Here is a 54,291-nt window from a genome sequence, read left to right on the forward strand (position 1 = left end):
ACGCTGGACAAGATCAGCGCAGGTCTACGGGGGGCCGGGAAAGCAAACGAAAAGGACTGAGGTAACCGAGAAGTATCAGGGCTAGCGCAGGGTGAATTTACATAATTAACCGGCAGTAACCGGATTTGCTGTTGGGGATTTTCGGACGCCTTGCCCAGACGCGCCCCCCCGGGGCGGGCGCGTCGGGCTCCGCGAGGTCAGGGCCGGTGACGGGGAGGAGGAGGGGGGCGGCTTACGGCCGGCCGCGCTTCTCCGACCAGCTGGTGCAGAATTTCAGGTAGTGGCGGTCGGGGTTGCGGGGCTCGATCTCTTCGGCCTCGCACCAGCGGCGCCATTCGGCCTCCAGGTGGCGGACGTCCCAGCCCGGCGCGTAGGCGCGGGCCTCCTGGTAGGTCTCGGGCATCAGGCGGCCGACCTCGACGTCGAAGACGGCCGGTTCCCGGCGCAGGCGGAAGACCACCATGTCGGTCTCGGTCAGCTCCACCGCGTAGTCGGGCATGTGGGCGTGGGCCGCGTCGGCCTCGGCGATGCGGCCGACCTGCTGGCGGAAGACGCGGAGTTCCGAGGTCGAGCCGACCTTGAGATGCAGCTTGGTCAGCGAAATCCGCCAGTCCGTCTGCATGCCGCAATGCTTGCGGGCGATCTCGTAGATCCGCCGCTCCAGCGGTTTGCGCAGGCGGAAATAGTCGCGGTGCAGCGTCAGGACCTCGTGGGCGCGGATGGCGTTCCAGGTCCAGTCCGACAGCTTGGCCTCCACCTCCACCATGCGCCCGCCTTGCGTGCGGCGGATGATCTTCACCTGGTCGATGAGGGAGAAGGCGGAGGTGACCTCCTCCCCCCCCGTGACGATGTTGGTGACGATCTGGGTGCCCTGCAGGCGCAGGAAGGCGGCCTGGAGGCGCTCATAACCCGCCCCGCCCCCGGCGCGGTTGGTGGCGCGCATCAGGTCGGCGGCGTTGAAGCGGACATAGCGCGAGGGCTCGCGCCCCTCGTTCATCGCGGCGACCAGCTGGGAGATGCAGAAGATCAGCACGTCGCGGTCGTGGATGGTGGCGAGGCCGGCGTCCGAGGGGCGGACCTCGATCCAGTTGCGCCCGTTCTCGTAGCGCAGACGCCGGGTGTCGGGGCGGGTGGAGAGCGAGAAGATCGGATGCTCCATCGGCGCCATGTCGCCCTTGGGCGTGGCGTCGAGGATATCGCAGACGAAGAAATCGCCCTGCGGGTAGCGGTCGGGGTCGAGCGGGTTGGGGACGGCGCCGTGGGGCCGATGGGGGGCGGTCATGTCCATGGTCCCTCCCGTCCTTCTGGCGGAGGCGACGGGCGGGCCGGACCCGGAAGCGGCCGGACTGGTCCTTCGTCGCCGGATTGGTCTAGCATCGCCGGACTGGTCTTTCAATGCCCGAGTGGTCTTTCATCGCCGGACTGGTCTTTCATCGCCCGAGTGGTCCTTTGGAATCGGATTGGTCCTTTGGAGTCGCTGGAGTGGTGGTTTGGAATCGGAGGAGTGGTCCTTTGGAATCGGGGCGGTCTTAAAAAATGTTTTATTTCAATGGCATGCAAAGGTTATCCACAGGCGTAACCCTATATATAACTCTATTTAACACCCCAGCTGGCGGGATAGGGGCGTCGCGACCCCGGAACCCGGCCTGACAACGGCTGCGAAACCGCTCGGCAACGGCGCCCGTGACGCGGCGACGCTGGATTCACGACCCTCCTGCCTTTAGAGGGAACGACGGAAACGACGCCGAACGAGGAGAACGACGCATGGACGTGCAGACTCTGGAGATCCCGGACGTCAGGATCATCCGCCCGAAGAAGCATGGCGACCATCGCGGCTTCTTCTCGGAGGTCTACAACAAGCAGGCCTTCGCAGAGGCCGGGATCGATCTGGACTTCGTGCAGGACAACCACTCGCTGTCCGCCGAAACCGGGACCCTGCGCGGCCTGCATTTCCAGACGCCGCCTTTCGGGCAGGACAAGCTGGTGCGCTGCGTGAAGGGGGCGATCCTGGACGTGGCGGTGGACCTGCGGTCGGGGTCTCCGACCTACGGGCGTCATGTGGCGGCCGAGATCACCGCCGAGGGCTGGAACCAGATCCTGGTGCCGATCGGCTTCGCGCACGGGTTCATCACCCTCGTTCCCGACACCGAGGTGATCTACAAGGTCACCAACTATTACGCCCCGGCCCATGACAAGGGGATCCTGTGGAGCGACCCCGCGCTCGGCATCGACTGGCCGCTGCCGGCGGGTAGGGCGGTGCTCTCGGACAAGGACACGAAGCAACCGCTGCTGGCCGACATCCCCGCGCCGTTCTGACCGCGGCCGGACCGGTGACGCGCGCCATGACCGGGTTCCCGCGCCACGAGGAGACGCTGCCGATGCTTCGCATCGGGGGCGGGATCATGGTGGCTGCCAGCTCCTACCTCGCCGACCGGGTGGTTCCCGCGCCTGAGATCATCCACCTGCCTCCGATCGCCGTCGGCCGTGAAGGGGCCCTGGTGCTGGAGAGCGGTCCAGGCGTCGCCCGCGCGACGAAGACGCGGCCGGGCGGGTTGCGAGGCCTCGCGCGGCGGCTGCTGGGGCGGGACACGCCCTCGACCCCGATCGAGGCGCCGGACGGGCGCATGGTCTTCGATCTGCGCACCCGGTCGCCCGAGAACTGGGCGCATTTCCTCAACAACCATCTGCCGCTGGTGTTCCACGCCTGCGACGTGGCGGGGCTGGACTGGAACCAGACGCTGCTGGCGCTGCCGGCCCGGACCCCCGGCCATATCCTGAAGGCCGCCGCCCTGTTCGGCTTCGAGACGCTGGCCACGGACGCGCCGGTGTCGGGCCGGGTCGTGCGGTTTTCGGCCGAGCCCTGGATCGCGATCCGCAGCCGGCGGGCCGACTGGGCGCGCCTGCCCGCGGTCGACGCCGCGCTGCGCGCCGCGGGCGTGCGCGGCGGGCCGGAGGACGGGACCGGGGCGGGGCGGCGGGTGTTCATCTCGCGCCGCGACAGCCGCAAGCTGGCCAACGAGGCCGAGGTCATGGCCCTGCTGACCGCCCGCGGCCACACGCGGATCTATGCCGAGGACCTGACCCCGGCCGAGCAGATGCGCCTGGTCGAGGAGGCCGAGGAGATCGTGGCGATCCACGGCGCGGCGCTGGCTCCGCTGCTCTACCGCTCCGGCGGCGCGCGGCTGCGGCGGCTGGTGGAGCTGTTCCCCTGCGGGCATGTCACCAACGTCTACCGGGCGATGGCCGAACAGGTCGGGGTCGAGTGGATCGGCGTGCGCGGCCGCATCCGGCCCGAGCATATCGCCCCGGCCTATGATTTCTCGAAGCCGTTCGACCGTTATTCGCTGCAGGATTTCGAGATCGATCCCGCCGCGCTGGAAACCGCCTTCGACCTGCTGGACGGCGCCGACGTCGCCGGGCGGGCGCAGGCCTCAACAGGAGAGGCGTCATGACCGCCCCGACGACCCCCAAGGTCTTCTGCCTGGGCTTCCAGAAGACCGGCACCACGTCGCTGGGCCTGGCCATGTCGCAGCTCGGCTTGCGGGTCGCGGGCTATCGCGAATTCCGCGGGCTGGCGACGCGCGAGGATCTGGACTGGCCGCAGGTCGAGGCTCTGGCGGTGGAGCTGGCCGAGACCCATGACGCCTTCAAGGACACGCCCTGGCCGGTGCTCTACCGGATGCTGGACGCGCGCTATCCCGGGTCGCGCTTCATCCTGGTGACCCGCGATCCGCAGGCCTGGATCCGAAGCGCGGCGCGGGATTTCGCCGATCATCCCAACGCCATTCACCAGCTGATCTACGGCTCGCCCTATCCGCTGGGTCACGAGGCCGCGTGGCTGGCGCGCTACGAACGGCACAACCGCGAAGTCCGCGACCATTTCGCCGACCGCCCCGGCGATTTCCTGGAGATAGAGACCGGCTCCACCGGGTCCTGGGAGCAGCTCTGCGGGTTTCTGGGCCTGCCGGTTCCCGACCGCCCCTGGCCCCATGCCAACACCGCGGGACGCAAGCGGCTCAAGATGGCCTGGTGGAAGACCCGCGAGCGGGCGCTGCGCCAGGCGGGCCGGCTGCTGGGACGCTGAGCGGGGGGATGCTGGACTTGCCGAAAGCCGCCCCTGTAGACAGGGGCCTGGCCGTGACGCCCTCCAAGGCGCTCGGATCGTCAGGCGCCGAGGCGCAGCTCATCGACATCGCTCCCGGTTCTGAGGGGAACGGGTCCGCGCCGGCGAAACGGTCCGGCGCGCGGCCGGGAGCAGGACAACCATCCAACGGGGATTGCAGACCATGACGCGCGTGCTTGTGACCGGGGCGGGGGGCTATATCGGCACCACGCTGGTGCCGATGCTGCTGGAGGCGGGCCATGAGGTCCGCGCCGTCGACCGCTTCTTCTTCGGGAATGACCTGCTGCCCAGGCATCCCAAGCTGGAAGTGGTGGTCGAGGACAGCCGCAAGCTGCCCGAGGCCATGCTCGAGGGCATCGACGCGGTGATCGACCTGGTGGCGATCTCCAACGACCCGTCGGGGGAGCTCTTCGAAACCGCCACCTACCAGATCAACCGCGACAGCCGGGTGCGGACCGCGCGGATGGCGAAGGCCGCGGGCGTCAAGCGCTATGTGCTGCCCTCGTCCTGCTCGATCTACGGCTTCCAGGAAGAGGGCGTGATCGCCACCGAGACCACGCCCACCAACCCGTTGACCGTCTACGCCAAGGCCAACGAGATGGCCGAGCAGGCGATCCTGCCGCTCAACGGCGACGGGTTCTGCGCGGTGGTGCTGCGGCAGGCGACGGTCTACGGCCTGAGCCCGCGGATGCGCTTCGACCTGGCGATCAACGGCATGACCTACGGCGCGTGGAAGACCGGCAAGCTGCCGCTGATGCGCGACGGAAGCCAGTGGCGCCCGATGGTGCATGTGAAGGACACGGCCTCGGCGCAGATCTTCATGCTGACCGCGCCGGCCGAGAAGGTCGGCGGCCAGATCTTCAACGTCGGCTCGGACGAGAACACCTATCAGCTGGGCGCGCTCGGCGAACTGGTGGCCTCCTACGTGCCCCGCGACGTGACGATCGAGTGGTATGGCGACGCCGACGTGCGGTCCTATCGCGCCGGCTTCGACAAGATCGAGGCGCTTGGCTGGAAGGCGCAGCGCACCGCCAAGGACGGCGTGATCGAGACCTGCGTGGCGCTGGAATCGGGTGCGGTCGACAAGACCACCCAGACCATCACGCTGGACTGGTACAAGCAGCTCGCCGACTGGCACAAGCGGATCAAGGACGTGGAGCTCTACGGCGGGATCATCGAGATATGAAGGTTCTGCTGCTGGGGCCGAACGGCCAGCTCGGCCATGACATCCAGGCGGCCCATGCCGCTGCGCCGGGGGGGATCGAGCTGATCCCCTTCGGCCGCGCGGCGCTCGACGTGTCCGCGCCCGGCACGGTGGCCGAGACGCTGGCCGGGATCGAGTTCGACGCCCTGGTCAACTGCACCAGCTACCACAAGACCGACGAGGTCGAGGACAACGGCTCGCTGGCCATGGCGGTCAACGCCCACGCGCCCCAGGCGATGGCGAAGGTCTGCGCGGACCGAGGCGCGCGGTTCATCCATATCTCGACCGACTACGTGTTCGGCGGCGACCGGGGGCGGGCGGCGCCGCTGGCCGAGGACGCCCCGACCGCGCCGGTCAACGTCTACGGCGCCTCGAAGGCCTTCGGCGAGACGCTGGCGGGGCTGGCCGGAGAGCCGGCGGTGCTGCGCGTCGCCTCGCTCTACGGGGTGGCGGGCGCGTCGGGCAAGGGCGGCAACTTCGTCGAAACCATGCTGCGCTTCGGGCGCGAGCGGGGCGCGCTGAAGGTGGTGGCCGACCAGCACATGTCGCCGACGGCGACGGCCGATATCGCGTCGGTGATCCTGAAGATGCTGGCCGAGGGGGTCGAGCCCGGCCTCTGGCACGTGGCGGGGGGCGGCGAAGCCACCTGGCACGCCTTCGCCTCCGAGATCATCGCCCAGGCCGGCGTGAAGGCCGAAGTGACCCCCTGCGCCAGCTCGGAATTCCCGACGCGGGCGCTGCGCCCGGGCTATTCGGTTCTGGATACGTCGAAGCTGGCCGCGGCTTACGGCCCTATGCCCGACTGGCGCGAGAGCCTGGGGCGGTATCTGCGGGCGAAGGGGCATGTGGGGGGCTGAGGGCTCGCGGACCCAATCGGGGTCGGTTTCGCAACGAGATGGCGACGGGAGAGGCGATATGGGCGTCGCTCCCTGTCCGCCAAGGTCGTGCGGGGGAACGACGCGAATTGGGCGCGATTTCATTCAAGTGATTGTGATTTAATATATTTCTGGATCGCGCCGACAGTTCGAAAACAGCGCATGTTGAGACATGCCAAGGGTCTCAGGCGCTGATGTCGTCAAATGCGGCCTTCGGCGCGGCTCCACCCTGGTTCATGCCGCGATCCTGACGACGATCGCCGCCAAAGGCCGAGCCGGGTTCGAGGTCATGTCCGAAAAGGGGCGTCGGAACCCCAATCCTTCACGCGACATACCGGCCATCTCATCCGGTGATCGAACACCTGCAAGCGCAGCGGAACGAGAGCGTCATTCAGAGGGCTTCGAGACCCGACTTCGGGGCGCGGGATATCGAAATACCTCGGCTTCCGCTCATGGCGTCGGCGGGAGGGTCTGTTCTGGCCGCCCGCTTGTCAGCGCGGGAAGCGGTCGGAAGATGTCTCGGGGCGGCCGCCGATGCCGGGGCGCATTGGTCCGGAACGACCCGGATCCGGCCGGGGCGCGGATGGGCGTGGTGAGACCGGGGTCTGAGGTTCGGGTCCCCGGGGGCCGGGTCGCTGGGGGCCGGGTCGCTGGGGGGCGGGATGCCCGGGCCGCGTCGCGGACGGCCTGCGGAGGGCATTGGCGTTGCGGGCCGGGGCGGCGGCCTGCTGCTTGGCGGAGACCGGGTTGGCGGCCAGCGCCTCGGCCCGACCGAGGATCGCGCCGGCGATCAGCCAGGTCAGCGGCGTCATGCCGGAGTTGAGCAGCAGGTCGAGGTAGTTGACGCACAGCACCAGACAGAGCGTCGTGGTCTCCAGCGACAGATCGGGATGGCGGCGTTGTCTGAACAGCGCGAAGATCGGCAGGGTCAGCAGCCCGAACTGGGCGATATAGCCGAACCAGCCATAGACGCCGAAGGTGATCACCCAAAGTCCATCGGTGATCGCCTGGTCCCATCCCTTCGTCTCGTGGAAGACCCGGTTCCTCGCCCAGGACCCCCAGCCGAAGACCGGTCGCTCATCGGCCTTGGCCAGCAGCAGGTCCTCGTTGTCGAACCGGAATTCCAGCGACTGCGCCCGGTTCGGCGATATCTGGTTGGCCATGGATACAAGGGTGTCCGTGGGCACCAGGTCGAGACTGCGCACCGCGGGATAGAGCAGCGTCACCGCCGCCACGATCACCGCTGCGCCGATCTGCATGCGCCGCCCGGCGAGCAGCACGAGGGGGAGCATGACCAGCGCCGAGGCCAGCGCGCCCACCGACTTCGACAGCACCAGCATGATCCCGAGCCAGGCGGCGCTCAGCTTCCAGCCGCCAAGCGCACGCGGCTTCCGCTCGCCCGGCGCGGGCGACTTCAGGACCCGGATCAGCGCCAGGGCGACGAGAAAGGTCATCGACATGTAGAGCGCGAGCTTGAGCCCGTGCAGCAGGAACACCTGCGGGCGGAAGCCGTCGAAGCGCTTGGTCTGGATGAAGTCGTGGGGGAAGAAGCCGTAGACCCAGCTGTGGATCTGCGGGCTGAGCCGGATCTCGACCAGCATGGGGATCGTGTAGACCAGCGCCGCGGCGACCATCGCCGCCATCAGCGTCCGGACTCCTGCGGGATCCGAGAGCAGCTTGCGCCCCAGCAGCAGCGGCAGGATGGTGATGATCTGCTGCATCACCAGCGAAGCCCCGTCGTAGAGCGCCATGCCCTTCAGGACGCGCGGGCCATAGATCAGCGGTTCGGGATTGAGATAGGTGGTCGCCAGCGGCCCGAGCGCCAGCATCAGGATCAGAAGCCGCGCCAGTTTCGATCTGGGCAGCCATCCCGGCCGCTCATCGTCCTTGAGGGGAGTCGCGGCGGACGCCGTTCCGACGCGACGGCTCCGCTTCAACCCCACGCCTGCCAGGCACAGCGCGAAGGCGGCGAGCACCGGACCGTTGTCGCGATCGAGCGGGGGCAGCAACGGCAGGTCGATCGAGGTCGCGCTCGGCAGCAGCAGGTAGCCGGCCAGCAGCGTCCAGACCAGCGCCGAAGCGCGGGGCCTCTTGCGAAACAGCGCCACCGCCACCAGCGGCCAGACGAGCAGCATCGCATAGGCGAAGAGGTTGGGCATCACCTGCTCTCCTGGCCGGGCCCGGGCTGAAGATCGCGGCGCCGGGGGCGGGAAACTGGCGGCAGCGATAGCGCATGCCGGCCGGATGATCCAGCCGACCGACTCGAGGTGCAGCATCAGCGGCATCCGCCGATGCGGAGAGGGGCCCCCGGATTAGGACGCGGATGCGTCCAGATGCTTCCATCCGCCCCAGATCTCGCGGGTTACCGGGAAGCGGGCGGCGCAGTCTTCGTAGACCGGGCGGTATTCCTCGGCGATCCGGGCCTTGGCCGCGTCGCTGATTTCGGAGGTCTTGTCAGAGGTGTTGAACCGGTTCTCCACGAGTTCGGGCTTCGGCGCGAGGCCGAGGAAGCGCGACAGGCGTGCGATTTCGTCAGCCTCGAACATGGTCTCGTAGAAGCCGAAATGGATGTCCTCGGGCGCGAAGGCCGCCTCCAGGTTGGCGAGGGTGCGGTGATAGTCGGTCAGCAGATGGCAATGCGCCGTGGCGTGATAGGCGAGCAGGTTGCTCTCGGTGTCGCCGTCGATGCGGATGTAGCGCTCGGGCCGGCCCATGCGTTCGACCATGCGCTGTTGGCTCCAGCACCGTTCCACCGGGTCGCGCATCAGGAACACCGCCTTCACCTTCACCCCGCGCCGGGCGAAGCCGTCGCGGATCCGGCGGAAGGTGTCGGCCGAGAGCCCGGTATAGGTGGGGGTCAAGTCGCCGGTGAGCCGCACCCGGTGACGACGGTAGATCCGGTTGTAGAACCGGAAATAGGCGGCGGGAAAGGTGCGGAAGGTCCAGCGGAACAGGTCGCCGCGGTCCTTGACGTCGAAGAGCTTCACTTCGAACTCGCCGAACTCGGGCTGGGTCGCGGTCTCCCAGACCCGGATCTCCTTCATCACGCCTTTGTGGTATGCGTCGAAGGACAGGAGGTATTCATGAAGCCAGGTGGTGCCGCCTTTGACAGCGCCGGTTCCGAGCACGAAGGTCTTGTCCATTGAAATCTCCGTTCCCTGCCGCGCCTCTGGGCTTCGGGCACCCAACGCGGCGGCCCGGGGGGTGTCAATTGCGCGCCCCGTCTCAGGGGCGTATCAGCCCGCCGCGACCGGCACGGCGGGCAGTTCCCCCAGCGCGAGCGACGAGGTCCGGCCAGTCGCGGCGGATCGCGGCGTAGAAGCGTTCGCTGCGCGCGGGGTAGATCAGGCGGGAGAACGGCGTGGCCCCGCCCCGCGAGAAATACGAGCCCTTGGCGAGCGTCAGCCGGGGCAGATGCGCGGCCGGGAACCCGCGCAGGCGGGAGGCGACCGCCACCGCAGAGAGCGCCGCGCAGTTCACCACCGTGCGGGCCTTGAGGCGCATTTTCAGGACCGCAGGTCGATAGGGGCAGGGGGGGCGCGGTTGATGCGTGCTGTCGCACCCCTCTGGCAATCGGCGGTCGGTTGTTGCGTTATGCGCGTGGGCGCGGGACGGGAGACGCGGTCTTGTCCGCTTCGCATCGGCCCTTCGCGTTTGCGGCTGCGTCCGGCGCGTGGGATGGAGGGGGGGGAAGGATGTCGATTTCGAGCGCGCGATGAAGGGCTATCGTCGCGACATCGATGGTCTGAGGGCCATCGCCGTGCTGCCGGTCGTGTTCTCGCATGCCGGCGTCGCCGGCTTCTCCGGAGGGTTCGTCGGCGTCGACGTGTTCTTCGTGATCTCCGGCTTCCTGATCACCGGGATTCTGGCGCGGGAGATCGACGCAGGCCGTTTCTCGTTGCTGGGCTTCTACGAACGGCGGGCGCGGCGGATCCTGCCGGCGCTGTTCGCGATGCTCACCATCTGCCTGGCGGTCGGCTATGCGCTGTGTCCGCCCTGGATGTACTCGGCGCTGGCCAAGTCGGCGGTGGCGACGATCTTCTTTTCGTCGAACATGTGGTTTCTTTATTCCACGGGAGATTATTTCGGGAATTCGGCTGAGTACGAGCCGCTCCTGCACACCTGGTCCCTGGCTGTGGAGGAGCAGTTCTACCTGGTCTTCCCGCTGCTGCTGTGGGGGCTGGCGCGCTGGCGGAAGTCCTGGACATTGGCGGTCATCGCCGGCCTGTCGGCGGTCTCCTTCGTCGCGGCGGTCTGGGCGACGCAGGTGGCCCCGCTGTCGAATTTCTTCCTGACGCCGTTGCGGGCGTGGGAGCTGGGGCTGGGCGCGCTGCTGGCGCTCGGCGCCTTTCCGGGCACGGCGCGCCGGGGCGTGGTCGAGGTCGTGGCGGCGGCGGGGCTGGCGGCGATCTGCGCCAGCATCGTGCTGCTGACCGCCGAGACGCCGTTTCCCGGCCTGGCCGCGGCGCCGACCTGCCTCGGCGCCGCGGCGATCATCTGGGCGGGTGGCCAGCGCCAGACCTGGACGGGCCGGCTGCTGTCGACGCGGGCGGCGGTGGGGGTCGGGCTGATCTCCTATTCGCTTTACCTGTGGCACTGGCCGCCGCTGGTCGTCGCGCGCCTGTTCGGCGGGAGCGCGCATATCGAGGCGGGGCCGGCCGCCGCCTTGATCGTCCTGTCGCTGGTGCTGGCCGTGCTCAGCTGGCGCTTCGTGGAGCGGCCGTTCCGGGCGCGCCCGGTCGCGGGGCCCGAGGGACGGAGGTCCGGCTTCGGGCGGGGGGCGATCTTCGCGCTGTCGGGGATCGGGGCCGCGGCGCTGACCTGCGCGGGCGTGCTGATCTACGCGACCAACGGGGTCGAGGGCCGGGTGCGCGACGGCGCCCAGGACGCCTATGAGCAGGCGACTCGCCGCTCGGGGCTGGAAGAGCGCTGCCTGCCTGCAGGCCGACTGTGCACCTTCGGCGCGCCGATAGAGGAAAGCGGCGGCGTCCGGACACTGATCTGGGGCGATTCTCACGCGGCGGCCATGCTGCCTGGGCTGGAGGCTTGGCTACGCGGGGTCGGGCGGACCGGGGCGGCTGCGGTCAAGCTCGGATGCCCGCCGCTGTTGGGTCTGATCCGGCGTGATCTTGGGGTCGGGCATGACTGCGCAGGGTTCAACGCTGGGGTTGTGGACTGGCTCGACGCCCATCCAAACATCGATACCGTGGTGCTTGTCGGTCGCTGGGCCTTGATCGCGAGCGGGACCCGCCCCTCGAACGAGACCCAGAAGGTTCCTGTGCTGGCCCTCGCGGCGCCTCTGGCGGGCGAAGATACGTCCGCCCCTGCCGAGATCTTTGAGACCGGACTGCGGGACACGCTGGCTGCGCTGCAGGCGCGAGGACGAAAGGCGATCCTGATCGAGGGTGTGCCCGAAGTTGGCTTTAATGTGCCCAGGGCCTTCATCGCCCAGGCATTCCTTGGCATCCCCCCTCCGCCGACGCCGACCCGGGCGGACTACGCGGCCCGCAGCGCTCCGGTCGACGCTGCTTTTGACCGGGCTGAGGAACGTTTTCCGATCGAGCGCCTGTCCGTGGCGGATCTGATGTGCGCGCCGGACTGCCGGATCGTCGCGGAGGATGCGCCTCTTTACCGCGATGACGATCATCTTTCCATCCAGGGCGCCCGCTGGCTGGTGGCCAGGTTGTTCAAGTCAATCGAATAGCAGATGGTCGAAGGCTCGCCAGCCGCAAAGCCGGCTGCTAGGGCTCGGGCATCGGCGTTCGTCGCCAGGGATCATGGGATGGATCGGATGGATCGGGCTATGGCCTTCCACCTGCCGGGGAATCCGGCGGGCGACGGGACGGGCGGCGTGCGCCTCAACATGCCGACGCGCGCGGCGCTGATGGCGGCGGTGGAGGCGGATCTGCGCGCGGGGCGGGGGTTTGCGCTGGCGACGCTCAATCTGGATCATCTGGTGAAGCTGCGCGGCTCGGCCCCGTTCCGGGCGGCTTATCTGGCGCAGAGCTACGTGGTGGCGGACGGCAATCCGGTGGTGTGGCTGTCGAAGCTGGCCGGGCGGCCGGTGGAATTGGTCCCGGGATCCGAGCTGGTCGGCCCGCTGGCGGCGCTGGCCGCCCGGCTGGGGGTCCCGATGGGGCTGCTGGGGGCGGATCAGGCGACGCTGGACGCGGCGGCGGCGAAGCTGGAGGCGGAGAATCCCGGCCTGCGGGTGGTGGCGCGGATCGCGCCGCCCTACGGGCTGGATCCGGCCGGGCCGGTGGCGGATGCGTGCCTCGACGAACTGGCGGCCTCGGGGGCGCGGCTCTGCCTGCTGGCGCTCGGCGCGCCCAAGCAGGAGATTCTCGCGGCCCGGGGGCTGGAGCGGGTTCCGGGGATCGGCTTCGCCTCGGTGGGCGCGGGGGTGGAGTTCGCGGCCGGGACCCAGGCGCGGGCCCCGGCGCTGGTGCGCAAGCTGGCGCTGGAATGGCTGTGGCGGCTGGGGCGCGAGCCCAAGCGGCTGGCGGCCCGCTACGCCGCCTGTTTCGCGATCCTGCCGGGGCTGGCGCGGGATGCGCGGCGGCTGCGGGGGCAGGGGTAGGGGGGCGCTTACCCGCCCTTGTATTCGATCAGCCGGGCCGGGCGGCGGCGCAGGCGGCCGAGGGCGTAGCCGAGCGCGCCCTGCGTCTCGGGGAATTTGCCGAGGGTCATGAAAAGCGCCGTTTCCCACGCGTCGCGCCCGAAACCGCCGCGGCGGGCGAGGCGCAGGACCTGCAGCGGGTAGATCCCGGCCAGCAGCAGGGCGGCGGGGTGGATCAGGATCGCCGCGGCGAGGATCAGGGCCGGCAGCGCCGCCCCCCAGGTCAGGGCGCGGATCAGGCCGGGGATGCAGTGACGCTCGGGGGCGGCGCCGTGCATCGCGGCGCCCTCGGCCCAGGCGTGGCCCGAGCGGCGCATGCGGGTCCACCATTGCCCGAAGCGATGCATGTCGGCGTCGTGCAGGGTCATCTCGGCGTCGAGCCGCCGGATCTCCCAGCCTTGCGCGCGCAGGCGGACGCAGAGCTCGGGTTCTTCGCCCGCGATCAGGGTCGGGTTGTAGAGGCCCGCGGCCTCGATGGCGTCGAGCCGCATCAGCGCGTCGCCGCCGCAGGCCCTGGCGGGGCCGACGGGCGTGTTCCATTCGCGGTCGCAGAGGCGGTTGTAGACCGAGGCCTCCGGGAAGCGCTCGCGCCTGCGGCCGCAGGCGACGGCGACGGACGGGTGTGCGTCGAGGCAGGCGAGGGCCGCGGGGATCCAGCCGGGATCGAGGATGCAGTCGCCGTCGACGAACTGGACGAGCTCGGGGCGGGGGCCGGTCTCGGTCAGGCGGGCGATGCCGGCGTTGCGGGCGCGGGCGGCGGTGAAGGGCAGGGTCATGTCGAGGGAGACGACCTCGGCCCCGCGCGCCCGGGCCGCCTCGACGCTGCCATCGGTGGAGCCGCTGTCGACGTAGACGATGCGCCCGGCCTGGCCCTGCAGGGCGTCGAGGCAGGCGAGCAGGCGCGCGCCCTCGTTGCGGCCGATGGCGACGGCGGCGATGCGCGGGGCGGCAGTGCGGGTCAGTGTCATGCCCTGCGTAGGGTCCGGCTCATTTCAGGAACCGCTTGGCGATCTCGCCTTGGCGCAGGACGATGCGCCGGTGCGCGGCGCGCAGGCCGAGCCGGCGGGTGATCTTCTCGCCCAGCACCACGTTCGCGCCGTAGCGGCGGATGGCGAAGCGCCAGACGTCGCGCTTGTTGGCGGCGGTCAGGGCCAGACGCTCCAGCAGGCCGGGACGCACGGGAGCGTGGCCGCTGGGGGCGTAGCCGCGCGAGGTCAGCAGCGGGCCCAGCTTGCCCTCCACCAGCGCCAGGTCGCGCGGCGAGAGCTTGCGGCGCCACTGCTCGACCAGGGTGGGGTCGGGCGGCTCGTAGGTCGAGTTTCCGTGATAGTCGAGCATCGTCGCCGAGAACGGCAGGCCGAGGAAATCGCAGACCCGGCGCAGCTGCCCTTCCAGGTCGCGGAACAGGGCCTCGTAACGCAGCTCAAGAACGTTTTCAGGTTGGATCAGGGGCGCGGCCTCGTCCCATTCCCGCTCGGTCCCGATCCAGTGATCGACGCCGAAATAGGTGTTGCCCGCCCAGCCCATGCCGATCGAGGACCGCGCCACGTCGCGCGGGTCGCGCAGCATGCGGATCACCCGGACCCCGGGCAGCAGCCGGGCGGCGTCGGCGATGCCGCGATGGATGTTGAGCGCGTAGAGCCGCCCGTCGGCGGGGCGGATCTGGTCGATCATGTCGGCCAGCAGGGCCTCGCCGTCCAGCCCGGGGCGGAGCGTCGCGCCCCGGGCGAGGAACACGCGGTCGACCTCCAGCGCCGGGCGGTCGTAGCGCCAGACGCCGGCGGGATCGCGCGCGATGTGGTCGAACAGGAAGTCGGCCTCGCCCGGATTGCGGATGCCGCCATGGTGGTTGAGCATCAGCCGGAACACGGTGGTGCCCGAGCGCAGGGCTCCGAAAACGAGGACCGGCGGCGGGCCGGCCAGGCCGGGGCCGGCCTGCGGGGTCGCGGAGGCCTGGATCATCGGGGCCCTTTCGGTGCGGTCGGCCGGGAGCGGGCCGGGGTGGCTGGGGGGCGGATCGCCGGCGCGCGCGATCACCGGGCGGCGGCCGCCGCCCCCACATGGTCGATATGGTCGGGCAGGTCGTCCATCGCCGGGCGCAGGAAGTCGAGGAGACGCGCCTCGGCGGCGTCCGCGCTCTCGCCCGGCAGCACCGGCGTGGTGAGGCGGACGAGGGCGCCGTCGGTGCGGCCCTCGAGCGCGCCGGACCACAGCAGCATCATCTTGGCCTTGTAGTCCGAGGCGATGCGCCGCCCGCTCTGGTCGAACCAGTAATAGACCAGAAGCTCGGTCATGCCCTTGCGGATCAGGGCGCGGTTGACCGGGAACGGGTCGATCGTGCCGAGCTTGCCGGCGAGGTCCACCACCTCGATCCGCTCCATCTCCCAGCCGCCGCCGGGCAGGCAGATCTCGGGCGAATGGATGCCGCCCTTGGTCTGGTCGAGATACCAGGCCGAGAAGAAGCTGACCGCGGCCGACTCGCCCGGGCTGACATAGTTCTGCGACAGGTAGTCGTTGGCGGCGAGGGTCTTGGCCACCCCCGGCTCGAGCACCGCGGGAAGGCCCTCGGCCTGCCAGTCGCCGATCTGGCGCGGGAAGCTCGCCAGCGACAGCCGGTTCTGCGGGGCCTGCACGCGCACGTCCGCCACCTGCCAGGCCGCCGCGCCGGCCCCCAGCAGCACCATCGCCGTGATCAGCGCCCGCGAGGGCCGGGTCAGCAGCAGGCGCTGGAACTGGGGCATGATCTCATCGAAATCGAGGTCCAGCGCCTCCGGGAGCGACATGCGCGGCGCCGGCTGCAGGGCCAGCATCAGCCAGGCCAGCAGGAACATGATCAGGATGCAGCTGAGGAACACCACCCAGCCTTCCATCAGATGGGCGAAGCCCTCGGCCTGGTCGATGCCGTAATTGTTGACCAGCACGCCGACCAGCGCGATGCGCGCCGAGTTCATGAACACCGCCAGCGGCACGGCCGACAGCAGCAGCACCGCCTTGTGCCAGGTCGGCCCGCGGTAGAGCACCGCGAAGATGTAGCTGAACGACATGATCGGGAAGAGATAGCGCAGGCCCGAGCAGGCCTCGGCCACGTGCAGCCTGTAGATGCCCAGATCGATGATGTTGCCGTCGAGGAACACCGGCGTGCCGATCACCTGCAGCACCCAGACGCCCAGCTCGGACGACATGAACTGCAGGACGGTGGAGACCTTGTAGTAGAACAGCCCCGGCAGCGGCAGCATGAAGCACAGATGCAGGACGGGGGGCCAGAATTCGCGGCCCTGCTTCCAGCCGAAGCTGATCAGGACCATGCCGCCGATCCACAGGATCATGGCGTAGGCGACGATGTCGCCGATATGGGCGAACTTGCCGACCAGCGCGATCAGCATGGCGAAGACCACCAGCGCCACGCCGGGCCAGCGGTTGGGGATGTCGCCGTGGCGGGGGGGCACGGTTTTCAGCTGGCGCAGGAACAGGAAGCCCGAGAGCAGCGGGATCAGCGGCCCGTGGCTGTATTCCGCGAGCTGCCAGGCCTCGATCAGGGTGGCGATGCCCTCGCGGAAATAGACCCCGGCGAAGGCGAAGGCGAGGACGAGGCAGACGAGCCCGAGCATCCCCTCGCCGCCGGCTGCGTCGCGCGTCCTGGCGGTGATGGTCTTCATGGCGTCCCCGCTTGTCGCTGGCGTCGGCCGCATCCGCGCCGCCGCGCCTCAGGGGCGGGCGTGGCGAGCGTCCGGCATCCGTTCAGGCGATGCCAAAGCGCAGCGCCGCTGTCAACGCAAGCGTCGCCGCGGGGGGCGCACGGTTGCGTGGGTCGGGGCGTGGGTCGGGGCGGGGGGCGGGCGGATTCACCTTTTGGAAACCAATAAACCGGACGTTGTGCGGAGGTTTTTCATCAAACCGTCCGCAAGGCGCTCCCGCGCCCGGCGACGGCCGAGCGGAGAGGCGCGGCTCCATGGCGACGACGATCTTCAAGGCGATCCCCGACAACCGCGCGGAGGCCCGCCGCGAGGCCGACGGCGGGGCGGGCGCGCAGGCGGGCGGGCGGACGGGTGCGCAGGCGGGCGCGACCCGGACCCTGCCCGCCGGTCTCGACGGGGTCGTGGAGCGGCTCGGCCGCGGCCGCCGCATCCTCTTCGCCCCCGGTCCCGGCGACGTGGAAGGCACCTGGCGGCGCTGGCGGGCGGGGGAGGATGATCCGGGCATCGCCGCGCTCGCCTATTCCGCCCAGGTCTACGAGCTGGCCGCGCGGCTGGGCGCGAGCCTGGAGGTGCGGACCGAGGCGCCCCCCACGGCCGACGCGCCCCGCGATGCGACGGACCCGGTGGCCTTCGCCCATCTCCCCGCCCGCGCGGGAAGCGGCGCCGGCCACCACCTGCGCCAGATCCGCCACGCCTTCGAACTGGCGCGCGAGGCGCGGCGCACCGGGGCCGAGCTGGTCATCTGCCAGCGCTTCCTCGGCCATTTCTGGCCGCTGGCCGCCGCGCGGCTGGGCGGGACCCGGCTGGTGATCTCGCTGCATAACGGCTTCTGGCCCGCCCATCGCGGCCCCAACCGGCTGGAGCGGGCGATCGGCGCGCTCAACGGCCTCGCCCTGCGGCTGGCCGGCGCGCGGGTGATCTGCGTCAGCGAGGCGGTGCGCGAACAGGCCCTGCGCATCGGCCTGCGCGCGGAGGCGGTGGACGTCCACATCCCCCAATACGCCGAGCCCTGGCGCGACGCCTGGACCCCGCGCCTCCCCGACCGCCCCCTGCGCCGGCTGGTCTATGCGGGCCGGATCGAGGCCGACAAGGGCGTGTTCGACCTGCTCGGGGCCTTCGCGGGCCTGGCGCGGGCGCATCCGGAGCTGCGGCTGGAATTCCTCGGGGCCGGCTCGAAGCTGGAGGCGCTGCGCGAGGCGGCCCGCGCGGCGGGGCTGGAGGGGCGGGCGGACTTCGCCGGCCACCTGCCCGGCGATGCGCTGCGCGCCCGGCTGGCCGACGCCGACCTGCTGGTCTGCCCCACCGGGCCGGGGTTCTCGGAGGGTCTCGCCAAAACCCCGATCGAGGCGGCGTTGCTGGGCGTGCCGGCGCTGCTGAGCGACGGCGTGCCCTGCGCGGCGCTGCTGGCGGGCGCGACGGAGACCTTCCGCGCCGGCGACGCCGCCGATCTCGAGGCGCGGATCGCCGCCCTGATCGCCGCGCCGGCGCGTCTGGCGGCGATGAACGCGGCGGCGGAGCGGCTGCGGGAACGGTTCTTCGACCGGCGGCTGGGGCTGGGCGCGCGGCTGGCGCTGGCGGCGGACGCGGCCTTCGAGGGGCGGCGGACCTCCCCCGCCCGGAGTCTCGCGACCGAGCCCCCGGTCCGCGCCGCGGCGGGATGACGCCGTGGCGGCGGCCGCTTGAGGTGGCGGTCGCGGCCGCTTTCCCATAGTTTCCAGCGAGGATCCGCGGTCGGATCCTGATCGAGGCGCATAGCGGCCGCGCAGGGGATTTCCAACGAGCATGCAGACAAGCGACTTTCCGCGCATCGAGAAGATGTCCCGATGACGGAGACGGCGCCCGGAGCCCCTGCCCCTGCCTCCGACCCTGCCTTCGCCTCCGACCCCGCCTCCGACCCGACGCGGACGCGCGAGCTGCTGGTCTCGGTGATCAACTACCGCACCGGGGACATGACCCTCGACTGCCTGCGCTCGCTGGTCGACGACATGGGCGACATCGACGGCGAGATCGTGGTGCTCGACAACCGCTCGGGCGACGACAGCCCCGACCGCATCCAGGCCTGGATCGACGCCCAGCCTGCGGGGACGCCGGTGCGCCTGATCCGTGGCGCGGAGAACGCGGGCTTCGCCGAGGGGCACAACATCGTGTGCCGTGAGGTCAGTGCGCGCTTCTACCTGATCTTCAACAGCGACGCGATGGTGCGTCCGGGCGCGCTGCGGGCGATGCTCGACCGCGCTTATGCCGAGCCCGAGGCCGGCGTCATCGGCCAGCGCCTGGAATGGCCGGACGGCGAGCCGCAGGTCAGCTGCTTCCGCCATTTCACCCCGATGAGCGAGCTGATCCGCGGCGCGCAGACCGGGCCGGTGACCAGGCTGCTGAGCCGCTGGGACGTGCCGCTGCACGACATTCCGCCCGCGCCCGAGGACATCGGCTGGGTCAGCTTCGCCAGCGTGCTGGTGCGGGCCGAGGTGCTGGCCGAGGTCGGGCCGCTCGATCGCGGCTATTTCATGTATTTCGACGACGCCGACTATTGCCTGCGCGCCCGGCGCGCGGGCTGGCGGGTGGTCTATGAATACGGCGCGCGCGTGATCCACCTGCGCGGCGGCTCGGGCCCGGTGAAGGCGCTGGCGAAGGCGCGCAAGCGGGGGCCCGCATACTATTACGCCTCGCGCACCCGCTACCTGCATCTGGCCAACGGCCATGCCGGGCTGCTGGCGGCGAACCTGATGTGGCATCTGGGCCGGGGGATCGCGCAGCTGCGCCGGCTGGCGGGCAAGCCCGTGCCCCAGGCGGCGGAGCACGAGGCTTCGGACATCTGGATCAACTTTCTCAGCCCCCGCGGCGACAGCCGCGCGCCGGCCGGGGCGCGGACCGAACCGGGGGCCAAGGCATGACCCGTCCCGACTTCGTCATCATCGGCGCGATGAAATGCGGGACCAGCACGCTGGCCGCCCAGCTCTCGGCGCAGGAGGGCGTGTTCGTCACCACGCCCAAGGAGCCGAACTTCTTCTCCGACGACCCGGTCTACGCCAAGGGCATGGGCTGGTATGAATCGCTCTACGACGCGGCGGCGCCGGGGGATCTGAAGGGCGAGGCCTCGACCCATTACGCCAAGTCGCCGACCTGGCCGAATGCGGCCGAGCGGCTGCACGCGGCCGCGCCGGGGGCGAAGCTGATCTACCTGATGCGCGACCCGGTGGCGCGGCTGGTGTCGCATTACATCCACGAATGGACGATGGGGAAAGTCCCCGCCGGCGGCATCGAGACGGCGCTGGAGACGATGCCCGAGCTGATCGACTACAGCCGCTACGCCATGCAGGCCGCCCCCTGGCGGGCACGCTTCGGCGACGGGAACCTGCTGCTGCTGCGGCTTGAGGACATGAACCGCGATCCGCAGGGGACGCTGGACCGGGTCGGGGCGTTTCTGGGCCGCCCGGGGGCGTTCCGCTGGGCCGAGGATCTGGGCGCCCAGAACGTCTCGGCCGAGCGCATCCGGCGGTTTCCGCTCTACGACCTGGTGATCGAGCATCCGGCGGCGGCCTGGCTGCGCCGGACCCTGGTGCCGCAGAGCCTGCGCGACGCGGTCAAGGGGCGCCTGCGGATGCGCGAGCGTCCCAGCCTCGACGACGCGGCCCGGGCCCGGATCGAGGCGCTTCTGGCCGAGGACATCGCCTTCTGGCGCGCGGCGGCGGGCTGAGCGAAGGCGCTGGCGGCCTTCGCTGGCGCAGCATAAGGTCCCGCCCTTCCGGCGCGGACGTCTGGACCACATCGAACAAGGAGACACGACGCTCATGCTGCAGGTCTGGCGCAAGCTGATGGACATGCTCGACGCGCGCGAGCGGCGGCGGTTTCGCCTGCTGCTGGCGATGATCGTCGTGATGGGCTTCGCCAACATGGGCGGCGTCGCCGTGATCATCCCCTTCCTCAGCATCCTCGCCAAGCCGGAGCTGGTCGAGACCAACGCCATCCTGGCGGGCGTCTATCAGGGCCTCGGCTTCCAGAGCCGGCAGGATTTCCTGCTGGCGATGGGGGTGATGGTGTTCGTGGTGTTCATCGGCTCGGTGATGATCCGGATCGTGACCGCCTGGGCGCTGTTCCGCTTCGGGTCGATGCGCAACTACTCTATCTCGACCCGGCTCCTGCGGGGCTATCTGGGCCAGCCCTACGCCTGGTCCCTGGGCCGGCACAGCGCCGACCTGGTCAAGACGGTCATGGGCGAGACCGCGGTGCTGGTCAACGGCGTGGTGATCCCGTTGCTGGAGGTGATCTCCAATGCCGTGGTGGTGCTGGCCATGGTGTCGTTGATGGTGCTCGCCAACCCGCTGGCCTCGCTGATCATGGCGACGATCGTGGGCGGCAGCTACGTGCTGATCTTCGTTGTGGCGCGCCGGATGCTGCTGCGCATCGGCCAGCAGCGCTTCGACGCCAACCGCGCCTGCCATCGCATCGCGCAGGAATCGATGATCGGCATCAAGGAGATCAAGGTTCTGGGGCTGGAGGCCGAGGCGCTCGGCCGCTACCGGGTCCCGGCCCTGCGCCTGGTCGAGGCCCAGGCCGCCAGCCGCACCCTGTCCGAGGTGCCGCGTCACCTGCTCGAGGGCATCGCTTTCGGCAGCATGATCCTGGTGCTGGTGGTGCTTCTGGCCATGGAGAACGGGGATCTGTCGGCGGTGCTGCCGGTGGCCGGCGTATACGCGCTGGCCGGCGCCAGGCTGATGCCGGCGATGCAGGCGATCTATCGTGGCATCAGCCAAATTCGCTTCAACAAGCCCACCCTCGACTCCCTGCACCGCGAGGTGCTCGAAGCCGACGGCCAGACCTTGCCCCCCGCCTCCCCGCCCGAGCCGCTGCACCTGCGCGAGCGCCTCGCGCTGCGCGACGTGACCTACGCCTATCCCGCCTCCGAGCGCACCGCCCTGCAGGGCATCTCGCTCGAGATCCGGGCGAATTCCACCGTCGGCATCGTCGGCGGCACCGGGGCGGGCAAGACCACCGCCATGGACATCCTGCTCGGCCTGCTGCCGCCGCAGGGCGGGGCGCTGGAAGTCGACGGGGTCGCGGTCGAGGGCGAGGACATGCAGCGCGCCTGGCGCCGGTCCATCGGCTACGTGCCCCAGCAGATCTTCCTCACCGACGCCACGGTGTCGGAGAACGTGGCCTTCGGCATCGCGCCCGAGGACATCGACCACGACGCGGTCGAACGCGCCGCGCGCATGGCCGAGCTGCACGACTTCGTCACCGGGGAGCTGCCTCAGGGCTACAAGACCATGGTCGGCGACCGCGGCGTGCGGCTTTCGGGCGGGCAGCGGCAGCGGATCGGGATCGCGCGGGCGCTCTATCATGATCCGGACGTGCTGATCCTGGACGAGGCGACCTCGGCGCTCGACAACATCACCGAGCGGGCGGTGATCGACGCCGTGGCGCGGCTGGGCGGGAACAAGACCATCATCATGGTCGCCCACCGCCTGACCACGGTGCGCAATTGCGACGAGATCTTCCTGCTCGCAAGGGGCGAGGTCTCGGCCAGCGGGACCTACGACGAGCTGATCGAGCGCTCCGAGGTCTTCCGCGAGATGGCGCAGGGGGGGAGCTGAGGGGGCGCAGGCCCCCCGATCCGCCCCCGCCCTCCCAAATCTAAACTTCGCGTAAACCTTGACCTTGTATGGTCAGGGTCTCGCGTCGCCGTGTCCCGCCCTGTCCGGACCCGCCGGCCGTTTCCCTGTCCGAGCCATGTCAGCGCCACGCCCCCGGCCCGATCCTCGCGGGGCCGCGCCGGGAGCACGCCATGCACAATCCCTTCGACAACCGCAGCCTGTCCCTGTCCGGCCCCGCCCGCGACTACCTGCCCGTCGTCCCCAGCGACGCCGCGCCCCTGAGCCAGGTCGCCGTCGCGCTTTACATCGAGACCGGCGGGCGGGTGGTCTTCGTCTCCGAATCCGGCTTCCAGCGCGATGTCGAGGTCTCCGACTACGGCTGGATCCTGTGCGGCGTGTCCAGGGTGCTCGCCACCGGGACCACCGCCGCCGGCATCCACGCCATGGTCATGAACTGAGCGGGGGCGGCGCATGTTCTCCAACGATTTCCGGCGCCTCCCGGCGCTTGACCGTCGCGCGCCCGCGGGGCCGCGGCTGACCCTCGACGACGGCGTGGTGCTGGCCGAGGCCCGTCCGGGCGCGGCCCCCCGTCTCGTCGTCGACAATGGCGCGATCGCAGCGGAGGCGCGGGACTGATGGCCACTCTTCCTCCCACCACATTCTACTGGCGCCCCGTGGGCGGCGCCGACGACGCCTGGACCGAGGCGCCGGGCGGCGCGTTCTCCCCCGGCGTCGGCGTCGCGGTCGAGGCGGTGAGCGTCGGGGCCTCGCGCCGGCGGACCATCGTGGCGGACGCGACCCCCGTCGCCTCGGGGACCCTGCCGGACCGCGCCTTGCAGGCGGGGGGGACGGGGCTGTTCGGGGCGGGGGCGCCGTTCTCGGGCGGGAACCTGCGCTTCGCGCTGCTGGGGGCGCCGGCCTGGGCCTCCATCGACGTCGCCACCGGGCATGTGAGCTGGAGCGCGCCGGCGAGCGCCGGGGCGGCGGGGACCTGGACGGTGCGCGCGTCCAACGCCGCCGGGTCGGTGGAGCGCAGTTTCGCGGTGACCGTGGCGGCCGGCGCGCAGCCGCGGACCGAGGTCTGGGTGATGGTCGGCCAGTCCAACATGATCGGGCGGGCGAGCTATGACGGGCTGGGCGCGCACCCCGCGGGCGTGCTGCAGGTGGCGCGCACCGGCTCGATCAGCGGCGGGACCGAGGGGCAGCTGGTCGCCGCCGCGCATCCGCTGGACCATGTGAACCCCTACGGGGCCTCGCAGATGGGGCTCGACATCGCTTTCGCGGACGCCTGGGTCGCGGCGCATCCGGGCGACACGCTGGTCTTCGTGCCCTGCGCCGAGGGCGGCACGGGGTTCGGAACGGGGGGCGGGGCGGCGCGATGGAACCCGGGCGACGACCTCTACGAGGCCGCCGTGGCGCGGGCCAACGCGCTGTTCGCGGCGCATCCGGAATTCGAGCTGGGCGGCTTCTGCTGGCACCAGGGCGAGACCGACGGGACCCCCGCCGCCTATGAGGCCGCGCTGCACGCGATGATCGCGGCGATCCGGGCCGATGTGACGGCGGCGGGGGCGGACACGCCCTTCATCCTCGGCGGGCTGGGGGCGTTCGCCTACACGGGCAACACCGACATGACCGGCCGTCAGGCGGCGATCGAGGCGGTTCCGGCCGCCATCGCCCACACCGCCTATGCGTCGAGCGCGGGGCTGACCGACAAGGGCGATTCCCTGCATTTCGACGCCGCCTCGCTGCGGGTGCTGGGCGGGCGCTATCACGCCGCCATCGCCGCGGCGCAGGAGAATGCGGGGGCGGCGACGGTTCCGGGCGCTCCGGGCGGGCTCGCGGCGACGGCGGGGAACGGGCAGGTCTCGCTCGCCTGGTCGGCGCCGGGGTCGAATGGCGGGTCGGCGATCACCGACTACCTGATCGAGGTCTCGACCGATGCCGGCGCCTCCTGGGCCATGGTGTCGGACGGGGTGTCGACGGCGACGGGCTGGGTCCATGCCGGGCTGAGCAACGGGACCGCCTACGCCTATCGGGTGTCGGCGGTGAACGGGGTGGGGACCGGGGCGGCCTCGGGCACGGCCTCGGCCACGCCGAGCTCGGGGGCGACGGTTCCGGGCGCGCCGACGGGTCTGGTCGCCACGCAGGGGGATGCGCGCAACGATCTCTCCTGGACGGCGCCGGGGTCGAATGGCGGATCGGCGATCACCGATTACCTCGTCGAGGTCTCGACCGATGCGGGCGCCTCCTGGGCCACGGTGTCGGACGGGGTGTCGACGGCGACGAGCCACGCCCATACCGGGCTCGCCAACGGCACGGCCTATCTCTACCGGGTGTCGGCGGTGAACGGGATCGGGACCGGGGCGGCGTCGGGGACGGCCTCGGGCACGCCGGCGGCGGCGGGCGGTTCGGTGAACGTGGCGGCGTTCTCGCATGGCGAGGATGCGGCCAATTCCGCCTCCTTCGCCTTCACCGGGCTCGCCGTCGCGCCGGGCACGCTGATCCTGGCGGTGACGGGGCGGGAGTCGAACCCGCTCGACATCACCTCGGTGACCGTCGACGGGCTGGCCGCGACCGAGATCGTCCAGGTCCGTCCGGCCGACCAGAAGCAGACGGTCGGCTTCTACCGCATCGCCACTTCGGCGAGCACGGTGAGCGTGGCCGTCGACTTCAACCGCAATTCGTCGCGCTGCGGCGTGGCTTTGTGGTCGCTGACCGGGGCGGATGCGGCGGCGGCGAGCAGCGTGAACGCGGTCGACGCCAGCGGCGCGGCGGAGGTGCAGACCACGGCGGCCCTGACCACCGTCGCCGGCGGGCGGGTGCTGGGCTACATGGTCGACAGCTCGTCGAGCGGCCCCTACGCCTGGTCCTCGCCGCTGGTCGAGCGGCTGGCCTGCACCTCGATCGAGTCGACCTTCACCCATGGCGCGGCCGACGCGGCGGCGACCGGGGCGGCGACGACCCCGGGGGTGACGGTGGCTTCGGGGCATGCCAACGGCATCCTGGTCGGCGTCCACGTGCCGCCGGCCTGAGCCGGGGCGGCTTCGCCTCCGCCGCCCTCCCGGCCCCGCCTTCGCAGGCGGGGCCGGTTGCGTTTCAGCGGCTCATTTCACCCCTTCGAACACGTAGAGGAAGGCCGCCGCCGCCGGCAGCCCGCAGGCCGGCGCGCCGGTGGCCTCGCCCATCTTGAAGCGGGCGGGGTCGGCGGGCGGCGCGAGGTCGAGCGTCTCGATCTTCACGTTGTCGGCCGTGACGTTCTCGGCGTCGTAGGGGGCGGCCATGCGGTGCAGGGTGACCTTGGCGGCCGAGCGGAACGGCAGCGCGATCTCCACCGGCGTGCAGCCGTCGTCGCCCTTGACCGGATAGTCGGGGATCCGCCGCGACAGCACGAAGACGTTGAGCCGGTCGCCCTTGCGGGTGGCGTAGACCGCGGTCAGGGGGGCGTCGTCGACTTCCCTGCGCCGGCGCGCCTTGGGCAGGTCGGCGGTGGGGGTGGCGAGCGTGTCCACCTTCACCATGTCGCCCAGCCCCTCGCGGTTGAGCAGCGAGATCAGCTTCCACGACGGATAGGTCTGTCCGCCGTCCTGCCACAGGGCGTGGGTGGTCCAGCGCAAGCCATCGTCGAAGGCGAAGAAGTTCTGCAGCCGGTAGCCGACCTCGGCCTGGGCGAGGAAGTTGTCCAGCGTGGCGGTCCCGGTCGCCTGGCTCTTCATCACCTGTTCCTGGATCCGCGATTGCTCGTCGTTCAGCCGCTTGCCGTCGACCTTCATCACGTAGCCCGGGCCGCTCTCGTAGGTTCCGACCTCGATGCGTCGCCCGGTCTCCCGCGACAGGCGGCTCGCATATTCGACTTGCTGGCGCGCCTTGGGCAGGCTGCTCTGCGAGACCCAGTTGAGATGCGTGAAATAGCTCGCGGGCTCCAGCTTCGTCAGGTTCTGGCCCGCATCCCAGCCGCCGATATAGGGCGCGACGGTGATCAGGTCGGACCCGGGCGAGAACCGGGCGGCGTCGGACCCGTAGGAGCTGCCGTTCCGGCCGCCGATCACGAAGGTCACCTTGTCGTCGAGCCCGGCCTTCGCCCACCACGGGCTGGCGCGCAGGGCGGCGATCACCTGCTCCTGGAACATGCCGTAGACTTCGCCGGCCTTGTAGCGGTCGCCGGTGACGGCGTCGCGCATGCCCTCGAAGATCCAGGGCCGGAAGATGCCGTTCCAGGTTTCGTTGCCCAGTTCGAAATAGATGCGGTCGAAGGCGTCGGTCCAGGGGGCGGCGCGGCCCTGGCGCGCGCGTTTCGCGGCCCAGGGCCCGGCCCCGGCGGGGGCGGCGAGGTATTCGACCAGCCCGGTCCATTCCTCCGGCGTCAGGTGCGGCTCGATCTGCAGCCACGGGTCGACCCCGGCGCGGTCCATGATCCCCAGCTGCTGGGGCAGCGTCGCGCTGCGGTCGGTGCCGCCAGCGAGCCCGCCGGCGTTGGTGAGCTGGGCGAGGTCGTAGGTCTTCACCTCGGTCCGAACCAGCGCATGGGTGCGCAGCGCCGACATCCCGGAGGCTTCGATGCGGTCGTAATCCTCGGACATCAGGTCCAGATACGGCGTGTCGGCCCGGTAGATGCGGAAATTGTCCACGTCGAACACGCCCGGCCCCGTCAGGGTCAGGACCAGGCCGTTGCGGCCCTTGTCCAGCATGGTGGGCGGGGTGAACTCGGCCGAGACCTTGCGCCATGTCGGCCCGGTTTCGAAGATGATCGGGCGGATCGACTTCCGGTAGGCGCCCGAGTTGTCGAAGCCGAACACCGCGCGCCCCGGCCGCTCGCTGCGCAGCCAGGCCTCGACGCGGTAGGCCTGGCCGGGACGGAGCACCTCGTACCAGTCCTGATCGGGGCTGCCGACCACCCCCCCCTGAAGCGTGGCGGTCTTGCCGAAACCGAGCCGGAGTTCGAGATAAGTCTCGCCGGGATCCGTCACGGGCGTGCCGGCGGCGTGCGGGCGCAGGGACCAGCGCTCGTCCGGATCGGCGCCCGGGTCCGGCCAATCGGTGATCGCCCTGGTCAGCAGGGCTCTCCGCCCGCGGGAATCCCAGATGCGGTCGTTGGCGAAGCTCTCGCGCGACAGTTCGGTGAATGCCTTGCGCAGCATGATCAGGTCGCCCTTGCGCACCGCCGCGCCCCCGGCGCCGCCTTCCAGGCCGAGGAAATGGCCCGCATGCCGCGCCGGCGGGGTCCAGGAGCGGTAGAGCGCGTAGCCTTTCGCCTTCGTTCCGCCCTGGCCGGGGCGCCACGACAGCCAGGAAGCGCCGTCGGCGTCGCGGGTCACCTCCAGGTCGCGTGGCGCCGCGGGCGCCGTCGCCGCGCCCTTGGCCCCGATCTTCAGATCGTCGCCGAAGGCGATCATGCCGGGGAACGCCTCCTTCTTGCGCCGGGCGTCGCCGGCCGGGCTGCGGGCCTGCGCCGTCTCCGAGGCCGGCGACAGCGCGCCGTCCGGGCCGATGGCGCGCAGCATGAACCAGGTGTCGGCGTCGGGCCGGTACCAGGGCTCCCAGGACAGCTCGATGCGGGTGCGGTCCCCGGGGATCATCTGCTCCTTGCCGTGGCCCACCTTGTCCCAGCCGCTGGCATGGAAGCCGCCTTCGGCGATGCGGTCGCGGCGAACCAGGCGGAAGGCGCCGTTCTCGATGCGCCAGACATCCACCTCGGCCCCGTCGAGCGCGCCGTCGCGCAGCGAGTAATAGCGCGAGATCGCCTGCGGATCGCCGATCACCCGGTCAGGCGCGTCTTCGGTGGCGAGAAAGCCGTTGCGATAGATCGTCGGTTCGAAGCCGCCGCCCTCGACCAGCCGGCTGCCATTGGCCAGGCCCCGCCCGATCAGGGTGGCGGCCACCGGCGGCAGATCGGGGTTGATCACCGTTTCGGTCACCGCGAAGCGGGCTTCCTGCGACCGGGCGCCCTCGCTTCCCGCGCCCAGCAGGGCGAGTCCGCTCAGGATGAGGATGGCCAGGCCCGCAAGGCGGCGACCGCGGCCTCGGGGGGGGCGGGCATGCGCTGGCGTCCAGGCTGGGGGCGTGACGGGCATTCAAGGCTCCTTTGGGCCTGGCGCCCGCAATGTCGGGCGTCCGGAGGCGCGTGTTCCCGGTCCCTCGGGGCCGCGGCGCCCCTGTCCTGGCAGGGATCGGGGGCCGCGCCTGGGAGCGGACGGATCGGGGGACCTTGCCTGCCGATCGCGGCACGGAAAAGGCTTGCGCGGCGCTTCGCGGCGCCCATCCTCCGGCCGGCGGTCACGTTCCCGAGATCGGAGGCCGCGCCCTCAGCGCCCCACGCCCACATAGCGGAACCCCGCCGCCGCCGCCTCTTCGGGCGCGTAGACGTTGCGCAGGTCGGCGAAGCCGTCGCCCGACATCACGCCCTTCAGGCGCGCCAGATCCAGCGCGCGGAACTGGTTCCACTCGGTCAGCAGCACCACCGCGTCGGCGCCCATCGCCGCCTCGTAGGCGTCCGCGGCCCAGGTGACGCCGGGCAGCAGCGCCTCGCCCTCGCGCCGGCCCTGCGGGTCGGTGACCGAGACCTTGGCCCCGCCCCCCACCAGCGCCGGCACGATGGTCAGCGAGGGGCTGTCGCGCATGTCGTCGGTCTCGGGCTTGAAGGTCACGCCCAGCACCGCGATCCGCTTGCCGTTCACCGACCCGCCGCAGAGGTCCAGCACCTTGTCCACCATCCGCCGCTTGCGGGCGTCGTTGACCGCGATCACCGTCTCCACGATCCGCATCGGCAGGGCGTGGTCCTGCCCGATCCGGGCCAGCGCCGCGGTGTCTTTCGGGAAGCACGACCCGCCATAGCCCGGCCCCGCATGCAGGAACTTGGACCCGATCCGCCCGTCCATGCCGATGCCCCGGGCCACGGCCTTCACGTCGCCGCCGACCTTCTCGCACAGGTCCGCGATCTCGTTGATGAAGGTGATCTTGGTCGCGAGGAAGGCGTTGGCCGCATATTTGATGATCTCCGCGCTTTCCAGCGAGGTGAACATCACCGGGCTGTCGCGCAGCGAAAGCGGCCGGTAGATCTCGCGCATCGCGGTCTCGGCGGCTTCGGATTCCACGCCGCAGACCACCCGGTCGGGGCGCATGAAATCCTCGATCGCCGCGCCCTCGCGCAGGAATTCGGGGTTGGAGGCGAGCTCGAAGCGGATCTTTCGGCCGGTCTCCTCCAGCCGCGCCGTGATCACCCGGCCCACCTCGCGGTTGGTGCCGACAGGGACGGTGGATTTCGTCACCACCACGGTCCCGTCCTCGATCACGTCGGCCAGTTCGCGGGCGGCGGCGTAGACATAGGTCAGGTCCGCATGCCCGTCGCCGCGGCGGGTGGGGGTGCCGACCGCGATGAACACGGCCCGCGCGCCCTTCACGGCGGCGGCGAGGTCGGTCTCGAACGCCAGCCGCCCCGCGGCGACGTTGCGGGCCAGCATGTCCTCGAGCCCCGGCTCGTAGATCGGCACGCCCCCGGCGCGCAGCGTGGCGACCTTGGCCTCCAGCTTGTCGACGCAGACCACGTCATGGCCGAAATCCGAGAAGCAGACCCCCGAGACCAGGCCCACATAGCCGGTTCCGATCATCGCGATGCGCATAGGCGTCTCCGTGGCTGGCGTGGCGGCTCCGGGCGGAAGCGCCGGGAACGGTGGTAGAGGATGGGGTCGGGGGACGGCAAGCGCGAGAGGTGCGGCTCAGAACCCCGCGGCGCGGTCCAGCTTCAGCCGCCGGGCGCAGACCAGCGCCGCGAGCGGCCCGGCGATCCCCGCGACGGTCCCGAGCGTCACGTGGACCGCCAGGTTCTCCACCCCGGCCGCGCTCAGCGCGATGCGAGTCGCCGCGGCGAACACCACATGCATGAGAAACACCGCCATCGCCCCCTGCCCGATCACGGTGAGACCGCGTCCGGCAAGCCCCTTCTCCGCCTCCGCCTCCGCCAACCCGCCGACGAGGCCCGCGACCAGCGCCGTGAAACCGCAGGCGGCGCTCACGGCCAGCAGCGTCCGCGCCCACGGCCCCGGACCCATGCTCTGGTCGATCGCGATGCACAGCGCCACCACCGCCGCCCCGGCCAGCGCCCCGCCCCGCCCGATCCGCCCCAGCCTCGGCGCCCCCGCGGCGCAGAGCACCCCGAGCGCGAAATAAGGCAGGTTGCGCATCGCCGGCGCGATCCACACGGCCAGCGCGTTCTTGTCCGCGCCGTGAAAGAGCGCGATCGCCGCCCCCGCCGCCATCACCCCCGTCGCCGCCAGCGCGACGCGCCCGCCCCTGCCCGCCGCCCGCAGCACCGCATAGGCGGCAAGCTGGATCAGGAACAACGCCCAGACGAACCAGAACAGCTCGAACGGCGGCAGGGGCAGGCGCAGCAGGTCCCCGGCCGAGGTCGGGTGGTTGACCCCGCCCGGGGCCAGCAGCCGCAGGCCGATCAGCAGATAGGTCCACAAGGCCATCGGGTAGAGCAGCCGCCAGGCGCGGCCGCCCAGGAACGCCCCCGGCGCGCGGCGGATCATGGGCGGAAAGACCAGCCCGGACAGCAGGAAGAACAGCGGCATGTGAAACAGGTAGATCGCCCGGTCCACGCTCTCGAACAGCGGCCCGGTGGCGAGCACCCCCGCCTCGTGCAGGCCGCGCCAGACATGGCCGAACACCACCAGCGCCACGGCCGCGCCGCGCGCGATGTCGAGCCAGGCGATGCGCGGGCGCGTCCCGGCGGGACTGCGGACAGGTTCCAGGTCGCGTTCTCCCCGATCACGCTCCGCCGCCGCCGCGCAGGGCCCGTCCACATCGCCGGGCGGAGCGCGAAGGTCAACGGGCCGGTCTGCGTCCATGCGCCCTCAGCACCGCCGGATGGTCTGCGGGCTGACCCGGAACAGCGCCGCGATCTCTCCGACCCGGCGCCCCTCCGCGTCGCGCATCCGCCGGACCTCGACCTTCTGGGCGGGGCTCAGCGCCGGCGGCCGCCCCCCTGCCCTGCCGCGCCTGCGCGCCGCCGCCAGCCCCTCGCGGGTCCGCTCCGAGATCCGCTCCCGCTCGAACTGCGCGATGGAGGCGAAGACATGGAACACCAGCCGGCCCGCCGGGGTGGTGGTGTCGATGTCCTCGGCGAGGCTGCGGAATCCGGCCCCCCGCGCCCCCACCGCGTCGACGATATCGAGCAGGTCGCGCAGGGAGCGCGCCAGGCGGTCGTATTTGGCGACCACCACGACGTCTCCGGCCCGGATCTGATCGAGCATCCGCTCAAGCTCGGGCCGCGCCCGCGTCGCGCCCGAGATCCGGTCGGCGAAAATGCGTTCGGCCCCGGCGGCGCTCAGCGCATCGGTCTGGCCATCGAGGCTCTGGTCGTCGGTGGAGACGCGGGCATATCCGAGGATCATGTCGTCACCCTGCCGAAAACCTTCCAGAACCGCCAGAGTTTTGGCGCGGGGTTTTGGGAGGGCCAAGCGATTGATTGGAGAGCATGGTGGCGAAGGCGCCCAAAACGATCGTTTCTGGAAAGCGACTTGTGGGAGCGGATCAATGGACCTGCCTGCACGCCGGATCGGCACGATGGTAAACTGCAAACATGAATCGGATCGGGCGCAGAGCATTTTTGGGAACCGGCCTGGCGTCCACCGGTGTCGCGCTTGCCTATGGAGGCGTCTCCCTCCGCGTGCATTCCACGCCAGAACGCTTTCCGGATTTGACGGACGATCACCTCGCCAGCCTCAAACAGGCGAACGCCTCGTCTTCGCGCGTTCTGGTGGTGGGAAACTCGGCGACGATCGGATCCAGCTTTCTCGAGAACCTGTCTTCTTCAGATTCACCCGCCATGGCGGGGGTCCATTTTTCTCGAGCTTCGGCGAATGGCGCACGCCTTGTCGAAACATTGCGCCTCCCGACGTTTCGCGCGCTCCTTGAAGAGGTCGACTGGAACGTTCTGGTTCTTCAGGATTTTTCGTCAACGGCCTTGAGTTTCGGTGATCGGCAGGCGTCGATTCTGGCCATACGGGCCATGGCCGGTTTGGCCCGTCCTGCGTCGATCGTTCTGTTTCCCCATTGGCCAAGCGCCCCGGGGCACCGGGTCTATGACGGCGGGCTGGGATTTCGTTATCGGACGCCCGAGAACATGGCCGACTATGCGGCGAGAAGCCAGGCTCACTACGAAAACGCCGCGAGGCAATGCGGCGGGCATGTCGCGCCCGTGTTGGAGCATTGGATGGCGGCCGTGAACTCGGGTCAGCAGCTTTACCTCGCGGATCGACATCACGCGAACCAGATGGGATCGAAGCTCGCGGCGCGCGCCGTATGGCGGGCTGTGTCTTCCTGTCTCTAGAGCGCGGACTCATGTCTTCGCGATCCAGAAGCGGATGGCGGCGAGCTTGTGAGTCCGCGTCCTGGCGGAACATGCTCGCCGTTGATGCGCCGACCATCATGCTTCGGCTCGAAATCCGCCGCTCGTCGTTCCGCTCCAACAGCACGGCGTCGTCCAGGCGCAGTTGTTCGGCCGCCTTGCGCCAGGTTTCGCCGGCATGGTCCGCCCAGGCTTCCGGTCCGGTTCTCAGGACTCACGGCCGCGGAGAGCCGCAGGCGCCGGGCGCATCACGACGCGTCAGGGGCCGCCGGATCGGCCGCGTCCCGCTCCAGCATCCATTCGAATTCCGTGCCGGACAGACAGGCTTCGATCTCGTCGAAATTCGTCACCGTGCTCGACATCGGGAACGGATTGGCCTTGCTGTTGCGCACATTCGCCCGCTCCGGCGCGATCCCCAGGAACCGGCAGATCTTCTCATAGGCGGTCGCCGGGCCCTGCGCGTCGATATCCGCCTCGTATTCCACCTCGAGCAGGTTCTGATCGCGCAGGAGCGCGCGAACCTGCCGGTGGGCCTCATCGACTTCGCGCAGATACGAGATCAGGGGACGGCCCGGCGCGCTGCCGGTGGTGATCTTCTCCGTATCGAGGTGAAGATGCTCCTGTCCGGCCCGGTCCCTGGCCGACATATGCCAGGCGCCGCGGGCGATGCTGGCATAGTGCGAAATCACGTGCCTCAGCGTGTTGCGGCGGGTGAGCAGGATGTAATGCGTGACGCCGGCCGCCTTGCACTGCTCCAGAAATTCCTGCGTCGTGGCGCCCAGAATGGCCGGATACTGGTCGGCCAGAATCTTGAATTCGAACCCGTAGTAACGATCGCCCGAAGTCGCGAACTGTCGCTTCATCCAGCGCCCGAAATCCAGCCGCTTCACCGCGTCGCCATAGAGCGAGCCGGCCTTGCGCGGCAGCTTGCCGTCCCAGTGGATCGCGGGGTTCTGGTCCAGCATGTTGGCCAGCACGGTGCTGCCGCAGCGCCCGACATGCAGCATGACCGCCACGCCGGGGCGGCGCCGGGCGGATCGGGCGTGCAGCAGCTGGTCGCCGCGTCGCGCCAGGCGCCGGCCGTAGGGGCGCAGGCCCTGCGGCAGCCAGGATGAGATCTTCGTTCTCAGGCTCGTCATACGCGTCGTCCGCCTTTCATGCGGCAAGCTCGCCGATCGCCGTCCGGACCGGATCCGCGCCCGCCGCGGGATCCGTCAGGCGCACAGCATGCGCTGGAACTGCAGGATGGACCGGGCGTTGCTCTCGATGCCATCGTCCACGTGGATGGTGATGCAGGGGCGGCCGAGGGACCGGGCCTGCGCGCAGATCTCCTCGTAGAACCCGTCCTCCAGCGCGGTCTGCGCGCGCAGCTCCTCGTCCGAGGCGAGATGCTGGAAGATCCCGCGCCTCCGTCGCTTGGCGGCGCGTTCCTGGAAGCGGGCTGCGACCAGCTCGGGGGTTCGGGCGCGCACGTGCACGAAGGCTCTGCGCTCCCACAGAGGCGCCGTCCTTTCGACCCCGAGATGCAGGATCTCCCGCGCGAAGTGCTTGAACAGGCCTTCGTCGAGCAGGAAGCCTCGTGGATAGACGTTCGCCGACAACATCAGGCTTTCATCGATGATCTGGGTCATCTGACGACACAGAGTCAGCTTGCGCCGCGCGCTCAGCATCGACCCTTCCAGAAGCTGCAGCTTGTTGTAGAAGATCTCCATGATCAGGCGCTCCATCTCCGGCTTGGGATTGACGGGTTCGACGATGGCGAGGGCCTTCAACTGGGAATGAAAGAACCATTGATGCTTGAGGGATCTGTGAACCCGGCCGGCCAGCGTCGACTTCCCGACGCCCTGGGCCCCGATCAGTTCCACAACACACCCAGAGGATGGCGCTTTCGGATATGAATTCAGTGGCTTGGGCGTTTTAGGCCCGAGCAGAAGCTCAAGAGCTCGCCTTTTCGCAGAGCCGATCCTGAATCGAGCATCGTCCAGCTTACGAACATTTGCGATCTTTGGGGGCATTCATCGCCACGCTGCCGACCTGGACTGGGTCTCGAGGCTGCCACGCATGCCTCAAGGCCGTTTCCAATATGGAATTCTTCTTCTTCACGATAAAATTCGCAGACGGGAATGGAAAGGTCCATCATGAACAGGCGCCCGGGCCCGCCATCCCGAGATGGCAAGGCCGGTGGCGCGCGGCGCGCGGCGCATCAGGAAGGGAGCGCCCGCGCCGAAGCGGAGCGGCTTACCTGCACGCGGTTCGCGGCCCGCCAGGCGCGGCGCCCGCTTCACACGCAGGCCTGCGCCTTCACAGCGTCCCGCCTTCGCCATGCGAACGGGCTGATCAGGGCCGGCGCGCAATAGTCCCGCCTGGCGCAACCGCCCCCCTGCGACCCCGCCGCAGACCTTCACCGGGACGAACGGGTGGATTTCCCACCGGCCCGCCCCCTAAACAGGGCGGGGCATTCAGGCGGGGGCCTCCTCTCCCGTCAGCCGCCGCGCGCAGGCGCCCCGGGTTCGCCCGACGGCCAGGAACGGAGATCGAGATGAAGGGCATCGTCCTCGCCGGAGGCTCCGGCACCCGGCTCCACCCCGTGACCATCGGCGTCTCCAAGCAGCTGCTGCCGGTCTACGACAAGCCGATGATCTACTATCCGCTCTCGGTGCTGATGCTGGCCGGCATCCGCGAGGTGCTGATCATCACCACCCCCCATGACGCCGGCCAGTTCCGCCGCCTGCTCGGCGACGGCGCCCAATGGGGCATGTCGATCAGCTACGCCGCCCAGCCCTCCCCCGACGGGCTCGCCCAGGCCTTCGTGATCGGGCGCGACTTCGTGGGCGACGACAACGTGGCGCTCGTGCTCGGCGACAACATCTTCTACGGGCACGGCTTCGTCGACCTGCTGGAAGCCGCCGCCGCCCGCACCTCGGGCGCCACCATCTTCGGCTACCGCGTCTCGGACCCCGAACGCTACGGCGTGGTGCATTTCAACGAGGCGGGCCTCGCGCTCGACATCGAGGAGAAGCCCCTCGCCCCCAAATCCAGCTACGCGGTGACCGGCCTCTATTTCTACGACAACGACGTGCTCGACATCGCCGCCTCCATCGCCCCCTCGCCCCGTGGCGAGCTGGAGATCACCGACGTCAACAAGGCCTATCTCGACCGCGGGGACCTTTATGTGGAGATGATGGGCCGCGGCTACGCCTGGCTCGACACCGGGACCCACAAGTCGCTGATGCAGGCCGGGGCGTATGTGGAGACCATCGAGGACCGCCAGGGCCTCAAGGTCGCCTGCCCCGAGGAGATCGCCTGGCGCATGGGCTGGATCGACACCGAGGCGCTGCTGGCCCTCGCCGCCCCCCTCAAGAAGTCGGGCTACGGCGTCTATCTCGAGCGCATGGTCCACGAGCGGGTGTTCTGAGGCCCGCCCCGCGCTTGCGCAGGCCGGGGGCGCGGGGCCTGCCGGAGGCCGCCCCGCCGCCGGCCTGCGCTTCTTCACCGTCTGCGGCGAGTGGGGGCGCTGGTCCGCCCGCCCCCCCCGCGCCCGCCGCGCCGGACCCTGATTTCGACCGCCTCGCCCCCGACCCCGCCCGCTCCTGGGCCCGGCCCTCGGGGCGCGAGGCGGTGCGCGAGCTGCTCCCCATGCAGCCGGGCGACGTCGAGGCCACCTTCGCCGACGTCGCCGCCCTGGAGGCCGAAGTCGGCGTCGCCCCCAAAATCCCGCTCGAAGAGGGCATCCCCCGCTTCGTCGCCTGGTTCCGGGCTCGCGAGGGGCTTTGAGCCTCCCGAAATTTCCTTCCTCTTCCGTGCCGGAAACAGTAAGAAATACACTGACGCAGCGCGCTCATAACGCCTGATCAGAACCGAAAGCGGCGGCAGCAGGCCAGCGCGGATATTCTGATCGAGGGATGTCTGATGAGCGATATTGGAGCGAGAGACATGCCCCACCCGGCCGTCGCCAGCCCCATGGTCAAGCCCTTCGGATCTCATGCCGTCCGGGCGCCGATGGCGGCCCTCGCTGCGCTGGCCGCAGGCATGGCGAGCCCTGCCGAAGCGCTGACGATGGACGTGTTCCTCATCGCGACGCAAAGCGCGCCGGCGGCGACCTCGAGCACGCCGTTCTCGGTCGCAACCACGGTGGCGTATCGACTGACCGACTTGAACGGCAACAAGAAGGCCAAAACCGCGACACTGGTCGACGATTTCACCTTCGATGTCGGCGCCGCGCTGAGCTACAACAGCGATTATGCGAACTTCGACCCGTCGGATCCGGGGATCGTTGACGAGGGCGAAGTCGGGGCCGGCTCCGCCGCTCTGATCCAGGCGGAGATCAGCCTCTGGGACGATGTCGGCATCGCCGGCGGCGGCCCGGAGACGCATCTGGACGTGGGCCGGAACACGGATATCGTCTTCAATCCCGTCCCCGGCGGCTTTCAGGATCTGATCATCGCCGAAAGCGGGGCGCTGACGCCGTTCATGTTGAGCCTCTGCCCGGACGTCGCCTGCGGCGCGGGCGAGGTGATCTTCGGCGGCTTCGCCACGGTTCTCGAGCCGTTCCTGGTCGGGCTCCCCGAATTCGCGCTGGAGGAATCCGCCGACGAGACCGAGATGGACCAGGCTTTCCTGTTCAGGTTCTCCGACCCCGTCTTCGACTACGTGCGCGTGAGCGAGCGGGGGAACAGGAGCTTCTACACCGGCGAACGCCTGGAGATCGATTTCATCGGGGTCGGCGCGGCCGCGCCCGTGCCGGTTCCGGGGGCGGCGCCGCTGCTGGCGGGCGGTCTGGCCTGTCTCGTCTGGTTCCGCCGTCGCGGGCGCAGGCCGGCGTGACCCGCGGCGCAAAGGATGCGCCGAGGATGGGCCTCTGCCGCGCCCGATGCCAACGGAGCCGGGTCGAGCGCCGTGTGACCCGTCTTCGGGCGGGCTGAGACGACAAGGATCAAGCGACCCCGGCGGGTTGCGTTCCCTCGGTCCGTGAAGCATTCGGCCGCGCCGCGCGGAAGGGGGGGGCTTCGATCAATATAAATATATTAATAACAATAACTTAACAGATTTATCCTATAGGCTGGGGCTGGTCTCCAGGGCTTCGCTTCCTCGCCTCTTGCCGGTTTCGCGCGCGAAACCTCCTGACCCTCCCCCCTGCCCCGTGCTAGGCTCCGCCCCAAAAGGACCGCGCAACCGAACCCGGAGCCCGGCCATGAGGCATGAGCAGACCCCTATTCCGGACCCCGACCAGGGCCCGCCCCTCGGCCCGCCCGTCGGCGTCGAGCGCTTCGCCGAGGCCGCGCGCCTCTGCGCCGAGGGCCGCGAGGATCTCGCCCGCCGCGGTCACGCCCCCGACGGCGTCCGCCGCCTGCGCGCCTTCCCGCTGGCCGAGGCCGCGCGGCTCGCCGGCCTCGCCCCCGCCGCGCTCCGCAAGGCGCTGCGCGATGACCCCGCCCTGCCCCAGGGCGAGCCCGAGACACCCGGCGCGCCCCCCCGCTTCGCCTTCGACGACCTGATGCGCCTGCGCGCCCGTCTCGCCGCGAAACCGGGGGCGAAACCCGGCGCCGCCCCCCTGCCCGCCCGGCCCGAAGGCGCGGCGCCGCGCATCCTCGCGGTGGCCAATTTCAAGGGCGGGGTCGGCAAGACCTCGCTGGCGGCCCACATCGCCATGGCCGCGGCGCTGGACGGGCTGAAGGTGCTGGCGGTGGACCTGGACAGCCAGGGCTCGCTGACCTCGCTCTTCGGCGCGCGGATCGAGGACGCGTGGGAGACCGCCTATCCCCTGATCGCCCGCGACTACGCCCACGCCCGCACCGCCGCCGGCCTGCCGCTGGACGACGAGGCGCTGGAGCGGGCCGCCGCCATGTCCCCGGCCGACGTCATCCGCCCCACCCACTGGCCCGCCATCGACCTGATCGGCGCGCAGCTCGACCTCTACTGGGCCGAGTTCCAGATCCCGGTCTGGCGCCTCGCCCTGCGGTCCTGGAAGCTGTGGGACGGGCTGGCCGACGCGCTGGAGGAGGCGGCGCGGGACGGGGGCTACGATCTCGTCATCCTCGATACGCCCCCCGCGCTCGGCTACCTGACCATCAACGCGCTGGCGGCCGCCGACCTGCTGCTGGTGCCGCTGGGGGCCTCGTTCCTGGAGTTCGAATCCACCGGGCGCTTCTTCGACATGCTGCACGCCACCTTCGCCTCGATCGAGGAGGGGGAGGCGTCGGGAACCCGCTTCGAATGGGACGCGGTGCGCTGCGTGCTGACCCGCTACGACGCCGCCCAGCAGGCCGAGATGGCGGCGCTGATGGCGCATTGGTTCGGCGACATCCTGGCGGGGCGCAGGCTCGACCTGACCGCGCTGGCGGGGCAGGCGGGGGAGCAGACCCGCGCCCTGCTCGACGCCGATCCGCGCGACTTCAACCGCGAGACCTACGCGCGCGGCCGCGACGCCTTCGACCGGGTCTGGGAGGAGATGCGCGGCCTCCTGCTGACCGCCTGGGCGCGCGACGTGGACGAGGGGACCGGCCCGGTTCGCCGCGAAACCGAGGAGACCCGCTGATGGCCCGCCGTCGCCTGACCCTGCCCGCCGCGGATGACGCGCCGACCCCGGCGCCCGCGCCCCGCCGCCCCGCCGCCCCCTTCGGCGGCGCGCCCATCGCGGCGGCCGCCGGCGAGGCCGCCCGCGCCGGGGCCGAGGCCGCCCGCGACGCCCGGCTGCTCGCCCAGGCCGAGGCCGAAGGGCGGCTGCTGATCGACATCCCGCTCGACCGCATCGAGGCCGAGCACCTCGCCCGCGACCGCGCCCCCCGCGCGGTGGAGGACGAGGAGACCGAGGCCCTCGTCGCCTCGCTGCGCGCCCATGGCCAGCGGACCCCGGCGGAGGTGCTGGCGCTTGGCGAAGGGCGCTACGGGCTGGTCTCGGGCTGGCGGCGGCTGGGGGCGCTCCGGGCGCTGCACGCCCAGACCGGGGAGCCGCGCTTCGGGGTGCTGCGGGCGCTGGTCCGCGGGGCGGGGCAGGGGGACGGCCCCCCCGCGGACGCCGCCGCCTATGTGGCGATGGTCGAGGAGAATGAAATCCGCGTCGGCCTCAGCCCCTATGAGCGGGGCCGCATCGCGGTGGTGGCCGCCGAGCGGGGCGCCTTCGAAAGCGTCGAGGCGGCGGTGGACCGGCTGTTCGCCGCGGCCTCGAAGGCCAAGCGGTCGAAGATCCGCAGCTTCGCGACGCTGCATTCGGGGCTGGGCGACCTGCTGCTGCACGCCCCCCGCATCTCCGAGCGGCTGGGCCTGCGGCTCGCCGACCTGCTGCGCGAGGGCGGCCCCGCCGTGCGCCGGGAGATGCGCGCCGCCCTGGCCGACGCGGACCCGGAGCGCGAGGCGGAGGGGGAGCTGGCGCTGCTGGCCCGCGCCGCCGAGGCCGCCGCGGCGCGCATCGGGTCCTGGTCCGAGCCCGCCGAGGAGGTTTCGCGCGCGAAACGGGGGGGGCGCCCGCGGCGCGAGGAGGTCTTCTCCCGCGCGCTGGTCCCCGGCCTGCGCCTGACCGGCTACGCCGAGGGCGAGCGGGTGGTGTTCGAGCTGTCGGGACCGCGGGCGGGGGAGCCGGAGGTGCGGGAAAAGGCGCGGGCGCTGCTGGAGAGATTGGGCGATTGAACCCGTTTAAGTCATTGAAAATAAAAGATTTTAAAGAGCGCGGCGGGCGTTCCGCAGGGCGACGCGCTCCGGTCCTGCCGCATCGCGGCGCATGACCGGCCCGGCTATGCTCGCGCGCCGCAGCGGCGGAGCGGGCTCGAATTCGAGGGGATCAAGATGAACGACGCGGAACCCATGCGCACGGCGCCCGGACGCGCCATGGAGATCGTGTCGCTGGAGGGGGTCAGCTCGGTCGCCTTCGTCGAGGCGGCCTTCGCGCTTTACGACGCCGGGACGCCGTTCTCGATCACCCGCAAGGAGATCGACCTCGGCGCCTATCCGCAGCTGGTGGTGACGCGGACCATCGCGGTCGCGGCGGATCCGGGCTGGGGGCGCTTCGCCCATGCGCCGCGGACCGACGACGCGCCGGCGCAGATCGTGTTCACCTCGGGCACCGAGGGGGCGCCGAAGCCGATCGTGCTGAGCCATCGCAACCTCGCCGACGTGGTGGCGCGGTTGAACGAGGTGATGCAGGTCACGGACGAGATCCGCGAATATATCGGCGTGCCGGTGACGTATTCGTTCGGGCTGGGCCGCGCGCGGGCGGTGTCGGCGGCGGGCGGGGCGTTCTTCCTGCCGGCGCGGTTCGACCCCTCGGAAATCCGGGCGATGCTGGAGGCGGGGGAGATCAACGCGGTCTCGGCCGTGCCCAGCCTGTGGCGGATGGTGCTGGCGGCGCCCGAGGCGATGGGGCGGGCGGGCGAGAAGGTCCGCTGGATCGAGATCGGCAGCCAGTACATGAGCGGGGAGGAGAAGGCGGCGATGAAGCGGCTCTTCCCCAACGCGCGGATCGTGCAGCATTACGGGCTGACCGAGGCGTCGCGCACGGCGTTCCTGGTGGTGTCCGAGGAGACCGGCGAGGCGCTGGAGAGCGTGGGGCGGGCCACCGGCTCGGCGGCGGTGGAGATCGACCCGGAGGGGGCGATCCGCATCCGCGGCGACCATGTGGCGACGGGGATTCTCGGGGCGGACGGGCGGGTCGCGGCCCTGGCGGGGGCCGACGGCTGGCTGACCACGAAGGACCGCGGAGAGATCGGGGCGGACGGGCTGCTGCGCTATCTCGGCCGGCTCGACGACCAGATCAACATCGCGGGGATCAAGCTGGCGGCCGAAAGCCTCGAGGCGGAGATCAACGCGCTGGTCAACCTGCCGGGCGCTTTCGCGGTGGCGGCGATCCCGGATGCGCTGCGCGGCGACGGCGTGCTGCTGGCGCTGACCGAGGACTTGGGGGAGCGGGGCGAGCTGGTGGAGGCGGCGGCGGGGATCGCGCTGCGGGCCCGCGGGCTGGCGCAGGGCGGGCTGGTCAAGGTGCTGCATGTGCCGGGCCTGCCCGTGACCGACAGCGGCAAGGTGCGGAGGCGCGCGCTGCGCGAGATGCATATCGCGCGGCTGGCCGAGCCGGGGCTGGCGGGCGCGGTGGGGCTGGGCGACGCGATCGAGGCGGGGCCGGACGCGGACCTGACCGAGGGCGAGCGCCGGGTGGCGGACGCCTGGCGGCGGGTGGTGGGGGCGGCGGATATCACGCCGGGCCTGACCTTCTACGATGTGGGCGGGGATTCGCTGAGCTCGGTGCAGATCGGGCTGGTGATGGAGGGCGCGGGCTTCGCGCGCGCCGCGGTGCGCGCCACGCTGGAGGGCCGCCCGGTGCGCGAGGTGGCGTTGCTGGACGGCGCCGGGGCGGGGGGCGAGGCGGGCGAGGCGGCCCCGGCCGAGCTGCCGCGGCGCACGGTGGAGAGCTGGTCGATCAACGCGGTGCGCGGGCTGATGGTGCTGTCGGTGCTGATCTCGCACTGGGGGCCGGGGGTGTTCGAGCGGGTGGGTCTTGCCGCGGCGGCGGACCGCTGGATCAGCATGATCTACCGGATGGGCACGCCGGGATTCTCGTTCGTGTTCGGGCTGGGGCTGGGCTTCTTCATGCTGCCGGGCTTCGCCAGGAACCGGCCCAGCGTGGCGCGGCGGCTGCGCGCGGCGCTGGCGCTGGTGCTGGTCGGGATGGCGCTGATCGCCGCCGCCAAGCTGGGCGGGCTGGCGATGCGGGGGGGGGCGATCGACGGCGGCGACGTGGCGCGCGCCTTCTACAGCGTGCTGGCCTATTACGCGCTGGCCCTGACCACGGCGATGCTGTGGCTGGAGGGGTTGAGCCGGGTCTCCCGCCCGGTTCCCGTCGCGCTGCTGGTCGCGGCGGCGATGTGGGGGCTGTGGGAGATCGCGGGCCCGCTGATGGCGGGGCCCCACATGAACACCCTGCTGGAATGGCCGCGGATGATGTTCGGCGGCGGCGGCTACACCTATTTCAAGGTCTCGACCACGGCCTTCCTGGGCCTGGCGCTGGGGGCCTGGCTTTCGCGGCGCGAGGACGTGGCGGGCGCGCAGCGCCTGCTGATCGGGGGCGGCGGCATCGCGCTGCTGTTCGCCGTGCTGGCCGCGATGGACATCTGGGGGGCGGGGACGTTCGAAACCCGCGGGGCGCCGGTCTTCAGCAGTTTCCTGGGGGCGCTGCTTTACGCGGCTTTCGGGACGCTGATGCTGGGCCTGTTCATGGCGCTGACCCGACGCTGGAACCGGCTGGGGGCGATCCCGCGCGGGATCGCCCAGGCGCTGATCGTCACCGGCGGGCTGGCCCTGCCGATCTTCGCTTTCCATGAGGTGGTGATCCCGACCAAGGATATGCTGCTGCTGGCCGGGCTGCCGGGCCTGGTGGCGCTCGCCCTGCCGCTGGGGGCGTTCCTGCTGGGCATCGGCTACGCCTGGCGGCGGTTGTTCCGCATGTATTTTCGCTAGAAACCGGCCCGGCGGTTCCCCTTGCCGCGTTGCCGGTCGCCGTCGCCGGGTTTAAGCGGAGGGAGGCTGATCCGCCCCCCGGCCCGAAAGCCCCACGGTCCGAAAAATCCCCGCGCCGGCGGGTAGAAGGAGCCTCGATGAGCTATGTGCTGATCTCGCCCTGCCGGAACGAGCAGGACTACATGCGCCGCACGCTGGACTCGGTGATCGCGCAGACCGTGCGGCCGGATCTGTGGATCGTGGTCGACGACGGCTCCACCGACGACACGCCCGCGATCCTGGCCGAATACGCCGCGAAGCATGACTGGATCCGCCCGGTTCCCAAACCCGACCGCGGGCATCGCGCCGTGGGGCCCGGCGTGATCGAGGCGTTCTATTTCGGGCTGAGCCAGATCGAGATCGATGACTTCGAGTTCCTGTGCAAGCTCGACCTCGATCTCGACCTGCCGCCGACCTATTTCGGCGGGCTGATCGCGCGGATGGAGGCGGATCCGCGCATCGGCAGCTGCTCGGGCAAGCCTTACTTCCGGGCGGGCGGGCGCATGGTCTCCGAGAAATGCGGGGACGAGATGTCGGTGGGCATGACCAAGTTCTACCGCCGCGCGTGCTTCCAGGAGATCGGGGGCTTCGTGCAGGAGGTGATGTGGGACGCCATCGACTGCCACAAGTCGCGGCAGCTCGGCTGGATCGCGTGCAGCTGGGACGACCCGGAGCTGCGCTTCGAGCATCTGCGCCCGATGGGCACCTCCCAGACCGGGGTGCTGACCGGGCGGATGCGGCACGGGTTCGGGCAGTATTACATGGGCAGCGATTTCTGGTTCTTCACCGCCACCTGCGTCTACCGCTTCGCGCATCCGCCCTATCTGCTGGGCGGGCTGGCGACCTGGTGGGGCTACATGCGGGCCTGGATCAAGGGCGCGCCCCAGCATGGCGACGCGGGCCTGCGCGGCTTCATCCGCGACTATCAGCGCCGGGCGATCCGGGTCGGCAAGGGCCGGGCCACCGCCGAGGTCGTCGCCCGTCAGACCCCGGTCTGGGAGGCGCGGGGGGGCGCCGCCTGACTTCGCCCCGGCCCGCCAAGGCGCCGCGCGGAGTCCGAGGCGAGGCGGGACTTCGGAGCGGAAATCGGGGCCGGGGTCAGCTGACGTTCAATCAACCGACCCCGAAACAACCGACCCGAAAACAACGGCGACAGGCTCGGCCCGTCCGGGACCGAGCCGGCCCCGGGGTCAGCGGGACAGCAGCCCGCCCGCGTTGCGGCGGGCGATCTGGGTGGGCAGGGCGGCGTTGTCGAAGACGTATCCGAAAAGCGCCACGTCGCGCGCATAGAGCGCGCCGACCCGGGCGATCATCTCCGCATCGTAGGCTTCCGCGTAGCCGCGCGGGGCGGCGGCGGGGGTGGCGTTGTCGTGGTTCAGCCGGGCCTGGGGGTTCACCCGGCGGCGCAGCGTGTCGAAATCGGCGTCGAGGGTCTCGTAGAACCCCACGAAGTCGATGGGATGATCGCCGTCCCGACCCCGCAGAAGCGCCTCCTGCGGGATGAAATGCACGTAGGAGCGCAGCCGCAGCTCGTCGAGCCAGTCCATCACGAAGCCGCGGAAGCTGTGCACGTCCTTCAGGTTCGCTTCCGCCCAGGCCCGGTTGCGCGGAGACATGCCGCCGCTCTTGAGGAACCTGTAGGCGGAATAAAGCCGGTCCCACGGGTTCCGCACCACGGTGAACTTGAAATAGTCGCGGAACTCGCGGGCGGAAAAGATCAACTGGTAGTCGGCGATCGTGCGATGCCCGCCGGCGAGATCGCCGTAGAGGCTGCGGCACACCGAGACCCCCGCGGCCTTGGGCAGATGCACGAAGATCGAGCGGGTGGCGTCGAAGCCGGTCGCCGAATAGCCGCCCGTGGACTCGCCGCGCCGCCAGGCGCGGCGGGCGCGGGCTCCCGGCCGCGCCGCATGCAGCGCGCGCCTCAGTTCATGGGTGATGATCGACATCTGGGCTCCTGGTGGGGCTGGCGGGCGGGGGTCAGGAAGCCGGCGCGTTCGGGATGCGCACCGGCTCGGCATGCTCCAGCTTCATGTGGGCGAAGGCCGCGGCCAGGTGGTCGCGCCGGGTCAACTCCCAGCGCGACGGGGTGAGCGCGGTGCGCTCCGAGGTCTCGAACGCCTTGAGGAACGCGGCGTAGCGCCGGCGCCGCGCCGCGGGGAAGTTCCATTCCAACAGCAGCCGCAGCCGCAGGCAGGCGCGGCGGAACGGCCCGATCCGGCGCGGCGGCGCGGCGGCCTTGCGCCGGGCGTCCTGGATGGTGTCGGCGAACTCGGTGTCCTCGGATCCCCCGCGGGTGACGAACTTGGTCTGGGTGGCGAGACCGGGAATGCATTTCCAGGTGCGCAGGGCGAAGAAGGCCACCGAGACCTCGTTGAACATGAAGAGATCCACCGGCCAGTGGAACGCCTCGGACAGGCGCAGCAGCTTCTCGGCCCCGGCGCGGCTGACGAAGTAGCTGCCCGTGGAGTTCTCGCGGCCGAGCGCGCGGCGCATGGTCTTGCCCTCGCCGATCGCCACGCCCGCGACCCCGCAGAGCGTGTCGCGCGGGTGATAGTCGAGCTTGAGCACGTCGATCCCGGCCAGCCGGGCGGCGGGCAGGTCGAGCCGGCCGTAATCCTGGCTGACCACCACGTCGTCCTCGAGCACATAGGCGCCGGGGACGTCCATCTCCACGATCCGTTTCCAGACCGTGCGATGGGATTCGAAGCAGCCGACCTCGCCCGGGCTGAGCGGGGCGTAGAAGGCGTTGGCGGCGGCCTTCATGTCCGCCTCGCGCTTGCCGTCGACGCCCTTGATCCAGATCGGGGAGAGGCCGAGGGCGTCGAGCTGCAGCCGCATGAACTCCCGGCGAGCGGTGTGGCGCTCCAGATTGATGACGAAGATGGGATAGGTGTCGCCCATGAGCATCTCCTGCAACGCCTGCATATCTCAAGGTCGGCTTCTATCGCCTCCAGACCCGGTTGCAAATGCGCGGGTCAGGCGGACGACCAGATGAAGTCCGGCGCAGGCCTGAGCCCCTCGGGCAGGGCGCCGGCGGCGCCGCCCTGCATCAGGGCCTTGAGCCAGGCGGCTTCGCGGGCGGAGTCGTAATCGGCCGCGACCCTGGCCCGGCCGGCCTCGCCCATGCGGGCGCGCAGGGCGGGGTCGTCGAGCAGGGTGGCGATGGCCTCGGTCAGGGCGGGGACGTCGCCCGGCGGGACGGTGAGGCCGGAGACCCCGGTCTCGACCAGCTCGCCCACGCCCGCCACCGCGCTGGCGACCACGGGGCGGCGGCTGGCCAGCGCCTCCATCAGCACCACGGGCACGCCCTCGGCGAAGGAGGGCAGGACGAAGATGTCGGCCTCTTCCATGTGGCCCGCGACCTGGTCGGGGGTCTGGTAGCCGGCGAATTCCACGGCGTCGGTCAGGCCGAGGGCGGCGGCGCGCGCCTCCAGCCAGGCGCGGTCGGGACCATCGCCGACCAGGCGCAGGCGGAGGCCGGGGCGGGTTTCGCGCAGGCGGGCGAAGGCCTCGAACAGCATCGGCAGGCCTTTGACGCGGGCGAGGCGGCCGACGAAGAGCAGGCGGGGAGCGGCGGCGTCGTCAGCGGCGGCGGCGGCGGCGTCCGTCCGGGACGGGGCGGCGTCGTAGAGCGCGGGGTCCACCCCGCAATGCACGAGGCGCAGCTTGCCCCAATGGGCGGGGTCGGAGAACAGCATGCCCTGGCTGCGGCAGAAATGGCTGATGCAGGCGACGAAATCCGCCCGCGCGATCTTCACGTCGAGCCGCCAGCGATAGGGCTCATAGAACAGGGTCGGCCCGTGCATGGTGAAGCCGAAGGGGATGTCGGCGAGTTCGGCGGCCAGCATGGTGACGGTGCAGCTGGAATCGCCGAAATGGTTGTGCAGGCGCCGCGCGCCGGCGCCGCGCAGATGGGCGGCGAGCACGCCCGCTTCGAGAAAGTAGAACAGCTGGTAGAGGAAGGCTTTCGGCCCCGGCGGGCGGGTGCGGATGGCGAGGCCGAGCGCCGACAGCCAGCGGCGGGGCGCGGCCGCGAGGACCGAGGCGTGGGCGCGGAGCAGGCGCGCGGGGCTGCGGGCGGTCTCGATGACGTGGAAGGTGCGGGCGGCCTCGGCGCGCTCGGCCTCGCCCAGCAGCTGGTCGGCGCCGGCGCGGCGGATCGAGCAGGGCAGGACCTCGACGCCGAGGGCGCGGAGCGCGTCCATCTCGCGCTGGATGAAGGTGTGGGAGACGCGGGGATGCTCGCCGGTCAGGTAGGCGACGGGGGAGGGGGGGGACGCGGACATGGAAGACTCCGGGGCGGGCTCCGGGGCGGCCTCCGGGGCGGGGGCGCCCTTGTATTCGATGATGCGCCCGCGCTCGCCGCGGGCGTGGGCGCGGGCGAAGCGCAGGGCGCCCATGGCCTCGGCCGGTTTGCCCAGCATGGTCAGCGCGCCGTAGAGGCGGGCATGGGCGGGCGGATCGCCGAAGGCGGCGCGGCGGTGGCGGGCGATGCGCAGGGCCATGGCCGGGTAGGCGAGAAGGGCGAGGAGGGCCGCGGCCAGCCCCCAGGGCCCGAGGCCGGGGACCAGAAGCGCCAGGATCAGGGCCGCGAGAATCCCCGCCGGGACCGCCATGCCCCAGAAGCGCAGGCGGGCCAGCGGGCGGCGGTTGTAGCGGTCGGGCTCGGACCCGTAGGCGGCGGCGCCCTCGGCATAGGACCAGCCGGTGCGCTCGGTCCGCTTCCACCATTGGCCCCAGCGGGTCATGGCGGCGTCGTGGAGCGTCATCTCGGCGTCGAGGCGGGCGAGGCGCCAGCCGCGGCCGCGCAGGCGGCGGTTCAGCTCGGGTTCCTCGCCGCAGATGAAGGCGGGGTCGAAGCCCGCCACCGCATGGAAGGCGTCGGCGCGGTAGAGCGCGTCGCCCCCGACGGCGGCGGCGGGGCCTGTGGGCGTGTTCCACTCCATGTCGCAGAGGCGGTTGAAGGGGGAGGCGTCGGGGAAGCGTTCGCGACGGCGCCCGGCGACGGCGCAGAGGCCGGGGTCGGCGAGCAGCGCGGCGCGTCCCGTCTCCAGCCAGCCGGGTTGCAGGGTGCAGTCGCCGTCGATGAACTGGATCAGGGCCGGGGGGGCGGGGAGGGCGGCGAGCGCGGCGGCGCCGGCGTTGCGGGCGCGGCCGGCGGTGAAGCCCTGGGCGGTGTCGAGATGCACGACCTGGACGCCGAGCGCCTCGGCCCGCGCGGGGCTGCCGTCGGTGGAGCCGCTGTCGACATAGACCATGGGCCCGAGCAGGCCGGCGTCGGCCAGCGCGCGGGCGGCCTCGAGGCAGGCGACGAGGCGGGCGCCCTCGTTGCGGCCGATGGCGACGAGACCGATGACGGGATCGGGGCCGATGGCGGGGGTCATCCGCGGGCCTGCCGCGCAGGACGGGTCGCGGCGCAGGTTTCGGGGCGGCGGAGGACCTTGGGAGGGGCGATCATGTCGGGCGCGTCGAACCTTGATGCGGGGGGATCGGCGGGCGGGGCGGCGGGCCATCCTAGGCGGCGGGGCCGGGCGCAGCCAGAGCCGAAGGGGGGGCCGCGGCGACCCGCCCCTTCGGGCGGGGGGCGGGGGGAAGGGAGAGGCGCTCAGGCCGGGCCGAAAACCTTGTCGAAAAGCTCGGGGATCTCGTGGCGCGACAGCAGCCGGATGCCGGTTGCGGCGGCGAGGTCGCGGGCGCGGACGGGGAAGGGGGCGTTGGTCAGGACGCCGGCCGCCTCGACGCCGTAACGGGCCTTGCCGGCATGGGCCTCCTGCACCGCCTTGGCGCCCGCCGCGCCGCTCCGGAGCTTGCATCGCAGCCCCGGCGAGCCGCCGTCGCGCCGCGCGATCACGTCGATCCCCTGATCGTCCGAGCCGATGGTGGCGGTCGCCTCCGGCCGAAGCCGGTCAGGGCCTCGGCCCCCCAGGCCGCGACGGCGCGGCCACTGAAGAGGGGAGCGAGGGGCAGGGCGGCGGCGTCGAACCGGCCTCGCGGCGCTGACGGGCGCCAGCTCGGCCGCCTCGTCGGGGGCGATCAGGTCCGGGTCGAGGGCGATGCCGGCGAATGCGGGCGGGATCAACAGGATTGCGCCGGATCGGGACGGGGGCGGAGGCCGCCACGCCTTACCGGCTCATCCGGGGGCGTCCGTGGCGGGGGCGTCCGTGGCGGGGTCGCCCTCGACGGGGGCGGACTCAGCCAAGGACCCCAGCGCCCGGGCCAGCGCCTCGGCGCCTGCAAGGCTGGGATGGTTGGTGTCGAAATAGAGCGCGCGGCCATCCCGCGCGCCGTAGCAGGCGCGGGCGTCGCAGAAGGCGGGGGGGAGGGGCGGGGTCTCGACCCCGAGCGCGCGCAGGCGGGGCAGGAGAGCCTTCAGCTCGGCCGTGCGGGCGGCGTGGTAGGATGGGGGAAGGGCCTCGTGCGGGCCGTCCTCGGTCCAGCGCAGCCGGATCCAGCTCTCGACCGGCTGGACCAGTTCGGGGACCGCGGGGGCGAGGATCACCCGGCGGCCCGAAGCGCGCAGCCGGGTGGCGAGGGCGATCAGGGACTCGGCATAGAGGGCGCGTTTTTCGGCGGCCCCTTCGGGGCTGTCGGGAAGCGGCGGGCCGGAAAGGGGGCCGAGGATGCGATCCGTCCGGTCCGAGGGCGACGCGGCGAGGTCGGCCTCGGTCTTGCCATGCAGGTAGATGGCGTGGCGCCAGGACAGCGCCACCGGGATCGTGGGGCGGGCCTCCAGCCAGGCGACCGCCGCGGCGGTCCAGGCGGTGCAGCCGGGATTGTCGGGGTTGTCGGAGGCGAAGGTGAGCGCCGGCGGGCAGGCGGAGGCGGTGAGCTCGACCAGGGTTTCCCCGGGGGGCAGGCGACGGGCGAGGACATAGGCGAGCTCCACCCCGTGGCTGTCCCCCAGCACGGCGAGGGCGGGGGGGCGGGCGGAGGCCTGGCGGGTCGGCCGGCCGTCCGCCCCGATCCGGCAGGCGCCGTCGGGGCCGATGGCCAGCATCCGCCCGGGCACGTGGTGGCAGCTATCGCGCAGGGGGGAGGGGCGGGCGCTGTCGAAGAGGGCGACCTGCCAGGGCGCGAAGCGAGCGGGGGCGAGGCCCCCGGTCCGGTCGGCGACGAGGCCGACCGCGACCAGCGCCGCCAGCGTCCCCCCGGTGAGCGCCAGGAAGGGACGGGTCGGCAGGCGGGCGGGGTCGCGGAACGGTTGCTCCACGAAGCGCCAGGAGGCCCAGGCCAGCGCCAGGGTCAGGGCGGTGAGGGCGGCCATCAAGACCGGGGAGGGGGGGGTGAAGCTCGCCAGCCGGGCGAAGGCGAAGACCGGCTGGTGCCAGAGATAGGCGGAATAGGAGATCAGGCCGAGGGCGGTGAGCGGCGGCAGGGACAGGAGGCGGGCGGCGGGGCCGCCGGGAAAGACCAGGATCAGCACGGTTCCCGCCACCACCGGCAGGCAGGCGAGGCCGGGGACGGGCGCCGAGGGCGGGACCAGCGCCAGGCCCGCGAGGATCAGCGCGAGACCCGCGGCCCCCGGAGCCCCCCCCGCCCGGCTGCGCCGCGACCAGGCCTGCGCGGCGGCGAGGCGGGCGGCGAGCCCCCCCGCGAGGCCCGGGGCCAGCGCCGCGCCCGGCCGGGTCAGAATGCCCGCCAGCGCGCCGGCCAGCAGCTCCCACGCCCGGAAGGGGGGCAGGTAGAAGGCGGCGGAGGCGTGGGGGCCGCGGGCCGCGATCTCGGCCGCCGCGAGGCTGGCCAGCAGGGCGGCGAATAGCAGGGCGGGGACGGCGGCGGGGCGCCGCCAGGCGAGGAGGAGGAGGGGGGGGAAGGCCAGATAAAACTGCTCCTCGACGGCGAGGGACCAGGTGTGGAGCAGGGGCAGGGTCTCGGCCGCCGGGGTGAAATAGTCCGAGGTGAGGAAGAAATACAGGTTGGAGGCGGAGAGCGCGGTGGCGACCAGGCTCTGCCCCATGGCGTCGAAGCGGTCGGGGGCGGCGAGGAGCCAGGCGGCGGGGAGGCAGGCGAGGCACATCAGGGCCAGCGCGGGCAGGATGCGCCGGGCGCGGCGGATCCAGAAGGCGCGGAGCGAGAAGGTCCCGCGGTCGAGCCCGGTCGCCATCATGCCGGCGATGAGGAAGCCCGAGAGCACGAAGAACAGGTCGACGCCCAGAAAGCCGCCGGGGAGCGGCGCCCCGGCATGGGTGGCGATGACGGCGCCCACGGCGATGGCGCGCAGTCCGTCGATGTCCTTCCTGTGGCGCATGGCCGATCCCGCCCGCTCGTCCCTGAGGCGAAAGCCGCCCGGGAGGATTGCAGGGGGTTTAGGTGAATTTTCTCCTAATAGACAGGAGAAGGGGGTGACATGCGGTTCCCCCGGGGCGGAAGGCCGCCCCCGGGGGGGCTCGTCCTGCGAGCGCGGGTTCAGGCATCGGCCGCGCGCCGACGGATCAGGCGGCGGCGAGCCAGTCGATCTGCGCCCCGGCCAGATCGTCGATCTCCAGACCTGCGAACAGGATCCGGTCGTCGCCGAAATCCAGCGCCACGCGGCCGCGGCCGTCGATCCAGGCCATCTCGGCCAGGTCCTGGCCGGTCAGCGCCGCGTCGCCGAGGCCGTGCAGCTCCAGCCGGTCGCCCTCGGCGACCGAGAAGTCGCGGATCACGTCGCGGCCGTCGCCGGCGGCGAAGACGAAGACGTCCGCCCCCGCGCCGCCGGTCAGGGCGTCGTCGCCCGTCCCGCCGGCCAGCACGTCGTCGCCGTCCCGGCTCTGCAGCCAGTCGCGGCCGCCCTCGCCGTGGAGCACGTCGTCGGCGCGGCGGCCGAACATGGTGTCGTTGAAGTCGGATCCGTGGATGCAGGCGGCGTCGCGGACCAGGGCGGCCAGGGCCTCGCTGGTCTCCAGCGCCGTGCCCGACAGCGGCGCGCCGTCCTTGCCGATGCGATTCTCCTGCAGCGAGGCGTAGGCCGCGGTCACGGCGACGCCGCCGATCTCGACCTGGAAGCCCTTCTGCGCGACCAGATAGGTCGCCTCGGGGTCCTCGCCCGCCGCACGCAATTCCCGACCGAGGGCCGAGGCGCGGTTGACCGCGTCGATCAGCAGGCCGACTTCGCCGGTCTCGGCCCGGCAGGCGCCGGCGGCGTCGAGGACGACCAGCTCGCTCAGGCCGGTGACCGTGGCGGCGGCTTCTGGCGCCACGGGGTCCGCCGGGTCCGCCGGGTTCGCCGGGTTCGCCGGGTTCGCCGGGTTCGCCGGGACGGCGTCATCGTCCAGATTGGGCGCGGCAATCAGCGTCTGGGCGAGGGCCAGCGCCTCGGGGGTGATCTCGGTCCCGTCCTCGAACAGCAGGCGCTCGACGTTGATCAGGTAGTCAGAGCCGTCCGGCCCGGTGAGCCGCCAGCCGTCGCCCTCGGCCTCGATCACGTAGGCGATGGCGGCGCCGGCGAAGACGGCGAGGTCGTCGCCCGCCCCGCCGTTGAGCCCGTCGTTCCCGGCCCCGCCGACCAGGATGTCGTCGCCGTGGCGGCCGATGAGGAAGTCTTCCTCCACGGTGCCGACCAGCACGTCGTCGGTCGCGATCCCGTCCGCGTCGCCGGTGCGGGTCACGCCGTGCAGATAGGCGTCGTTGGCCTCGGCCCCGTCCCACCAGGGGTCGGTCTCGGCGCCGAGACGGTCGAGCAGTTCGGCGCGGGGGTTTTCGTCGCCCAGCGAGGAACGAAGGCCCCAGGAGCCGGAGGCCCGCGCCGAGCCCACGGCGACGAACTGCATGAAGGGGCCGTCGCCGATCTCGGCCCAGCCGTCGAACAGATGCTGGTAGAGGTCGGCCATCTGCTCGGAGCGCACGAAATCGCGCATGAAGGCGTCGAGCTCGGCGTTGTTGGCGGCTTTCATGGTGTGCACGTGCTGGCCGCCCTCGTAGGCGATCAGGTCGAGCCCGCGGTCCTCGGCCACCGCCTTTTGCCGGGCGAGGGCGGCGAGGGTCTGGGGGACGGAACTGCTGTAGGTCGGGTCGAGCAGCTTGTCGTGCAGCCAGGTCATGGCGTCGACGTCAGGGTCCTGGATCGCGGCCAGAAGCTCCGCGCGCTGGTCGGCCTTGGCCGTGACCCGGTTGCCGAAATAAGTGGTGACGGCCAGCGCGTCGAACACCTGGTCCGGGGCGACGGCGGTCTCGGGCTCCAGCTCGAACCAGGTGACGGGGTCGAGCAGGTCGTTGCTGCGATTGACGCTGCCCGCCCAGGCGCCGAGCACCTTGACCAGGCGGGCGTCGGCCTCCTCGCCGAACACCTCATCCCAGACCATCGCCATCTCGGTGGCGAGCTTGGCCTGGTAGTGGACCAGCGCCTTCCAGTCGTCCGGGGCCACGCCCCAGTCGGCGACGGCCATGTCGCGCAGGTCCTTGGTCTGGTCGAAGGCCCAGTTCCAGGTCTCGTTGGAGAATTCGACGCTGGCGGTCAGGCGCGGGTCGAGATGGTCGCGCACATAGGTGGCGAATTCGCGGACATACTCGGCGTCGGCCCCGTGGGGCATGGTGAACCAGGGATCGGTCCCGGCCTGGTTGGCGAGCTCGACCATGATCTCGACCGGCACGCCGTTGTTCATCCAGGTCGCCTGGTCGAGCGTCGGCCGGTCGGCCCAGCTCTGCGTCATCTCGGAGTCGTTGACGTCCATCCAGTCCATGAAGCGGAGCTGGCCGGCGTCCTGGATGCGGGCGAGGAAGTCCGGGTTGAAGATCGCGCCGGCCTCGACCAGGTCGACATGATCCTCGCGCACCACCGAGATGTCACGGATGTAGTCGCCGGTCCCGTTGGGATCGGTGCCCTCGATAATCAACTGGACGCTGCCCAATCCAGAGGTTTCGAAGACGATGCGGCCCGGCTCCGATTCCAGCACCTCGGCGCTGAGATGGAGACGCAGATCGCCCTCGCCCTCGTAGGTGAGCACATAGACGCCGGCGCGGCTGTCGGCGGCGTCGGGGGCGCCGCCCCAGGACCAGATGGAGACGAACTGCTTCAGCCCTTCGGGCATGGATATGGGCCAGCCGTTTTCGTCGAGAACGCCGGACTGAGCGAGCGCCTGATAGTTCAGCTTGGGGGTCCCGTCGGTCGGGATTCCGCTCCACGGCCGCATGGTCCGGGCGATGTCGAGGAACGGCATCTGGGTGGACCAGTCCTTCACCGCCTCCAGGTTCCAGGCGAGGACCGGGGTGGAGTCGCCTTCGGCGGCGGTGGCGGTCGGCAGATCGGCATACGCGGTCATCAGGGGGGCTCCGTAAGCTACGCTGGACAAGATCAGCGCAGGTCTACGGGGGGCCGGGAAAGCAAACGAAAAGGACTGAGGTAACCGAGAAGTATCAGGGCTAGCGCAGGGTGA

General features: G+C 71.1%; 41 protein-coding genes and 1 pseudogene. 22 read left to right on the plus strand and 20 right to left on the minus strand.

The annotated features are described in order from the left end of the window. Window positions 1-232: 232 nt before the first annotated feature. A complete protein-coding gene (locus BLV24_RS20430) occupies window positions 233-1,288 on the minus strand; it encodes a replication initiator protein A (protein WP_245710687.1) in 1,056 nt (351 codons plus the stop codon). Window positions 1,289-1,764: 476 nt separating this feature from the next. Between BLV24_RS20430 and rfbC the strand changes: the two genes are divergently transcribed. The 5 genes from rfbC to rfbD all read left to right on the plus strand — a co-directional run bounded on the left by rfbC (window position 1,765) and on the right by rfbD (window position 6,184). Beyond that, window positions 1,765-2,316, plus strand: a complete 552-nt coding sequence (gene rfbC / locus BLV24_RS20435; RefSeq protein ID WP_092685358.1) for a dTDP-4-dehydrorhamnose 3,5-epimerase — start codon at window positions 1,765-1,767, stop codon at window positions 2,314-2,316. A gap of 26 nt (window positions 2,317-2,342) precedes the next feature. Then, on the plus strand, window positions 2,343-3,452 hold the full coding sequence (locus tag BLV24_RS20440; protein ID WP_092685360.1) for a glycosyltransferase family 61 protein: 1,110 nt from the start codon (window positions 2,343-2,345) through the stop codon (window positions 3,450-3,452). After that, window positions 3,449-4,084, plus strand: coding sequence for a sulfotransferase family protein (locus BLV24_RS20445; RefSeq protein ID WP_092685362.1), 636 nt, complete (start codon window positions 3,449-3,451; stop codon window positions 4,082-4,084). Before BLV24_RS20440 ends, BLV24_RS20445 begins: the two co-directional genes overlap by 4 nt. 202 nt (window positions 4,085-4,286) lie before the next feature. Then, window positions 4,287-5,309, plus strand: a complete 1,023-nt coding sequence (locus tag BLV24_RS20450) for an NAD-dependent epimerase/dehydratase family protein (protein ID WP_092685364.1) — start codon at window positions 4,287-4,289, stop codon at window positions 5,307-5,309. Beyond that, window positions 5,306-6,184 carry a dTDP-4-dehydrorhamnose reductase gene (gene rfbD / locus BLV24_RS20455; RefSeq protein ID WP_092685366.1) on the plus strand — a complete coding sequence of 293 codons (879 nt, stop codon included), beginning with the start codon at window positions 5,306-5,308 and terminating at the stop codon, window positions 6,182-6,184. Before BLV24_RS20450 ends, rfbD begins: the two co-directional genes overlap by 4 nt. A gap of 509 nt (window positions 6,185-6,693) precedes the next feature. Here rfbD and BLV24_RS22955 read toward each other — a convergent pair. The 3 genes from BLV24_RS22955 to BLV24_RS20470 form a co-directional block, all read right to left on the minus strand. Beyond that, window positions 6,694-8,361, minus strand: coding sequence for an O-antigen ligase family protein (locus BLV24_RS22955; protein ID WP_092685368.1), 1,668 nt, complete (start codon window positions 8,359-8,361; stop codon window positions 6,694-6,696). Between the two features lie 153 nt (window positions 8,362-8,514). Next, window positions 8,515-9,345 carry a sulfotransferase domain-containing protein gene (locus BLV24_RS20465; RefSeq protein ID WP_092685371.1) on the minus strand — a complete coding sequence of 277 codons (831 nt, stop codon included), beginning with the start codon at window positions 9,343-9,345 and terminating at the stop codon, window positions 8,515-8,517. Between the two features lie 82 nt (window positions 9,346-9,427). Further along, window positions 9,428-9,706: a hypothetical protein gene (locus tag BLV24_RS20470; RefSeq protein ID WP_092685373.1), complete on the minus strand. Its 279-nt coding sequence runs from the start codon at window positions 9,704-9,706 to the stop codon at window positions 9,428-9,430. A gap of 211 nt (window positions 9,707-9,917) precedes the next feature. Here BLV24_RS20470 and BLV24_RS20475 point away from each other — a divergent pair, with 211 nt between their 5' ends. Together BLV24_RS20475 and BLV24_RS20480 are read left to right on the plus strand one after the other, a co-directional pair. Beyond that, complete coding sequence (locus tag BLV24_RS20475) at window positions 9,918-11,906, plus strand: acyltransferase family protein (protein ID WP_092685375.1); 1,989 nt, start codon at window positions 9,918-9,920, stop codon at window positions 11,904-11,906. A gap of 87 nt (window positions 11,907-11,993) precedes the next feature. Beyond that, window positions 11,994-12,782, plus strand: a complete 789-nt coding sequence (locus BLV24_RS20480) for a WecB/TagA/CpsF family glycosyltransferase (protein WP_245710688.1) — start codon at window positions 11,994-11,996, stop codon at window positions 12,780-12,782. An 8-nt stretch (window positions 12,783-12,790) separates the two neighbouring features. Here the strand turns inward: BLV24_RS20480 and BLV24_RS20485 are convergent, their stop codons facing one another. The 3 genes from BLV24_RS20485 to xrtD all read right to left on the minus strand — a co-directional run bounded on the left by BLV24_RS20485 (window position 12,791) and on the right by xrtD (window position 16,477). Next, window positions 12,791-13,789, minus strand: a complete 999-nt coding sequence (locus tag BLV24_RS20485; protein ID WP_092685379.1) for a glycosyltransferase family 2 protein — start codon at window positions 13,787-13,789, stop codon at window positions 12,791-12,793. Window positions 13,790-13,808: 19 nt separating this feature from the next. After that, a complete protein-coding gene (locus BLV24_RS20490; protein WP_143040386.1) occupies window positions 13,809-14,783 on the minus strand; it encodes a sulfotransferase family protein in 975 nt (324 codons plus the stop codon). A gap of 71 nt (window positions 14,784-14,854) precedes the next feature. Beyond that, on the minus strand, window positions 14,855-16,477 hold the full coding sequence (gene xrtD, locus BLV24_RS20495; RefSeq protein ID WP_092685383.1) for a VPLPA-CTERM-specific exosortase XrtD: 1,623 nt from the start codon (window positions 16,475-16,477) through the stop codon (window positions 14,855-14,857). Window positions 16,478-16,770: 293 nt separating this feature from the next. Here xrtD and BLV24_RS20500 point away from each other — a divergent pair, with 293 nt between their 5' ends. From BLV24_RS20500 to BLV24_RS20525, 7 genes are all read left to right on the plus strand, one after another. Further along, on the plus strand, window positions 16,771-18,177 hold the full coding sequence (locus tag BLV24_RS20500; protein ID WP_176954863.1) for a glycosyltransferase family 4 protein: 1,407 nt from the start codon (window positions 16,771-16,773) through the stop codon (window positions 18,175-18,177). A gap of 162 nt (window positions 18,178-18,339) precedes the next feature. Continuing rightward, complete coding sequence (locus tag BLV24_RS20505; protein ID WP_092685387.1) at window positions 18,340-19,410, plus strand: glycosyltransferase family 2 protein; 1,071 nt, start codon at window positions 18,340-18,342, stop codon at window positions 19,408-19,410. Beyond that, complete coding sequence (locus BLV24_RS20510; protein ID WP_092685389.1) at window positions 19,407-20,213, plus strand: sulfotransferase family protein; 807 nt, start codon at window positions 19,407-19,409, stop codon at window positions 20,211-20,213. The genes BLV24_RS20505 and BLV24_RS20510 overlap by 4 nt, the downstream gene beginning before the upstream one ends. A 94-nt stretch (window positions 20,214-20,307) precedes the next feature. Continuing rightward, on the plus strand, window positions 20,308-22,110 hold the full coding sequence (locus BLV24_RS20515) for an ABC transporter ATP-binding protein (RefSeq protein ID WP_092685391.1): 1,803 nt from the start codon (window positions 20,308-20,310) through the stop codon (window positions 22,108-22,110). 191 nt (window positions 22,111-22,301) lie between these two features. Continuing rightward, window positions 22,302-22,568 carry a spike base protein, RCAP_Rcc01079 family gene (locus BLV24_RS20520; protein ID WP_092685393.1) on the plus strand — a complete coding sequence of 89 codons (267 nt, stop codon included), beginning with the start codon at window positions 22,302-22,304 and terminating at the stop codon, window positions 22,566-22,568. 13 nt (window positions 22,569-22,581) lie between these two features. Next, window positions 22,582-22,746 (plus strand): hypothetical protein, encoded by a 165-nt coding sequence (locus tag BLV24_RS22150; RefSeq protein WP_176954864.1) that lies wholly within the window; start codon window positions 22,582-22,584, stop codon window positions 22,744-22,746. Then, a complete protein-coding gene (locus BLV24_RS20525; protein ID WP_092685395.1) occupies window positions 22,746-25,142 on the plus strand; it encodes a sialate O-acetylesterase in 2,397 nt (798 codons plus the stop codon). Before BLV24_RS22150 ends, BLV24_RS20525 begins: the two co-directional genes overlap by 1 nt. 72 nt (window positions 25,143-25,214) lie before the next feature. On the opposite strand, the gene BLV24_RS20530 is transcribed toward BLV24_RS20525, so the two are convergent. The 4 genes from BLV24_RS20530 to BLV24_RS20545 all read right to left on the minus strand — a co-directional run bounded on the left by BLV24_RS20530 (window position 25,215) and on the right by BLV24_RS20545 (window position 31,499). Beyond that, window positions 25,215-28,178 (minus strand): hypothetical protein, encoded by a 2,964-nt coding sequence (locus BLV24_RS20530; RefSeq protein ID WP_092685397.1) that lies wholly within the window; start codon window positions 28,176-28,178, stop codon window positions 25,215-25,217. 231 nt (window positions 28,179-28,409) lie between these two features. Continuing rightward, the gene (locus tag BLV24_RS20535; RefSeq protein WP_092685399.1) at window positions 28,410-29,723 is read right to left on the minus strand and encodes a UDP-glucose dehydrogenase family protein; all 1,314 of its coding nucleotides are present in this window, start codon (window positions 29,721-29,723) and stop codon (window positions 28,410-28,412) included. Window positions 29,724-29,819: 96 nt separating this feature from the next. After that, a complete protein-coding gene (locus BLV24_RS20540; RefSeq protein ID WP_092685401.1) occupies window positions 29,820-30,953 on the minus strand; it encodes an acyltransferase family protein in 1,134 nt (377 codons plus the stop codon). A 6-nt stretch (window positions 30,954-30,959) separates the two neighbouring features. After that, entirely contained in the window at window positions 30,960-31,499 is a 540-nt protein-coding gene (locus tag BLV24_RS20545; RefSeq protein ID WP_092685403.1) for a recombinase family protein, read from the minus strand. Between the two features lie 188 nt (window positions 31,500-31,687). On the opposite strand from BLV24_RS20545, the gene BLV24_RS21800 reads away from it, so the two are divergent. Beyond that, window positions 31,688-32,437 carry an SGNH/GDSL hydrolase family protein gene (locus BLV24_RS21800; RefSeq protein ID WP_143040387.1) on the plus strand — a complete coding sequence of 250 codons (750 nt, stop codon included), beginning with the start codon at window positions 31,688-31,690 and terminating at the stop codon, window positions 32,435-32,437. A gap of 266 nt (window positions 32,438-32,703) precedes the next feature. Here BLV24_RS21800 and BLV24_RS20550 read toward each other — a convergent pair whose 3' ends face one another. Together BLV24_RS20550 and BLV24_RS20555 are read right to left on the minus strand one after the other, a co-directional pair. Further along, window positions 32,704-33,594: a sulfotransferase family protein gene (locus BLV24_RS20550; RefSeq protein WP_092685405.1), complete on the minus strand. Its 891-nt coding sequence runs from the start codon at window positions 33,592-33,594 to the stop codon at window positions 32,704-32,706. Between the two features lie 75 nt (window positions 33,595-33,669). Beyond that, window positions 33,670-34,320, minus strand: coding sequence for a hypothetical protein (locus BLV24_RS20555; RefSeq protein WP_092685408.1), 651 nt, complete (start codon window positions 34,318-34,320; stop codon window positions 33,670-33,672). A gap of 674 nt (window positions 34,321-34,994) precedes the next feature. Here BLV24_RS20555 and rfbA point away from each other — a divergent pair. The 7 genes from rfbA (at window position 34,995) to BLV24_RS20585 (ending at window position 43,959) form a co-directional block, all read left to right on the plus strand. Continuing rightward, window positions 34,995-35,870, plus strand: coding sequence for a glucose-1-phosphate thymidylyltransferase RfbA (gene rfbA / locus BLV24_RS20560; RefSeq protein WP_092685410.1), 876 nt, complete (start codon window positions 34,995-34,997; stop codon window positions 35,868-35,870). Window positions 35,871-36,073: 203 nt separating this feature from the next. Continuing rightward, window positions 36,074-36,229, plus strand: a complete 156-nt coding sequence (locus BLV24_RS22155; protein ID WP_176954865.1) for a hypothetical protein — start codon at window positions 36,074-36,076, stop codon at window positions 36,227-36,229. 159 nt (window positions 36,230-36,388) lie between these two features. After that, window positions 36,389-37,279, plus strand: coding sequence for a hypothetical protein (locus BLV24_RS20565; RefSeq protein ID WP_092685412.1), 891 nt, complete (start codon window positions 36,389-36,391; stop codon window positions 37,277-37,279). 367 nt (window positions 37,280-37,646) lie between these two features. Beyond that, window positions 37,647-38,990, plus strand: coding sequence for an AAA family ATPase (locus BLV24_RS20570; protein WP_092685414.1), 1,344 nt, complete (start codon window positions 37,647-37,649; stop codon window positions 38,988-38,990). Then, on the plus strand, window positions 38,990-40,078 hold the full coding sequence (locus tag BLV24_RS20575) for a ParB/RepB/Spo0J family partition protein (RefSeq protein WP_092685416.1): 1,089 nt from the start codon (window positions 38,990-38,992) through the stop codon (window positions 40,076-40,078). Before BLV24_RS20570 ends, BLV24_RS20575 begins: the two co-directional genes overlap by 1 nt. 156 nt (window positions 40,079-40,234) lie before the next feature. Further along, the gene (locus BLV24_RS20580) at window positions 40,235-42,898 is read left to right on the plus strand and encodes an AMP-binding protein (protein ID WP_092685418.1); all 2,664 of its coding nucleotides are present in this window, start codon (window positions 40,235-40,237) and stop codon (window positions 42,896-42,898) included. Window positions 42,899-43,035: 137 nt separating this feature from the next. Further along, a complete protein-coding gene (locus BLV24_RS20585) occupies window positions 43,036-43,959 on the plus strand; it encodes a glycosyltransferase family 2 protein (RefSeq protein WP_092685420.1) in 924 nt (307 codons plus the stop codon). A gap of 168 nt (window positions 43,960-44,127) precedes the next feature. Here BLV24_RS20585 and BLV24_RS20590 read toward each other — a convergent pair whose 3' ends face one another. The 7 genes and pseudogenes from BLV24_RS20590 to BLV24_RS22160 all read right to left on the minus strand — a co-directional run bounded on the left by BLV24_RS20590 (window position 44,128) and on the right by BLV24_RS22160 (window position 54,177). Further along, a complete protein-coding gene (locus tag BLV24_RS20590; protein ID WP_143040389.1) occupies window positions 44,128-44,886 on the minus strand; it encodes a sulfotransferase family 2 domain-containing protein in 759 nt (252 codons plus the stop codon). A 31-nt stretch (window positions 44,887-44,917) separates the two neighbouring features. Then, complete coding sequence (locus tag BLV24_RS20595) at window positions 44,918-45,841, minus strand: glycosyltransferase family 25 protein (RefSeq protein WP_176954866.1); 924 nt, start codon at window positions 45,839-45,841, stop codon at window positions 44,918-44,920. Between the two features lie 74 nt (window positions 45,842-45,915). Beyond that, complete coding sequence (locus BLV24_RS23050) at window positions 45,916-47,226, minus strand: glycosyltransferase family 4 protein (protein ID WP_092685434.1); 1,311 nt, start codon at window positions 47,224-47,226, stop codon at window positions 45,916-45,918. Between the two features lie 714 nt (window positions 47,227-47,940). Continuing rightward, window positions 47,941-48,453: pseudogene (locus tag BLV24_RS23070) on the minus strand (glycosyltransferase); the annotation flags it as partial. A 92-nt stretch (window positions 48,454-48,545) separates the two neighbouring features. Beyond that, window positions 48,546-49,019: a restriction endonuclease gene (locus BLV24_RS20610; RefSeq protein ID WP_176954867.1), complete on the minus strand. Its 474-nt coding sequence runs from the start codon at window positions 49,017-49,019 to the stop codon at window positions 48,546-48,548. Between the two features lie 51 nt (window positions 49,020-49,070). Then, window positions 49,071-51,188: an acyltransferase family protein gene (locus BLV24_RS20615; protein ID WP_092685428.1), complete on the minus strand. Its 2,118-nt coding sequence runs from the start codon at window positions 51,186-51,188 to the stop codon at window positions 49,071-49,073. Window positions 51,189-51,372: 184 nt separating this feature from the next. Beyond that, window positions 51,373-54,177 carry a calcium-binding protein gene (locus BLV24_RS22160; protein ID WP_092685430.1) on the minus strand — a complete coding sequence of 935 codons (2,805 nt, stop codon included), beginning with the start codon at window positions 54,175-54,177 and terminating at the stop codon, window positions 51,373-51,375. Between the last annotated feature and the right edge of the window lie 114 nt (window positions 54,178-54,291).

Source organism: Albimonas donghaensis (assembly GCF_900106695.1).
Lineage (GTDB): Bacteria > Pseudomonadota > Alphaproteobacteria > Rhodobacterales > Rhodobacteraceae > Albimonas > Albimonas donghaensis.

Coding starts and splice junctions, on each gene's coding strand:
- BLV24_RS20430 (WP_245710687.1), bottom strand. CDS start 1,288: ATGGACATGACCGCCCCCCATCGGCCCCACGGCGCCGTCCCCAACCCG.
- rfbC (WP_092685358.1), top strand. CDS start 1,765: ATGGACGTGCAGACTCTGGAGATCCCGGACGTCAGGATCATCCGCCCG.
- BLV24_RS20440 (WP_092685360.1), top strand. CDS start 2,343: ATGACCGGGTTCCCGCGCCACGAGGAGACGCTGCCGATGCTTCGCATC.
- BLV24_RS20445 (WP_092685362.1), top strand. CDS start 3,449: ATGACCGCCCCGACGACCCCCAAGGTCTTCTGCCTGGGCTTCCAGAAG.
- BLV24_RS20450 (WP_092685364.1), top strand. CDS start 4,287: ATGACGCGCGTGCTTGTGACCGGGGCGGGGGGCTATATCGGCACCACG.
- rfbD (WP_092685366.1), top strand. CDS start 5,306: ATGAAGGTTCTGCTGCTGGGGCCGAACGGCCAGCTCGGCCATGACATC.
- BLV24_RS22955 (WP_092685368.1), bottom strand. CDS start 8,361: ATGCCCAACCTCTTCGCCTATGCGATGCTGCTCGTCTGGCCGCTGGTG.
- BLV24_RS20465 (WP_092685371.1), bottom strand. CDS start 9,345: ATGGACAAGACCTTCGTGCTCGGAACCGGCGCTGTCAAAGGCGGCACC.
- BLV24_RS20470 (WP_092685373.1), bottom strand. CDS start 9,706: ATGCGCCTCAAGGCCCGCACGGTGGTGAACTGCGCGGCGCTCTCTGCG.
- BLV24_RS20475 (WP_092685375.1), top strand. CDS start 9,918: ATGAAGGGCTATCGTCGCGACATCGATGGTCTGAGGGCCATCGCCGTG.
- BLV24_RS20480 (WP_245710688.1), top strand. CDS start 11,994: ATGGATCGGGCTATGGCCTTCCACCTGCCGGGGAATCCGGCGGGCGAC.
- BLV24_RS20485 (WP_092685379.1), bottom strand. CDS start 13,789: ATGACACTGACCCGCACTGCCGCCCCGCGCATCGCCGCCGTCGCCATC.
- BLV24_RS20490 (WP_143040386.1), bottom strand. CDS start 14,783: ATGATCCAGGCCTCCGCGACCCCGCAGGCCGGCCCCGGCCTGGCCGGC.
- xrtD (WP_092685383.1), bottom strand. CDS start 16,477: ATGAAGACCATCACCGCCAGGACGCGCGACGCAGCCGGCGGCGAGGGG.
- BLV24_RS20500 (WP_176954863.1), top strand. CDS start 16,771: ATGGCGACGACGATCTTCAAGGCGATCCCCGACAACCGCGCGGAGGCC.
- BLV24_RS20505 (WP_092685387.1), top strand. CDS start 18,340: ATGACGGAGACGGCGCCCGGAGCCCCTGCCCCTGCCTCCGACCCTGCC.
- BLV24_RS20510 (WP_092685389.1), top strand. CDS start 19,407: ATGACCCGTCCCGACTTCGTCATCATCGGCGCGATGAAATGCGGGACC.
- BLV24_RS20515 (WP_092685391.1), top strand. CDS start 20,308: ATGCTGCAGGTCTGGCGCAAGCTGATGGACATGCTCGACGCGCGCGAG.
- BLV24_RS20520 (WP_092685393.1), top strand. CDS start 22,302: ATGCACAATCCCTTCGACAACCGCAGCCTGTCCCTGTCCGGCCCCGCC.
- BLV24_RS22150 (WP_176954864.1), top strand. CDS start 22,582: ATGTTCTCCAACGATTTCCGGCGCCTCCCGGCGCTTGACCGTCGCGCG.
- BLV24_RS20525 (WP_092685395.1), top strand. CDS start 22,746: ATGGCCACTCTTCCTCCCACCACATTCTACTGGCGCCCCGTGGGCGGC.
- BLV24_RS20530 (WP_092685397.1), bottom strand. CDS start 28,178: ATGCCCGTCACGCCCCCAGCCTGGACGCCAGCGCATGCCCGCCCCCCC.
- BLV24_RS20535 (WP_092685399.1), bottom strand. CDS start 29,723: ATGCGCATCGCGATGATCGGAACCGGCTATGTGGGCCTGGTCTCGGGG.
- BLV24_RS20540 (WP_092685401.1), bottom strand. CDS start 30,953: ATGGACGCAGACCGGCCCGTTGACCTTCGCGCTCCGCCCGGCGATGTG.
- BLV24_RS20545 (WP_092685403.1), bottom strand. CDS start 31,499: ATGATCCTCGGATATGCCCGCGTCTCCACCGACGACCAGAGCCTCGAT.
- BLV24_RS21800 (WP_143040387.1), top strand. CDS start 31,688: ATGAATCGGATCGGGCGCAGAGCATTTTTGGGAACCGGCCTGGCGTCC.
- BLV24_RS20550 (WP_092685405.1), bottom strand. CDS start 33,594: ATGACGAGCCTGAGAACGAAGATCTCATCCTGGCTGCCGCAGGGCCTG.
- rfbA (WP_092685410.1), top strand. CDS start 34,995: ATGAAGGGCATCGTCCTCGCCGGAGGCTCCGGCACCCGGCTCCACCCC.
- BLV24_RS20565 (WP_092685412.1), top strand. CDS start 36,389: ATGCCCCACCCGGCCGTCGCCAGCCCCATGGTCAAGCCCTTCGGATCT.
- BLV24_RS20570 (WP_092685414.1), top strand. CDS start 37,647: ATGAGGCATGAGCAGACCCCTATTCCGGACCCCGACCAGGGCCCGCCC.
- BLV24_RS20575 (WP_092685416.1), top strand. CDS start 38,990: ATGGCCCGCCGTCGCCTGACCCTGCCCGCCGCGGATGACGCGCCGACC.
- BLV24_RS20580 (WP_092685418.1), top strand. CDS start 40,235: ATGAACGACGCGGAACCCATGCGCACGGCGCCCGGACGCGCCATGGAG.
- BLV24_RS20585 (WP_092685420.1), top strand. CDS start 43,036: ATGAGCTATGTGCTGATCTCGCCCTGCCGGAACGAGCAGGACTACATG.
- BLV24_RS20590 (WP_143040389.1), bottom strand. CDS start 44,886: ATGTCGATCATCACCCATGAACTGAGGCGCGCGCTGCATGCGGCGCGG.
- BLV24_RS20595 (WP_176954866.1), bottom strand. CDS start 45,841: ATGGGCGACACCTATCCCATCTTCGTCATCAATCTGGAGCGCCACACC.
- BLV24_RS23050 (WP_092685434.1), bottom strand. CDS start 47,226: ATGTCCGCGTCCCCCCCCTCCCCCGTCGCCTACCTGACCGGCGAGCAT.
- BLV24_RS20615 (WP_092685428.1), bottom strand. CDS start 51,188: ATGCGCCACAGGAAGGACATCGACGGACTGCGCGCCATCGCCGTGGGC.
- BLV24_RS22160 (WP_092685430.1), bottom strand. CDS start 54,177: ATGACCGCGTATGCCGATCTGCCGACCGCCACCGCCGCCGAAGGCGAC.